Here is a 48,555-nt window from a genome sequence, read left to right on the forward strand (position 1 = left end):
TTACCTCCTAACTACCTATGTGCACATTTTATATTAAGCCACCGTTGAAACATTGTTACCATGATTTGGATCATTCAAAGCTTCACGATCAAGTTCGCCTTCCATTGCCGCTATACAAACTGATGTGACTAAATCACCGGAAGAATTCGTTGCCGTATGCGCCTGATCAATAATCCGATATATTCCAGCTACAAGAGCTGTAGCTTCTAGCGGAAGTCCCATTTGAGTCAATAAAGTAATCGAAATGATTAAACCAATCTGTGGAGTTGCTGCACACCCTACACTAAGAAATGTTGCCTGAAGGACAAGAAGCACTTGTTGTTGCAGAGATAAATCTATCCCATATAGCTGGCTCGCAAAAATAACTATAATCCCAAAATAGATGCAGGTTCCGTTCATATTAGCAGTCGCCCCTAATGGAAGAACAAAGCTGGAAATATCTCTAGGGACTCCAAGCTTCTTTGGGGCAATATCCATGGAAACAGGAAGCGCTGCCGATGAAGTACAGGTGCTAAAAGCAATGATATAAGGTTGAATAGCCTTTCTCCAGAATGCAAGAGGATTTACCTTTGCTATACCAATAAGAAAGACACTATATACAACAGCTACCATTGTTCCTTGGGATAAGTAATCAGCGAGAATAAACTTTAGCACAGGTCCGAAAATTGCAGTCCCATATCGGGCCATAGCAACAGCCATCAGCCCAAATACACCATAAGGAATCAATGCAATAATAATATTGATAATGCTGAACATAACCATCGATAATGCACTCATTACATCGGCAAGCCCCTTCGCCTTGTCACCGAGCTTGATGATTGCAAAGCCCATTAATAATGCAAATACGATGATTGGCATCATGTCACCGTTAGACAACGACTGAAATGGATTATTCGGAATTAAGTCCAGAATTGTTTTATAAAAGCCTGGTAATTCCTTAACTGTAACTTTCGTCACATTGCCAGAAAGAAGTACCCCTTTACCAGGTTTTATCAAATTTGCGAATATTAGCCCAATAGTTGCTGCTAATGCAGAACTTCCCAAAAAAAAGCATACCGTTTTAATCCCGATACTCTTTAACTTTTTTAGATCTCCTAGAGACAACGCGGCATCAACAATCGAAAAGAAAACAAGAGGAACAACTACCATCTTAATAGATTTCAGAAAAAGATCCCCCAAAAATTGTAAAAATGGTAGAATATAATTATTAATAATTGGATTACTCACACCTCCCATAAAATTCAGGACGTATCCGAATCCAATACCTAGGAACAAAGCTATAAAAATTTTTACGTGTAGTGCCATCTTCTTTGTTCCATCTTTCATAAAGACGCCCCCTTTAATTAGTTTTTGAACAAGGTAAGAAACTACATGACTTATGTTTTACAAATCCAATGCTAGCATTTCCTTGTTTTTATAATATTCTAAAATTTCTTTTGATTCCAAACCTATAACTTCTGGATATGGGCTATAACTCTTAGCGTGTCATTCCAGATATTCCAAGACCCTTACCTTCATTCCCAAGTAAACTTAGAACTGCTGAAATAACACTAAAAATGTCTATCTCAACTAACTACAATTGTAGAGGGCAGTTAAAAGAATTGCAGGGGATTATATAAATAAAAAAATGAGAAATTTATCATAAAAAAATAAAGAAATGGCTATGAAGAAATGAATCTATCATTTCTTCATAGCCCCTTTGTTGCGTCTTTTTCCTGCTCGAGATAGAAAAATAGGGTAAAGAAGGCGTACTTCCCCCTTACCCCAATCATCTCTTTTTTTATTATGCCGCTTTGGTGCAAATTCGTCGTTGCTTGTTGTAATACTTGTACAAGTTGTGCCTGATAGAAACCAAAATAACTTCCATCATCACGGATTCTAATCCTCTGTGGACAATTCGTTTGTAGTCTCAGTCATTTTTCATAATCCCAAAGGTACCTTTTGCCTGGATTGCACGGTTACGTCTCAGGAGGATCCCATAGGTATCCGTCAGATTCCTCAAGACCTCTTCATGCAAGACTGTCAGTTCCCTGTTTAAGTTTAATTTCTTGTTGTCAGGCTTCTTTTTACAGCGGTCAGCACAGGGACACCCGCTGCAGTCCTCGCATTCGTAAACTTCCTGCATCCGGCCATAATTGTTCCTCGGGACCTTCTTTTTGTATACGAAATGGAAACGTCTTCCGTTGAGACAAATCACCATCTTCACCAATCTGAAAATTTACGGCTCGGAATGGATTGTTATGGTACTTCTTGTCCTTTGTTTCTTTGTAAAAACATCAGGAATTTCATGTAGCACTTCATACCGTGTTCCTTGCAGTACAAATAGTTGTTGTAAGAGCCATATCCCGCATCTGCCACGGGATACATGGGATATTTACCGTATAACTTATGGAACTTTTCCATGAGGGGAGCAAAGCAATCCATCTCCGAACGGTACTGGTTCACATCAAGGACAACAATGTATTCATCAGCGACTCCAACCTGGACGTTGTAGGCAGGGAACAGCTGGTCATTGTCCATATAGGCTTTCTTGATACGCATGAATATGGCAGATGGATCCGTCTTGGAATAACTGTTTCTGACTTCTCCGCAGACAGCCATCTTCATACCGTATTCCATGAGCTTTTTCAGGTAAGTATGGAGCGTTTCATAGCTCCGTTGTTCAAAGGTCTTATGGTGTCCGTGGCCGTGGGCAAAGGCCTTTTCATCCAATCCCCAGAGCCGTTTTAGCTCATCCAGAACAAGTTCGATGTACTCAGGCGCGTATTCGGCATTGATTTCAACCTTTACCCCATAGGAACTTAATGCCACATTGAGTTGGGTGAAGAGGGCAGAGATTTTCTCGTAAAGAAGATATCTGGACTTTACGGTTGCTTTTTCAAGATCCAGGTATATTTATGGCATTGGCCTCCAACTTGGAGCCGTCAATATTTACGTGTTCCAGATCGACATGATCTTTGAGGATGATGCTTTTGTTGATTTCCTCAAAAAGTGCTTCAGCCTTTTCTCCGAGGTCATCGTTGATAAAGTAACCAAAAAATTCGATAGGATGGCTTTTTCCCATCCATGAGATATTGATAACGAAGATTGACTTTGCAGTTATCTTCTAGTTTCCGAAGAGAAATGTATCCTTCATCCATAAAGCCAAACAGAACAGTTTTCAGCATATTGACGGGATTATATCTAATACGGCCCAATTTATGCGAGGGGATATCGCTCAGAAACTTATTTACATTGATTTCCTTCATGAATCTGTCGAATGTGAAACCTGGATTCGTAATAGTCTGGCAATCTGAAAAAAGGATGATAAAAAAACTTGCTTAGGAGTACTATAGATTACGGTTGGTTTATACCTGATAAATGAAGTTTACCACAAATAGACCCATCCGGTTCAATTGAATCGGATGGGTCTATTTGTATGGGGTGCTATTATTTCACAGCCCATTTTTCCACTCGATGGATAGCATTCATTCTACCCATACAATCATTTTCATATCATAAAGATAGATAAAAATACATCAAAAAGTAAAACCAAGGAATCCATAAATGATCGTCGCAACAACGGTCATACCAAAACCAATTAAAGATTCATAAGGAAGCACTCTCATTCTTTCGTTGATGCTCATGCGCAAAGTACCCGCACTGATATGGAAGAAGGAACCATGTGGCAAACAATCAAACACACAGCATCCGGTATGAATCATAGCAGCCGCTTGTACTGGTGTTACACCAAAGGAGAGAATTGTCGGCCCAAATACTTGCGAAGCTACGGTTGCGCCGGCTACACAAGACGCTGTTGCTCCACCCATTAAAATACCGGAAAGTGGAGCCAAGATATATCCTGGCATTCCTAAGGCATCTACTGATGTAATCAATAGTTCCTTGAGTGCAGAGTTAGATACGATTCCTGCAATCGTCCCCGTTCCTAAGAGAAGCAGAACAATTCCACTCATTCTAGAAATACCGGTTGTGGCATACTGCAGCATCTTCTTCGTTTGTCCATTAGCGATGGTACCTACTACTCCGCCCAACGGTAGGGCAAGAATCGGATCAATAGTAATACCTACAATCGGTCTTAACATTAAAAGCACTATTGTAAAAATCGGGCCAATAATGGCTTTACTAAAAGGAGGAAGTCCTTCTTCACCTTGCGGTACTTCCAGTGAAGATTCATCAACTTTCTCACCATACTCCTTTAACATCAATACAAATATGTAAGTTATGGCAAGTCCGACTAGCGCAGGAATAAATCCAGCCATAATAACCGAAGTCATTGGAAGTCCAAGGTTTTCTGAAAGTGCAATGGTATTAGGATTCGGAGAAACAACATTACCAGCGTGAATACCGCCAATCAGTGCAATTGATGCAGCCGCCTTGGAGTAATTTGTTCTGCAGGCAATATCCAAGGCAATTGGTGCCACAATAATTACAACAACATCGCCAAAAGTACCTACAGCTTGAAGAACCCAAGCAGCTACAATGATTGCGAGGAGGGAAAACTTCTTACCCATCTTTTTAACGATAAAATGTGCAATTGTCTGCGCCGAACCAGAATCAATCAAGAATCCCGCAAGCATACCTGCGGCAATAATGCGTAGTATGCCAGACGTCATACCACTTGCCCCTTTGACCATAAATCCAATTGTTGAGGCTAGACTTGCTCCACCAACTAATCCACCAACAATTGCGCCTAACATCATTCCATATACTGGTGGAAATTTGTAAATAATCAAAGCAATTGCAACTACTAGGCCAATAACAGCACCCAATGCAGTAATAGTCATAATTGACACCCCTTACAGCAAATCGAGATCCTTTAATAATTTTCGGATCTTTTTATCTTCAGCATCAGTCGCTACGACAAAAGGACTGCTTCCATACTCGTTTTCAATGAGTCCCCTAATTTTCATGGCACGTTTTACAGCAGTCAGAAATGGAGAACAAATTTCAAATAACTCCATCATTCGGTTTACCTTATGCTGCATAATTTCAACATCATGCCAACGCCCTTCATTCAAGGCCTTTGTAAGTGCTACAAAAAGTTCAGGATACATATTGGTAAGACCCCCAATACAACCGCTTCCTCCAGCTAGGTAATTAGGGACAAAGCAGTCATCAAAGCCGCTATAGACCTCAAAATCCGGAAATTCACGATGCATAGTAAGGCACAAATCTCTCGTGTGAGCAAAATTATCAATTGTATCCTTATATCCTTTAAGGTTCGCATATTTTCTTCTGAGACGCAGTGCAATCTCCGGTTTTAAATCATATCCTGTGCATCCAGGAAAGTTATATAAGTAAACAGGGCCATGAATATTTGGTACAATTTGATCATAATAATTTTCAATATTAGCATCGGAGAGTTTAAAATAATACGGACTAATAACAATTACGGCATCTGCCCCTTGCGAAAGTGCAAAGTTCCCCAACTCCACGGATTCAGAAGGAATCATACGAGACGCACCTACGATTACATCCATCTGATGATTAACCGTTTTCAAGGCAAATGCAGCCAGATCCTTTGCTTGGGTAAGGGTGAGGTTAAAAAACTCACCCGTACTCCCCATTAAAACAATACCATCGCTATGATTGCGAATTAAATTTTCATAAACGGCCTTGTTGCCGTTATAATCCAGTGATCCATCCTTATTAAAGATTGTCACAACAGCAGTGTAGAACTTTGCCATCGTTTACACCTCTTCATCAGCTATGATTGCGCCTTTATCTGCAGAAGATGCGACTTTGGAATAAAGTCTAAGGTATCCTTTAGGAATGTCTTTATGCGGACGCTTCCAAGAAGCAAAACGTTTCTTAATTTCTTCATCAGAAACATGCAATGTAAGTTTGCCTTCAATAACGTCAATGGAAATTTCATCACCATCTTCAACAATGGCAATAGGACCGCCTTCAGCAGCTTCTGGTGAGATATGTCCTACGAAGCAGCCATTATTCGTGCCTGAGAAACGACCATCTGTAATGAGAGCTGCCTTCTTAGCAAGGCCAACTCCATACATATACTTCATCGCTTTAAACATTTCACGCATACCAGGACCACCCTTAGGGCCCTCATAACGAATTACCACAACATCGCCTTCCTTGATTTCCCCTCCAAGAATGGCCTCCTCTGCCTCTTCTTCGGAGTTGAAGCATTTTGCTTTACCAGTAAAACGATGAAGCTTGGGATCAATTGCACCAGGTTTTGAGATAGCCGTATGAGGCGCCAGGTTTCCTTGCAAGACGGCAATGCCACCAGTTTTAGAGAACGGAGCTTCAACAGTTTTAATAATTTCAGGATTATCAGGGTACTGATAATGGAATCCTTCCAAATTGGCCTTTACAGTTTTTCCAGTGCAGGTAAGGCAAGAGGGATCCAACAAATTGCCTAATCTGGTCATGACTCTAGGAATGCCACCAGCCTTATAGAAGTCTTCCATATCCCATTTAGCAGCAGGATTTACTTTCGCAATCTGAGGTGTAACTTTGTTCAGTTCTCTAAACTCTTCTACAACATTCATATCGAGATCAGCTTCATTAGCAATTGCGGCTAAATGAAGGACTGCATTTGTGGATCCACAAATGGCCATCATAACCTTGATTGCATTCCTCATGGACTCTTTTGTAATAACTTGCCGTGCGTTAATCCCTTTATTAACAAGATCGACAATCTGACGGCCGGCTTTAAAGGATGAGGCAAGTCTTTCACCATATGGAGCAGGAATTAACGCGCTGCCGGGTAGGCTCATACCCAATGCTTCAGACAAGCAGCACATGGAGTTTGCTGTACCAAGGAAAGAACAGGATCCACAACCTGGGCAAGCAGTGTTTTCGAGGCTCTTATATTCATCATTGCTGATTGCACCCGTTGCAACCATGCCCTTAGCTTCATCAATAGAAGTCAGATCCGACTTTCTGCCATCAAATACAATGCCACCAAGCATTGGGCCACCAACACAAACAATAGCAGGAATATCTAGGCGAGCAGCTGCCATCAACATACCAGGAACGATTTTATCACAGGAACACAGGAGAACTATACCATCAAGGCGGTGGGCCTGAACCATAATCTCTACAGAATTAGCAATAATTTCACGAGAAGGAAGAATGAAATTCATTCCAATATGACCTTGTGCGACACCATCGCAACATCCAATAGTTCCAAATTCAACAGCGGTACCGCCGGCACTATAAATTCCTTTTTTCACAAATTCATTTACTTTGTCAAGGTTAAAAGAACCTGGGCAAGCTGTGCTCCAAGAATTAGCAATACCAATCAACGGTTTATGATCCAATTCTTCATCAGCATAACCCATTGCTTTAAATAAGGACCGATAAAACGGTGCATCCTCACCATGCATAATTTCATTACTTCTGTACTTAATTGCCATAATCAATACATCCCCTTTCGTTACACGTGCGTTCTACATTCCCGTTTTTAGTTTTATAATATAGAATGCTGTTCTGCATTTCAAAATATACTCTTTTTTCTTCTTTATGTCAACATATAATTCAGATAATTTTTAATATTGGGGCCTCCCAAATTCCTAGAAAAAAGTATGAAATTATGTTATATTTTCCTTATTAGAATGTGCAAAGCACTCAAATTAATTAACCTATCGATTTCACGGGTATTTTTATTTATACAGATTGGGGATTGAACTCATGCCGACGACTAAGATCATTCAATCAATTGAACGAGCTGCAACAATTCTTGAGTTATTTGATGACAATATTCCTGAGTTGAGTCTAAAGGAAATTTCGCTTAAATCAAATCTAAATAAAAGCACCACTTTTGGTTTGGTCAATACGTTGACAGCTCTCGGGTACCTAGTGCAAAACAAAGATACCCAAAAATATTTTCTAGGACCAAAGATTCTCACCTTAGCTTCTGCCATTAAAATGAATAACGTCTTAATTAGTTTGACTCATCCCTTTTTAGAAGAATTAGCCCAAAAGTATCACGAAACATGTCATTGTGCGATTGATTCTGGCTCTGGGTCTGTTATTTATCTTGATAAGGTCGGGTCTTCGTCCTCATCTATATTAATCACAACTAAAATAGGTATAAAAAATTATATGCATTGCACTGGGATTGGCAAGTGTCTCCTAGCCTATAAATCCGAGAATGAGATCGATCAGCTTTTCAAATTTCCACTTGTTGGAAAAACCTATAACACAATAACGACACGAGAATCTCTCATGAAAGAGTTGACAGTCATTAGAAAGCAAGGGTATGCAATGGATAATGAAGAGATTGAAATTGGCTTATCCTGTGTTGCTGTTCCCGTCTTTCAATCCAAAGATAGTCCAGGTTTTGCCATTAGTGTGGCAGGAGCCACGCCTAGAATCGAAGATAAAGTTGTACATACTGAACTACTGAAAGATTTAAAATCTATTTCAAGCCAACTGTCATATACAATTTTTCATTATAGTTTATAATTTGATTTCATCTCAAATATATAATTAAAAGGAGTTCCTTGAATGCTATCAACATTTAAGGAACTCCTTTTAATTAATTTTTAATAGGTTCCAAATTCAACGATTTCATAAGTTTAATTATTTTCTCTTCTTGCGTTTTTGTTGCTTGTAAAAATGGGACTGTGGAAATATCACTAATTTTAATTCCCCGCAAAACCATGGCTCTTTTAACAATAGGAATAAATGGAGTCCCTATTGAATACAGTTCCATAGCTTTATCAATCTTTTCTTGATAGCTTGCAACTAATTCAAAGTTTTTTTCATTAATGGCCTTTACATAACCACTTAAAACCTCAGGCATAAAATTTGAAAGACCACCAATTGAGCCACAACCACCACTCATAACATTATGAGCAAGAAATTCATCAAAGCCTGAATAGACTTCAAAATTCGGATAATCACTTTTTACCGCTTGAATTAAAGATCTTGTGTGCCCCATTTCAGTAACAGTATCTTTATATCCAATAATATTTTTATGTTTTTTCAATAGATTAAGCACAATATCAGGGCTTAAATCATATCCGTTGCGTTCAGGGAAATTATATAAGAATACGGGACCATGAATCTTACCTACGACGTTGTCATAATAGGACTCAATACTTTCTTTCGTTAGCGCAAAATAATACGGTCCAATGATAACTACACCATCCGCGCCTTTATCTAAAGCGTAGTTAGATAAAGATATTGTATCATCAGCTCTCATGCAGCTAGTGCCAATAAGCAATCTAGTACGACCTTTTACAAAACTAACAGCGGCATCAATCAAATGGCGCTTGTCAGAATCATGCATAGAAAAGAATTCTCCAGTACTTCCCATAATAAGAATTCCATCTACACCACCCTCAATGAGAAACTGGTATACATTAATATTGCCCTGAATATCAAGATTTCCTTGTGAATCAAAAACAGTAATAACCGGCGTAATAATTTGTGCCTTATGCAATGTAGGTCCTCCTTTATCCCGCAATCTTTAAAATACCAACAAAAAACACACTTACAAGAACCATAGCAACCCCATTTAACGACTCCCAGAAAATCAACTTCAGACGTTCACTAATTTTCATGCCAATTGTACCTGCACTAACATGGAAGAAAGAGCCATGAGGAAGACCATCAAAAACAAAACTACCACAGTGAGTCATTGCGGCAGCTGCCAATGCGCTTGTACCGCCCGCAACTACGGTAGGTCCAAAAATTTGACTTCCGAGAGTTGTTCCTGCAGTTGAAGATGCAGTTGCTGCCCCCATCAAAGTTCCTGCGATTGGGGCAAGCATGAAACCGGGTAATCCAACGGATTCAATAGCTGCAGTAATTACATCTTTTAGAGCAGAATTTGAAATAATGCCAGCTAGGGTTCCTGTTCCGATTAGTAACATGGCAACGCCACTCATTTTTGCAATTCCGACATCAAAATAGTGTCCAATGTACTTCGCCTTTCTCATTGCTAGCATCCCAGCAATTCCGCCCAAAGGAAGAGCAATTAAAGGGTCGACCGTAACACCAAGGAGAGGTCTAAGCAATAAAAGTGCAATTGTAACCAAAGGTCCTGAAATAGAAGCTGCCAATGTAGGTAATTCCTCATCTACTCCAGCGCTCATTTCTACATTTTCAAAATCGGTACCTTTATTACGCAAATAGTATGCAATAAATCCGGTAGCAATCAAAGCTGTAATGGCTGGGATTATTCCAATTGCCATGACGGAAGTAAGAGGGACATTAAACCCTTCAGAGGCAGCAATAGCATTCGGATTAGGGCTCATTACATTCCCTGCTTTTACACCACCAATCATAGCCATTAAAACCCCAAGTTTTCGATACCCAGATTGCTTAGCCATCAAAATTGCGACTGGTGCAACTGTTATAATAGCAACATCACCAAATACGCCAACAGCAGTTAAAATCCAGGTTGCAAGCATCATTGCAATAAGACTTCTTTTAGTTCCTACTGACGCAATAATAGAGTCAGCAATCCTTTTGGCAGCGCCGCTCTCGATCAAAGTACCCGCTAGTATACCAGCTGTAATAATTCTAATAATAGCGGATACGATCCCTTGGGTACCAACAATCATAAATTTAACTGTATTTGTAAGCCCGGCTCCTCCAACAAGCCCACCAACTACAGCACCTATAATCATGGCATAAGTTGGATTAATCTTACGAAGAATTAAAATTATAGCAATGCAAAGACCAACAATTGCTCCATATGCTGTAATCATGTCAAATTCACCTCATTTTAGCTTATCAAACTTAAGAATTGCACCTTCGGAACCAGATGCAGCAATTTTACAATACAAGCCTAACCAACCTTTCTTGAACTTAGGCTCAGGTCTAACCCATTTCTCAAGTCGATTTTTGATTTCCTCATCACTAACAAGCAAGTTCAGCTTCTTATTATCTACATCAATTTCGATTTTATCTCCATCATGAACGATAGCAATCGGTCCTCCCTCAGCTGCCTCAGGAGAAATATGCCCTACAAAACATCCATTATTGGTTCCGGAAAAACGACCATCCGTAATCAGTGCAGTAGTTAATGCCAAACCTCTTCCATACAAGTATTTCATAGCCTTAAACATTTCGCGCATACCAGGGCCGCCCTTAGGACCTTCATAACGGATAACGACAACATGACCTTCATGTACCTTGCCCGCAAGAATTGCCTCTTCAGCAAGCTCTTCACTATCAAAGCAAATCGCTTCCCCAACAAAATGGTGTAAGCTGGGGTCAAAAGCCCCTGGTTTAGTAATCCCCGTGTCTGGAGCAAGGTTGCCTTTAAGAACAGCAACACCCCCTGTATATCCAAATGGATCCTTCAGCGTATGAATAACATTATGACTATGAGGGAACATAAATTTATGATTATCGATAGTTTCCCCTAATGTCATACCGGTTACTGTCATGACATTGGTAGCAAGTATACTTTTCATTTCTTTCATCATGCGGTAAACGCCACCATCATGATAAAAATCCGTCATATTGTATTTTGAAGCAGGATTGATCTTAGCAACCTGTGGCGTTGTATCACTCAAAGAATCAAACTCTTGAAGGACATTGATTGATAGCTCAGCTTCATGTGCGATTGCAGTAAGGTGCATGACTGCGTTCGTAGATCCACTCATAGCAAGACAAACCTTGATAGCATTACGCATACTATCATTAGTAATAATTTTACGAGCAGTAATCTGACGTTCGACAAGTTCCATAATCTTGATGCCCGTTGCTTCAGCGACACTAAACCGCATGGCAGATGTAGCAGGAATGATTCCTCCATCAGGAAGGCACATGCCAAGGGCTTCTGAAAGAGAGCACATCGTATTAGCTGTTCCCAGATAAGAACAAGATCCGCAAGAAGGACAAGATAAATCTTCAAGGACCTTATACTCATCTTCAGTAATTTTACCTGCTGAAAGCATCCCAAGGGCCTCAGCACTGGAAGTCTGATCAGACTGCCGTCCATCAAACTGAACCCCGCCTTCCATCGGTCCACCAGGAAGGAAAATACAAGGAATGTCCAAGCGTGCAGCAGCCATAAGCATCCCTGGAATAATTTTGTCACAAGATCCAAGTAATACTAACCCATCAAACAAATTAATCTGTGCCATTGATTCAATCGAGTTAGCAATCAATTCTCTAGAAGGAAGAATATAATGCATTCCATCATGGCCCTGTCCCATGCCATCACAGCCACCAATCACTCCAAATTCGACAGGAGTACCACCAGCCTGATAAATACCATCCTTTACTCTTTGAGCAACCTGCCGGAGATTGTAATGTCCTGGTACACACTCACTCCAAGCATTGGCAATGCCAATAATGGGTTTCTTCAAATCATTTGTTGAAAAACCCATAGATTTCATTGTTGCACGATAGTACTGGTTGTTGATTCCACTCAAGATTTTTGAACTTCTTTCCATTTTGACCCTCTCCTTTTGTTCGTAAATACGAATATAATTCGTTATTACGAACTTTCTTACGCGCATAATAGCATGTCATTTTATTTTTTACAAGAATTTTCATATTTTTAACATCAAATTAAAAATTGTTGATTCACTTTATCATTTGACAGATTAACCTTTCTATATGAAAATAAAAGCATAGAAATATCCATGAATTATGGTCTTTTTGTTTGTAAAAGGAGCTTTGCAATTATGAAAGACTTTCTTCCTCATAAGCCAACTGAGCGTGTTCTTGATATACTTGAGTTGCTTTCACAAAATCATGATGGTTTGCCTTTATCTAAAATCGCATCTCTATTATCAATTCCAAAGGGAACATTATCCCCTATTATTCACACTCTTAATAAAAGAAATTTTCTCTCATATAACTCTGACGCAGGCACATATTCAATTTCACTACATGCATATCTCGTAGGCGAAACATTTGCTTCACAAAAATCCGCATTTCAATATGTTCATGAACAAATGTCTGCTATCGTCAATAGCATTGATGAAATATGCCAATTAGGAATCTTGGATCAAGGAAATGTCTTATATATTTCAAAAGTTGATTCCAAAGAACCTATCCGGCTTTTATCGTACGTAGGGAAGAAATTGCCTGCTTATGCTACGGCATTAGGTAAAGCATTGATTTCACCACTTAATGAATCTGATCTCCGGCAATTGTATCCTATGGGGCTACATCCTCTTACACCCTATACCATCACTGATTTTCACGTTCTAGCTCAAGAATTAGACACTATTAAAACTTCAAGTATTGCACACGAAAAAGAAGAGAGCCTGGCTCACTTAGAATGCTTTGCCGTTCCTCTCTTTTCAGGGGCTGAATTAATTGCGTCTATAAGTGTTAGCGTGCCCATGTTTAGATTATCAAATGATAAGTCTGAAACTATAAAGCAGACTCTTCTTTCCTCAAAACAGGCTATTGAAAGTTACTTTGCCTCTCAAAGCATTTCAAAAAAAACATTTCTTTCTCAATCCAGTTAATTTCTTCTTCATCAGTTTATTTTTTCTGCGGTTTACTTCAAAAGGATGTGGTTATATGATTTCCAATAGTTACAATTCAAAACACAAGAGCACCTTGTCCCTTAAAGAGCAAGCCTATAAAAAGCTAAAAGAAGCCATCCTATTTAACCATTTTCGAACTGGAGCTATTTATTCACAAGAAAATATTCGGCAAGATTTGGGAATTGGATTAACACCATTAAGAGAAGCCTTATTAGAATTACAAAATGAGGGGTACGTTTCATACTGTCGGGGTCGGGGCGTACTCATTAAACCAGTATCAAAAGAAGAAGCAGAAAACATTCTCAATGCTCGAATTTGGATTGAGGGACTCACTGCCTCAATTGCAGCTAAAGAGGCCTCTTCTGAAGATATTGTTTCCATGAAAAATTGGATAATAAAACTTGAAGAAGCCTTGCCTTCTCAAGATCCACAATATCTTTATCGACTTGATCATGGATTTCATAAAGCAGTAGCTCAAAGTACCCATAATCCTTTTATTTCAACTTTTTGCAGTAATATTCTTGACCATTACCTTCGTTTTGAAGTTAAATCTGTGTACAGCAACTCAATTGATAGCCATAAAGTTTTTAATGAACATAATGATATTTTTAATGCCATAGAATCTCATAATAGCAATAAAGCAAAGAATATGATGATTAAACATTTGAATAAATCTTTCAAAAGAACGTTATCACAATACTGGCATAATATATAAATGCTGCTTTAGGAAAAGAGCTGCAAAGAAATGAAGATCTCATTTTTTTGCAGCTCTTTTTTTACCATTTTCTTTTCGCAACAAACAATAAAATATGGAATACCACCCCACCCGAATTTTCCCCTCATATATCACGGAAAGAATAAATATTTTTTCTCGTATTTTATTACAAAAGTAATATATTACTTTTGTAATAATCTTGTTTGTAAATAAATTTATTTTTTGTTTGACACTCCGAAAAATATAAATTATTCTTTAGGAAATAGACGGATTGTAATATATTTCTTTTTTGTTTTTATGACAACTTTATTAAAACTAAATATATTATATCTGATTTTTACGCCTAAGTTTCTATACCGAGATAGGAACGAGGTCGTAACAACATAAAAAGGAGTGATACAAATGTTAGTTGCCGTTTGGATCATAACTTTCTGTCTCATTATTGGGATAGGGGTTTATGCCGGAACAAAGATCACCTCTTCGAACCAATGGTCCGGTGGTGATAAGACACTCAGTGCTCTATCACTAGGCTGTGTATTTGCTGCCTGGCAAGTTGGTGGTATGGCCATTGTAGGAGCGGCTCAAAATGGCTACAATCTTGGAATTGCCGGCTCATGGTATTCTATCGCAGGATCATTTTACTTTATATTTTTAGCATTATTTGCAAAAACGATTCGAGAAAACATGCCAGGGCAATCGGTTCCTGAGTACTTACAGGCAAAATTTGATATTAGAACAACCAGATTATACTCTTATGCCTGGATTGTTTATGGTTTTTTGTACATTCCGATTCAGCTAAAAACCGTTTCCAGTATCATTCAAATAGTTTTACCTGGATTGAACTTGAGTATTGCAATGTTTATCGGCGTAACGATTGCCGTTATCTATACCAGTTTCTCTGGTATGAGGGGTGCCTCTGCCGTTGGTCGAGTCGTTTGCATCGGGATCTATATTTTATTAATTGCATTCGTTGCCATTAACCTACCAAAAGTTGGCGGATACAATGGATTAATTGACAAACTCCCCGCAGAGTACAATGATGTGTTTAATATGCCACTCCATCGTATTATTGCTTGGATTTTGGGTGGATGCATAAGCACGGCTGTCATGCAATCTGTACTCCAACCCCTATTATCAGCAAAAGATCCTGAAGCTGCTACAAAAGGTTCAATTTTAGGTTACGTTATTGCCGCACCAATTTGCATCTTGACTGCATTGTGTGGAATGATGTCAAAGGCCTCCGGTGCAAATCTTGGAAACGGAACTACTGCATTTGCATATGCGATTAAAACCTTCTCGTCACCTTTATTCGCAGGCATTGTGTTTGCCTTTGCAACGATGATTATTGCTGCAACAATGGCTACTATGATGCTTGCTACAGGTACAATCATCACAAATGTCTACAAAACAGAAATCAATCCCAATGCAACAGATAAACAAGTTTTAAAGATTTCAAAGCTCATCACCTTTGTATTTGCTTTCCTAACACTTATTCCGGCAAACTTGATTCCCAGCAATTCGCTTACAAATCTCTTTTTAACATTGCAGCATGTTGCCGCTGCACCGGTAAGTTTCTCCATTCTCGCTGGGTTAATGTGGAAAAAAGCCACCAAGCAAGGTGCCTTTTGGAGTATGCTTTGTGGAATGATAGTAGGAATCAGTTGGATGCTTCTTGGATTAACAGATAAGTTAGAAGCAGTTTATCCGGTGGTATTAGTAACCTATTCAGTCGGCATTATCGTTTCTCTAATGACTTATAAGAAGGTGAGAGTATGAATAAAGAAAAAAAAGCAATCTATATGTGGCCTTCATGTTGGAGAAAACCAGTAGCACATGGAGATTGTGGAGCCATTAGCAGCAATAACATTTATGCAACACGTGCTGGGCTATCTATTCTAGCTAAAGGTGGGAATGCTTTTGATGCCGCAGTTGCAGTTTCCCTAACCCTTTCTGTTGTAGAACCGCATCACTCCGGAATCGGAGGTGGATGTTTTTCACTTCTTTATTCTGCAAAGAATAATGAAGTAATTGCGCTCGATGGTAGAGGGATTGCCCCCCAAAAAGCGACTTCAGATCTTTTCATAAAAGATGGCGAAGTGCAGGATGACTGGAAAGATCTTAGTGGACAATCAGTTGTATTACCTGGATTACTTAGGACATTGGATACAATTCTAAAGAACTATGGGACAATGTCCCTTGAGCAAGTATGTGAACCAGCAATAACTTGTGCTCTTGAAGGATTTGGTACGAGTTATACAGGTTCCCTTACGATGTATGACGACTCAGTGGAACGAAAGCTGAAGCTTTCCGAACCATTTCGTAGACTATATTTAAAAAGAGATGGGAGCTTTTATAAATTTGGAGAAGTACAGAAAAATCCCGAATTAGGAACATTATTAAAAAAAATTGCTACCACAGGCGTCGATTATTTTTATACTGGAGATATTGCTAAGAAAATGGTCGACGTAATCAATGAACGCGGGGGGTGCTTTACACTCCAAGATTTAGAAAAATATGAGCCCAAAATAAGGACTACTGTAAAAACTTCTTACCACAATTACGATATAGTATCCTTTGGACCTCCTAGTGGTGGATGTGCCGTTATTGAAATGCTCAATATCCTTGAAAACAAGGATATTCGTAAAACAGGTCATAATACCGCCAAAACTCTGCATACACTTGCTGAAGCAATGAAATTAGGCTTTTCTGATCGTAGTGTAGCCCTAGCAGACCCTGATTTTGTAGATATTGATACCGATTATTTGACAAGTAAAGAATTTGCTGCCCAAAGAGCTGCATTAATAACAGATTCTGCAAATGAATATAAGAGTGCTGAAAGTATTACGCCCAAAGAATATCCTGGAAATACCTCTCATTTTGTCGTAATGGATAAGTATGGTAACGCATTTTCTCAGACTCAGACTGTTAGAGATTGGTTTGGTAGCGGCATTGTTGTAGACGGTTTTGGATTTGTTCTTAATAATGCAATGTCAGACTTTTCGGCAGCTGTTGGCGCCCTCACTAGTCAAGGTCTTACATATGGGATGGCAAATGCTATTGAAGGTGGCAAAACACCGCTTTCAAGCATGTCTCCAACACTGGCCTTCAAAGATGGTAAACCGATACTTGCCATTGGTGCTGCAGGTGGTCCCAGAATTATAACGGGAATTGTTCAAGGCATTGTTAATGCCATCGATTATCACATGTCCCCTGAAACACTGGTCAACATGCCCTATGTCAACTGTTTGACAAAAGCACAAGGGTTGGAAGTTGAATGTGGCATTTCTGAAGATACTCTAGATTTGTTACGGAACATGGGACACTCTATTGTAAAAGTGCCTATCGATCAAGCAATGAGTACGATGCTTAACAGTGTTATGAGAATTGACAATGAATATTTTGCAGCCGGAACAAAGCGAGTTGATGGATGTGGTGGCGCTTTAACTAGTAGTAATCACATAATTCTCGAAGGCATTTGTCAGGAAGATATCTAAATATTCATCAGCCACACAACAATGTGACGAATCTTTAAAAAGGCAGAGAAGCAATAATTGAGTAGGAGAGGGGATTCCTAAATGAAATCCCGATCTCTCACGTACTGTTCGGTACACAGCAGTTTCCTAGTTTTTACAAACTTGCTTGTAATAGCTCGTCATGGTTATATAGCCATGACGGGCTGTTTCTTTGTTAGTAAGGATCAAGTTCAGCATAAAGGCCACTCTTCATGGTTCTTTTCGGCAATTCGCCATGCACTTTCCGCTCCAGAATTGCATGAAACCTTATCATCTGGTATCTCGTTCATAGTGTCTTCCAATGTTTTCAAAGATTTCCTTCATTCAAATCACTTGTTGAACTAAGATAAGTTCTCAAGGCTTCGTCTTCTAGCAATTGGGGCTTTTCTAGAAGGGAAAAAAGTATGAACAAATTGTATGTAAATAATCTTTAATTATTGAAAGTAATTCAAGATTGCTAATGAATTCGCATTCTCCTATATTTTCCAAGACGAAACGAAAACGCACAATCGCTGCAAAATCGCAGCAATAAGTCAATATTATTGACACAGTGCAGCATTGCTGCTATTATAATCATGTGAGGTGCAATATGAATAATTTGGGAAAACGCTTAAAAGAGCGCCGAGAGCAATTAAAATATTCACTGAAAGAAGTGTCTGTAAAAACGGGGATTACCGATTCCCGACTTTGCAGAATAGAAAATGGTCAGTACCCCTGTCAGGCAGGCGACCTAAAACAGCTCGGAACGCTGTATAACCTTCCTGTAATTTCGCTCTTTTTGGATGCCGGTTTTTTGGATAAGAAGGACATTGAAATCTATCAGCATGTATTTTCCGATGTATCTGAATTAGACGACGAAGAAAGAGAACATATCCAGTGGCTGATCAGTCACCTCGCTAAGAAGAAAGGAACAGGCAAATGATTTATAGATTGGGAGAATTGTTCTGCGGACCCGGCGGTATTGCCTGGGGCGCAACGCACGCTGATATTGGAAATCCAGATTTTTGCATTGTTCATCAATGGGCCAACGATTATGATGAAAGCACGTGCGACACGTACAGACGGAATATCTGTCCTGATAAACCGGGAACCGTTTACCATGCAGATATCCGCAAATTTGATATGACCCAACTTGCTCCTATTGACGCGTTAGCTTTTGGCTTTCCCTGCAACGACTACAGTGTCGTAGGCGAGCAAAAGGGCATGGACGGCATCTTTGGTCCTTTATATTCATATGGCGTCAAAGCACTGAAACTCTTCAAACCGCAGTGGTTTTTGGCTGAAAATGTAGGCGGTCTAAGAAATGCCAATGAAGGAAAGGCCTTCACAAAAATTTTGGCAGAACTCCGCGAAGCTGGCTATACTCTGACGCCAAACCTCTACAAATTTGAAGATTACGGTATTCCGCAAGCAAGACATAGAGTGATTATCGTAGGGATTCGGAATGATCTCGACGTAACGTACCATGTCCCCTCTCCTGCGCCTTATGCAAACGTTGATAACACGTGCCGTACAGCTATTGAAAAACCGCCTATTCCGAAAGATGCGCCCAACAATGAGCTTACAAAACAATCCGCTACGGTCGTAAAGAGACTGGGATATATCAAACCGGGAGAAAACGCCTTCACAGCAAACCTTCCGCCGGAACTGAAGCTCAATATCAAAGGGGCAAGAATCAGTCAGATCTATAAACGGCTCGACCCCACCAAGCCTTCTTATACAGTAACGGGAAGCGGTGGTGGCGGAACCCATATTTATCATTGGTCGGAACCCAGAGCCCTCACCAACCGGGAACGCGCCCGTCTGCAGACATTTCCTGATACCTATGTGTTTGAAGGCAGCAAGGAGAATGTCCGCAAACAAATTGGAATGGCAGTCCCCTGCCGCGGCGCCAAAATAATTTTCGAAGCTATCCTGAAATCCTTTGCCGGAATTGAATATAAATTTGAAAAGCCCAATATTGATGAATAAAAGAAAAAATCCTGGAAACAGAACTCATTTGGTTCTATTTTCAGGATTTTTTACGATTTTCTCATAGAGATTCTGCAAATTCGTTAGTGCATTTTTTCGTTTCAGCTGGCATTCCCAGATGACAAGAACCTGCCAGCCCAACTCCTCAAGAGCCTGTTGGTCTTCCTTATCCCGTTCAACATTGCGGTCGATCTTCTTATGCCAATATTCCTCATTAGTCGATGGCCAGACAAATCTCCCACAGTCGTGATGATGCCAAAAACAGCCATTTACGAAAATCACTGTTCTATACTTTTTCAAAACGATGTCAGGACAGCCAGGCAGCTTCCTGACATTTTTTCGATATCGGAGTCCCTGAGAAAATAAATATTTTCTAACCGTTTCTTCAGGCTTTGAATTTGTACTCCGTATATGCGACATATTCATACTGCGCTGTTTTTTCGTATGATTATCCGCCATATTCCAATCGCTTTCTTTCGCGGCCTTATCGCTCCAATGCGTTCATTAGGATTCATCAACTAAATCATAATATATAGCCCCGTCAGGGAGCTTGATATTCGGGACCCATAAAGGCTTTCCGTGCCAGCCTTTTGTTCCCGTTACTTGATACATAGTAAGAACAACCCGATCCGTAAAGGATTTCCCGATTTGCCAGTCATTCGGGGAAAGCAGGGCACCAGTTCCCTGTGCCACATCTCTATTTCGTCTGACAAGCAGGATTCCCTGCGCTGCCGGACGCTCTGCAAGGAGTGTATTAAGAACAGACTGGAATGCCTTCATATGAAAATCAGGGCTGGGAATGATATGGGAAAGAACGGCCTTCATGATTCGCAGGCTGACCTGATAATAAGGTTCCTTCTCCGAAAAATTTTTGAGAAGATCCGAAATAGCGTCTATATCATCATTATCCGGATGGAAAGGATAATAATTGGTTCCACCCGTAACAGTTAGGACGTGATCATTATCAAGAACATTCTTCCTTGTTGGCATCAGCCCATCAGGATAATAGATTTTGATGTCATCAATACCCTTTTCCACCTGAGCAATGATCGAGTTATTCGTCGCATTGATATCGGCAAACAGTTTGTACAAATGCTCATCCATATAAACCATCATCATCCCCGCATCCCGGTCATATCCGAACATACGACTGTGCTGCCACATTGTATCGGCCTGTGGCTTTTTGCTGGTCCGCGTGTAATAAATCGTTTGCAAAGCTGGGAAAGTAACACCGCGTCCAAGCGTATTCCCGCCGATAATAAAATTACAGCCTTCAGAGTAGTCGCTGCTTTCACATTCTGATCTGCCGTTCATAATGAGGACCTTGATTTTCTCTGGATCGTTCAGGAGTTCCGATGCAAAGACAAAGAGTTCCTCAAGAGGCTTTTTCTCAGATTTTGCCGGAGAAAAAGTGCTCCAGGCTTTTTCGAAATAGGCCTTAAATCCGTTATTCAAATGACTGCTGCACCATTCCAGTTCCTTCTTTACCTCTTCTTTAAAATCTTCATGGACAGAAATTCTCACGCTTGGATGAAAGAGACAATTGCAGACAGTTCCGCCGGAAGAGAGCATCTGGGCAGATACGGCCAAATGTCTAACAACAACTTCGCGCAGAGGGTTTTCCAGTGTATCGATGAAGGCAACGTGTTCCGGATTCCCCGTTCCCGGGAAAAAGAAATCACCGCCTAAATAGGCACTTCCAGGCTTGAAGTAATAGATAAAGTAAGGATGCCAGCCAGATTCCATGGTCTGAAGCAAAATGGACTGAGGCGTTCCCGTGACCTGCAGATAGATACTGCTCGAGGAATCATTCTTGATTTTATCAAGATACTTGTTGATGGAAGACTGTTCTCCCTGATTCACCATGGTATTGAGGGATGCCGCATCGGCTTCATCATCGATTACAAAAAGCGGATTGCCCTTCATGAAGCCCGTCGCGCCCAGTATATTGGACCACAGTTTCAATATACGAGCATTCTTCTTTAAGACGATGACAGTAGGTTTGACCAGATTATTTTCGGCAAACAGAGCCGCATCATTTTCCCCACATACACAAAAACCGACAAGGTCGGCTTTTACTCTGTCCAAGGTCTGCTGCTGCAGTACGACGTTATCTGTCGTCAGCAGTACAAAGACAGGAAATCCAAGATCTGCGGCTTTGCACATAATGCCAAAAATTTGGCCCGTCTTACCGGATTGGATATTGCCTAGGAGCAGTCCGATCTTGTGTTCCGTAAAAGAAAAGGTCTTTAAATACTTGTTCCCTACATTTTCGGCAGTCTCTTTCACAGACTCAGCTAATTTAAGATTGCCGCGGTCAATTATATTTTGTAAATAAGCATCTAAATACGGCATAATAACACCTCGACATTATTGTTTATCACTCGTGAAAGCAAGCGTCCAGACATCCAGCATATTCCCATCTTCATCAGCGGCCTGCTTGTCCGTTTTCTGGAAGAGGAGCCGGTCACAGCCATATTCAGCCAGCATTTCTTCGGTAATCATCCCCAGCCTCTGTTCATCTTTAGACGTATCGTTCACAGGCGCAACCAAACCAGCAGCTGCGAGTCTACCCTTCAGCCACCGTCCCATAATAAGCTCATCACCAACAGCACTAAACTGCTTGTTGTTGTCACTTGTCGTATGACCCTTGAACCAATACCCATCATCAGTAACGATGAAAAAAGGCTGATTTTTCTGTGGATAGCCTTCAAGATGGTAAATATCTGCACCAACGGTCAGCTGTGTTTCAAACCAATCACGGGCTTTTCTTTTGTTCCTCGGTGCCGCATAGCAAACATTGATGTTTGACTTCGTATAATGCTTGCCATCATCAAGAAATCTTTCAGCCGCTTTAGGAACTTTGAGTTTGAGATAAAAAGAAATCTTGCTGTCCCGGTTTTGGTAATATTCCACCATATTAGGAGCCAACGGTTCCACAAGTTCAACCTGATTCAAAGAATTATTGTGTTCCCGAATAATCGGCATATCCTTGATTTCATCAATATTTTGGGAACAGCGAGATTCGGCAAGCGTCTCCACATGCCTTGCAATTTCAGCCAGTGCTGCTCTATCTTCAATCAAAACAGAAAGCTCATACTGTCTGCGATTGCCCGCTTCCAATTTCATGACGCCCAAGTTGGCTGATCCGACGACAGCTGAAAATGGCTGCCCATTTTGATAAAAACAGTAAACTTTACCATGATATTTAAAAGGAAGAACGGCCTTTACGGACCCAATTTTTCCAGCAGCCCATTTCTGGTGAAGTTTGACTGCCCTTCGATAGGCTCTTTCATTCATGCCTTCTGTATAATACATTCCCATAACCAAAGAAATCCGCTTGATGCTACAGGATTCCACCATCTGATCAAGCTCATCCAAGGATGCAGCGGAAACATACCCCACTGCAATCCGAACTTCATCAGCCAGTTCCATTTGATGTTTAATTGTTTCCGCAATAGTTTGCTGTCCATCCTTGAGGCCAAGCGGCAGGATATCAGAATATAGAACATCCATAACGATTCTCCTTGCTGTGTCTTTTCATGAAAATTCACGGTCCATGCGCTCTGTATGATATCCCTAGTATAGCATATAAGGTGTAGGAAAAATAAAAAGTATTTCTTCATGTATGTGTCAACATTTTCTCGGGAGACCCCTATAAGATTGTGTTGCAGCCTAATTACAAACAGAAAATGGAGCTTAACTGACCTATGGCTGTGCTGTTTTCCGTATCCCACCAATTCCCCCGTTTTTAATTCCCACGTGTGGAACCATGGGAGATTTCTTCACAGCGCTCCTCAATGCATTACGCAGCTCCGCACTATTCGGGGCTTCTACGGGCTTGGACTTGCTGGACAGCCCTGCTTCCAGCTCTTCATTTTGCAGGCCCGCAAGGACCTTGGCTATGGCTAAGCAGCCTTCTTTCCCCCAGCGACGGCCTTGCTTTTTCCTTCGGTAGGAATACCGTCTTTTGGGCCACGGCCGCCAATTTCATGGCTCCGGCCATGTCCGTGAGGCCTCCCCGGGTAAGAACGCACTCTTTCTCTCCATTCACCTGCCGCATCTACCCTTTGGGATTCCGAGTCGTTATGGGACTTCGGTCTGTTTGGTAGCTTTATCTATCCCGAATTGTCCTTATGCGGTTTCTGTTCGTCAGGTCAGAGGTTTGCCTGCACCTTCCTTCAGATTCCACCTCACGGTGTTGCCTTTGGTGTTCGGCTGTGACTTTCCCACGACTAGGGCAGTCTAGGAACTTTCACCTTTAAGAGTGCGCCCATGCTGGGCGCACAACCAAGCCGGTCATTGCAGCGCTGCTGCAATGACCGGCTTGTTCGTTTCCAGACCAACCCAGAATGGAAACTTCACATATTATTTTTCTGGTATCTTTGTAATAATGCATCAAACATAACAGCAAATGACCATTTTAGGTGTTCTTCCAGAAGAAGTTTTGCCCTTGCCAGATTTTTCATTGCGATGGCTTCCAAAATCTCAAGATGCTGCTTCGTGCTGGTTTCAAAGGTATCTGTAATCTGGTATGCCTGCAATTGCCTGACATTGATGCGTTCTGACAAGCTGGGCATTAACCGCCGAATATAATGGTTAGATGTATAATCGACAATCATGTTATGAAATTGGTTATCGAGTTCATACATCATTTCCGGAGATACAAGGCTCTTGTCTTTTTTATAGAGCGCCAATGCATTTTGAAAACTCTCACACGCTTGCTGAACCATTTTTTCACTCAAGTTATGAATCGTTGTTTCAAGCGCCAAGACTTCCAGAACAGTCCTCACGTTATAGATATCTCTCATATCCGCAATAGACAGTACATTAACAAGTGTTCCCCGGCCATTTAGGGTCGTAACAAAATTCTCACTTTCGAGCTTACTAATTGCATTTTTGACCGGTGTTCTTGAAATCCGCAGTTCGTTGGCAATGGATTGCTCTGTAATGACATCCCCTTGATGAATCTTTCCACTGATAATCTGCTCCTTCAGATAGTTGTAAGCCTCTTCTGCAAGGGACAGTTTCTTGATTTTTCTTGCTTTATAGGGAGTGTTCATTATCGCCTCCAATTCCCACCGCTCAGGTGTCATCAATTCACTAGGTCACGAGGTCTCTTGCCAGCAAGCATATTTTCCAAGTTTTCCAAAGCTCGGTCCTTCAGTGCCTTGAAAGATTCAATGGAAATATATGATACATGCGGAGTTACATAGATATTAGGAACATGGAGGATGGGCTCATCCCCTGCAGGGGGTTCTGTTTTTATAACGTCGAGAATGGCCCCGCCAATTTTTTTACTTTTAACCGCATCTATCAAAGCATCTTCACTGACGACCTTTCCACGGGAAGTGTTGATAAGCCAAGCGGTATCTTTCATATAGGAAAGTGCTGCCGCATCGATCTTATCCGTGTTTTCATCACAGCCTTTTAGATGAACACTAATATAATCAGACCGCTTGAAAATATCTTCCCAAGAAACTTTTTCAACGCCAAGATTGGACATCGTTTTTTTGTCTACGAAATCATCGAAAGCAATGACATGGATACCCAGTGCTTGAGCACGTTTGGCTACTGTCTTTCCAATAACACCCAATCCTACAATACCCAGCGTCTGGTTTTCAAGACGGTGTACCGGTGAAAGAGCCGCCATGGCCCCCCATTTCCCCGCCTTGACATCTTCTACAACCGTACGGCTGTAAAAAGCCAGCCCTTTGTTGACAAAATACATAGCTGCGACAACATAGTCCGCAAGATCCTCTGCACAGTACCCACTGATATTGGTTACAGAAATATTTTTAGTCCGTGCGGCAGCGACATCGATGCGGTCATAACCGCCGCCATACACAGCAATGCCCTTGCAGTTTTCCAACCGATCAATAGTACTTTTAGGAATGGAAGCATACACTTGGGCAAGAATCCCGTCCGCGCGATAGCCAAATTCCTTCAGGTCCTTTTCATAATCATAAGTGGAATGACGAATCTCAACACCTGGATACTTTGCTTCAAGCACTTCTTTTTCTACATCATAGTCTTTCCATTCTTCGTCAATGATCCAAATCAGCATAACAAGTTACCCTCCTTATTTCAAGAAAATGGTCGTAACCGATGGAATATACGTAACCGCGCCGAGAACAAGAATCAGCGCACCAATCAGCAGAATGAGTTCCTTTGACAAGGCCTCCATTTTGACCTTTGAAATGGCTGTTGCAACAAAAAGGTTGATGCCATAAGGCGGTGTGCAGAACCCAATGGCAAGATTCATGGTCAACATGATGCCAAAGGTAATGGGGCTCATGCCAAATTTCCTACAAATCGGCAACAGAATCGGCGTCAAAATGATGGTTGCAGGAATGTTGTCAATGAACATACCGACAAGGAGCAGGAGCAGGTTGATGAGAAGGAGAATGACGAATCCATTTTGGCTGATACTAGTAATGAACCCGGCAATCTTCATCGGAATCTGTTCCATGGTCAAGAGGGCTGCAAAGGCGGTCGACAGACCAACCATGAACGTCGTCGCCCCGTTGATAACAATGGCATCCTTGAGCGCCTTATAGGTGGAAGATCCATCCAGTTCCTTATAAACGAAACGCCCTACGACATAGGAATAAACAACAGATATAACGGCTGCTTCCGTCGGCGTAAATTTACCGGAGTAGATACCGCCCAAAATGATAACAGGGGAAAGAATGGCCCAAACCGCATCCTTAAACGTGGCCCAAATGACACTGGCACTGGGTGGTTCCGTGCTGCCTCGATAGCCGCGTTTTTTCGAAACAATAAAGCACACAATCATAAGGGCGACGCCCATTAATATGCCTGGAAGGAAGCCTGCTGTAAAAAGACTGGTAATGGATGCGCCTGAAACCACACCATAAATGACAAAAGGAACAGAAGGAGGAATAATAACCCCGATGGTTCCTGCTGCTGCAGTCAGTGCAGCGGAAAAAGGCTTGCTATAACCATGCTCCACCATTTGAGGAATCATGAAAGCCCCCACTGCCGATACGGTTGCTACTGCAGAACCGGAAATTGCTGCAAAAAACATGCAGACAATAATGGTGACCATACCAAGTCCACCCGTAATATGCCCAATAAAGCATTCAAAAAAGTTGACCAAGCGTTTTGCAATCCCGCCGCCGCTCATTAGGTTACCAGCGAGCATAAAAAAGGGGATGGCCAAAAGAGGAAACGAGTCCACACCAGCAATGCTGTTTTGAGCAATCATAAGTGTCGGCATGGATGTAAAATGCAGCATAGTAACGAGGGTTACCATACCAATCGCGTACCCAATCGGGACACTGAGCATGAGCAATAAAATAAAGAGTCCAAACAAAAATACAGCTTCCATGATTATCCCTCCCGCCCATTATTTTGGGACACGCAGCGAATATACAAGCTGTATACCAAGCGCAGGCTTAAAAAGAAGGATGCCACAGGCAGCGCTGCATATACATAAACAAGAGGTGCCCGCATCCCAGAAGAAAGGGTATTTCGAGAAACCATGGACTGACAGAGGTCAGCGCCCTTTACCACCAAGAAAATGTTAAAAGCAAGCCACACAGCCTCTACAAGAATTCTGAGCATATTTTTTGCTTTTTCACCAGGAAGCCAATTATAGATCATCTCCACTTTGATATGTTCTCCGTAAGCAAAGGCAAGGTCAGCCCCAAGCCAAATCTGCCAAATGAAGATATAGCGGGATAATTCCTCAGACCAAGACAGGGAGGAATTAAAGGCACCTCGCATAATGATTTGGAGAAAGATCAATAAAGTGTTGAATATCAGGCTTCCAATAAGGACCTTTTCTTCAATATAGGTCCATTTATTGAGTACGGCCTTCATAGCAGTCCTCCTTCTAATAGAGGGACTATGAAGCAGACGCCTCAATAGCCCCTATTCCCTACTTATTGATTATATTTTTCACACAGGTCAAAGAGCGCCTTACCAAACTTAGCTTCATACTTGTCATACATAGGCTGCAGGGCTTTTCTCATAGCAGATTTCTGATCAGCTGTCAGTATGTTGGTCTGCAGCTTGCCAATCGTTTCCAGATCTTTGATGGCCTTTTCGTTATCTGCAAGTTCCATCTTGCGCTGTTCATCTACATATGCTTTTGCTTCTTCCTGCAGAATCTTCTGGTTGTCGGCAGAAAGGGATTTGAACTTCGCATCGTTAATGAGGAACGCCAAGAAGTTATGAACATGTTCATCAATAGTGGAGTACTTCTGAACTTCATAGAACTTATTGGCAAAAGTCAGGGATGGTGGATTTTCCTGAGCTTCTACCGTACCTTGCTGAAGTCCTGTGTAAAGTTCCGTAAAGCTCATCGGAGTCGGATTAGCACCCAGCGTTTTATAAAAATCGATGAAGATTGGACTTTCCATGACGCGCATCTTAAGTCCCTTCAAATCTTCTGGCGTTACGATTGGTTTCACCTTGCTCGTTGTACTCCGAGGGCCATTATAGGAATACCCTAGAATATCGATTCCCTTGGAGGCAATCTTCCCGTTAAGTTCCTTCCCTACATCACCATCGAGCGCCTTAAATGCGGCTTCGCTGGATTTAAATAGGTAAGGCATGTCAAGGACACCGAATTCGTCATTATAGGTTGTCAGAACAGACGTGGAAGGCAAGGCCATATCGAGCGATCCCGTTGCAACCGCTTCGGAAAGCTGAACATCGCCGCCTAGCGCACCATTTGGATAAATTTCAATCTTGAGACTGCCTTTGGACCGTTCTTCTACTTTCTTTTTGAAGTTGAGGAGTGCTTTATGGGTAGACCGGTCTTCCGGTTCTACATGACCAATTTTTAAAACTGTTTCAGAAGCCTTGCCGGCCTCTTTCTTTTCCCCGCCACATCCGGCCAATAAACCAATACTTACCAACAAAGATAGGGACAAACAAACCAGTTTGCTTCTTTTCATGGGAACGCCTCCTTAACAAATACTCTTAGAATCGGTCAATCCATAATGGTCACAGTTTCATGATCAGCATCAATAATGACAGTGTCTCCCTCCTTCACGGTTTGATAAAATTCGGGCTCAACTTGAGAAACCATAGGAATCTCAAAGAGAATCGCACTGGTTACGAGCACAGTTTCTGGATGTTCAACAATCATGCCTTTGGGCTGGGAATTTTCCTTCATCAGCTGGAAAAGACCGTCAGCCTGTACAACAGAACTGCCTTTCCCGCTTGGGAAAATCATAATTTTACCAGAAATACTCTTGTGCTCCAAGCTATGTCCTTCTTCAATCACAACACCCGTTTTGGGGTCAATCAGATAGAACATGACATCATCTGTGGAAATGATAGCTGGCCCTTCGCTGCGGCCATCCGAGATTTTATGGCATTTAAAAGATTTCATGTTATTTGACCTCCCCTGCTACGGCCGATTCGATACAAGTATCGAGGTCGCGAATGACAAAGCGGATTCCCCTGCGCTGCGGATAATACGCACATTTCGGGGATTCCGTAATTCCGATTTTACCCTTCAGGAAGTGCCAGCACGGCTGATCCGGGCATGTATCAGGAATAACATGGGCACCAAGAGCCTCCAGTTCATCATAGATTCCCGTACGTTTGGTCATCTCGCATACATGTTCACCCGAAAGGATATACATCGGGACAGCAAGTTTTCGACCATTAAGCTGTTTCAGGATGTGATCACATTCATGGAAAGAAAAATGCGGACAGCCAAACATGGCAAAATCAATCGGCTGATGACCAGGAAGAGAAATGCTTTCAAGAACCTCCGCCAAATCATCATTGGTAATCGTCACGACCCGTTCAGGCTCCTTCCCTCCAAAGGCAGTCTTGATATCAGGAGCTTCCGGCGTAAATCCAGGAATATGATACATATCATAGGAACCAGATGTATTGAGTTCAGCCCCTAAGTTGCGGAGCGCTTCCTTGGTAATATTCTTTGGCAGTCCGGCAAAAACCGGAATCCCATGACCAATCTTCTTCCCGCACATACCAAGGATATGGTAGTCTGCATCGCATTTAATATCCGCCTCGACCTGTACGAGGATATTGCCATGACGGTTTTCATCAAGAAGAAGGCCATATTCAGGAACATACCCCGTAATTGAAGCAAAGAGTGCCGAATTTGCACCTTCCCTGTTGGAACGAGCCCCCCAAATCGAATTCACATAGGGTGTAGCACTAGATTCCGAGAAGGCACATATTTCGCCAAACAAAGGAACATTCGTATCCATATAAGGTGTGCAATTATAGCTAAGTTCAGCACCCAATGCACGATATGCCCTATCTGTGCGTTCCATCTCCTCGTAGTCCTTATTCGTTACAACCCCCATCTTCTTAAAATAGCTTAGGCAAAAGCCGGGGTTGACCGTCGGACGAACGCGGCACTTAGCACCTAATCCAGCAAGCTTTTCTGCAAGCCAGCGATCTGCGTCCTGATTACTTAGCGCTACGTGGGCTCTAGTAATAGGGACCATTCGTTCCGCACCAAAAGATTCGCCAATCGCAACCTGGACTTTCATGGCAAGTTTTGCGCCCTCACCAAATTTACCATCCAATAGGTCTTGCTGGTCCTGTGTTAATTTCATCAACTTTCCCTCCCTCTTAAGCTGTATACAGGTCGAATGCATCTTTGATGCACCCAGTATACTCGAGGACAAAAGAGGCAAGCAAATTTTTGAACGTTTAGCACATGCGATCGGCTTATCTTTTGGTTTTTTATTACTTTAGTGTAACATATGCAATGGTCAGGAACACATTTTCCTATTTTTGATTGTTCGCTTTTATCTAAGTCATTAAATTTACTCTCTATTATATAACGATCAGCTTAGGATTTATTTATTTTATGACTATATGTTTTAAAATTATTCATCAAACTGATTTAGTTATTTAAAAATAAGAAACTGAATTCAGTGATACAGTATACAAAATCCATTAAAATCGCCATTTTTGGTTGTTTAAGCCCAGAAATCAGAACTAACACCATTATTTTTATTTCTTTTTCCGCTGATTATTGCCCTATAGCGAAAAATAATCCTGCCGCAATTCAGATGAAATGCGGCAGGATTATTATCTGTCTATTTTTATTTTAATATCTTATGAAATGTTCCATTTTATTATTTTTGTCTAAATTTATCCCATTAAAGCTTTTTAAGCTCATTTTTCAAGGTAAGTTCAAGTGTTTTCAGTTTTTTACTGCCAATAATATCGTTCAATCCGTATCGAACATTTTTCACATAAATAAGATTTCCTTTTTTCGTTTCCTTCAACTGATAACCCCTCTACCGACCATTCGCGCTGAGATAGAAGATCGCTCTTATCTTGTTTACCGATTTAGAGTCAAAACTTCTTTCATCACATCAGCAAGAGCCAAGGCGGCCTTAGAATGATAGCCACCTTTTGGCATGGCAATCGAAAGCTCAACAGAAGTTCCATCTTTTCCTAATGAGATAAATTCAGCGCCCTGGAAATATCTCCGAGAGCTGTAATAGGTAAAGGCAAGGCCAATTCCCCCGGATCCCATTGAAGCCGCAAACAAAGCAGACAGATTTTCATTATGGACAATCGGGGAAATATGATGGCGGGCAAATATTTCACGTGCTTTTTTCCCGAGGATGGTATCATAGCCGCTTAAGATAAATTCATATTGCGAAATCTCATGGATATCAATGAACCAAGGCGGCGTCTCTTGAAGGTTATGCCGAGTCCCTTTCCTGACTTTCTTCATAATGGGGTGATGAGGATGCGCAATCAAACAGATTTCATCGTCCATAAGAAACGCTGAGTCAAGATTTTTTGCAGCTTTCCCGAGAACAAGCAGAGCCAGATCGAGGTCGCCGCGCTGCAGCATATACTCTAGATCCACAGAATCCCCCTCAACAATATTGACATGCACCCCGGGGTATTTGTTGGCAAAAGCAGTAATCACGGGTGGCAGCAGATAAGATCCTCTAAAGGTGCTCACACCAAGGATGACTTGTCCACTATGAAGTTCACTGATATCCTGCATAGCATCTTGGACTTGATGATATGCATTGATTGTTCGATAAGCAAATTCAAGGTAGAGCTTTCCCGCTTCCGTTAATCTGACTCCCTGATGACGCCTTACAAATAAGGGATATCCCAGAGACGTCTCCAAGGTCGTCAAATATTGGGATAGACTGGATTGGGCCATATAAAGCCGTTCTGCGGCTTTTGAAATGCTCTTTTCTTCAGCGATGGCGATGATATATGAAAGTGTACGGGTATCCATCAATAAGCCTCCAATACGAATGATTTTTACGTTTTTCTTAGGCAGTATCTTTCCGTTCCGCTATTTAATTCATCGGTTTTTCCTATACATATTATAACAAATTATCTGATTCTTATATATTTTCCTTTTTCTTATAATGAATTCATGAAATCGTCGAATCATTCAAAAAAGGGGGATAATCCATGAGTCGTGTTTCTTTAAAAGGTATCTGTGATATGCATGTCCACACCAATCCAGATCTGCGTCATCGGGCCTATTCAGATTTGGAGCTTGCTGACGCGGCCGTCCGTGTTGGGGCGCGGGCCATCGTCATCAAGAGTCATCTTGGGTTCACGGTCAATCGTGCGGCAATTGCTACTGAGTATGTACAGAAACGGTATGGGGACAAGACCAATTTCACCATGTTCGGCGGCGTTGTCATGAACAAAATTATCGGTGGCATTAACCCTGAAGCGGTCGAAAAGGGACTCAAACTGGGGGCAAAAGTGATTTGGCTGCCGACCCAATCTGCCCGGAGGCATCTGGAAAAATTGGGGCAAGATCCCAATCAAGGTATTACACTGGTTGAAAATGGCAAGGTTGTACCCAAACTAAAGGACATTTTTCAGCTCGTCAAGGATCATGATGCCGTTCTAGCAACAGCCCATGTTTCACCGGAAGAAGCCTTTGTTGTCGTCGAAGCAGCCAGAAATGCAGGGGTAAAGAAAATCGTCATCACTCATCCAGAATGGTGGGTCTGTGACTATACGATTGAAGACCAGATTCGCCTAGTCAAAGACTATGATGTCATTCTGGAACGCTGCTATGCTCAAAATATGGGGAAAGGTCAGCCTTACCACCTAAATCTCAAGGACAATGCAACCCTCATCAAAGAAATCGGCTATCGCAACATCATGGTGGCCACTGATGGCGGACAGGTTGAAAATCCAGATTGGGAAACAGAAATCTACGAATACATGCACTATCTTGTGGAAGCGGGAATTCCTGAAGAACAAGTCTATTACATGACAAAGACCATTCCTTACCGTCTGCTCGGCATTGATGATGAACCAGAAGGTGCCGTAAAAGACTGATTGACTTGTGAAAGGAGCCTGATCAACATGTTAAGCGCCATTATCATTGCGGCCATTGCCGTTGCTATTTTTCTCGGTTATAAGACCAAACTGAACACCGGTCTCTTTTGTATTGTTTTTGCCTACATCATTGGATGTCTGATCATGGGACTCAAACCAAAACAAGTCATTTCTTTTTGGCCTGTGAGCACAATGTTTGTCATCCTTTCCGTATCCCTCTTCTATAATGTCGCCGCAATCAACGGGACGCTGGAAAAGATGTCAGGATCCCTGCTTTATTCCTGCCGAAAATTTCCAGGTATGCTTCCCTTTGCTCTATTTGCCGTAGCCGTCATCCTTTCCATTATGGGAGCAACGTATTTCACTGTCCTAGCCTTCCTGGCTCCCATTACGATGGTCATCTGCGATGAATCCAAAATGGATAAGCTGACAGGCGCTATTGCCATTAACGCGGGGGCCCTTTGCGGTGGTGATTTCCCGACCTCAAATCTAGGCGTCATTTTCCGCGGTCTTGCTGACACAGCCTATGAAGCCAACAAGAATTTAGCAGCCCTCGATACCTTTGCCATGGAAATGGAGATTTTTCTCTTTTCCCTCGTCTTTTCCGTACTACTGATCACCATCTTTAAATTTGGGGTCAAAGCCAATCGAAATATCGGGGAAGGGGTAGTCTTTAAGAAACCTGAAGCATTTACGGGAAAACAAAAGACAACCTTGACCTTGATGATTGTCATGATGATTGTTGTTCTTGCCTTCCCCTTGCTTAAGATTTTTATGCCATCTCAGCCCTTCATCAAGTACATGGCGGGAAAAATTGATGTTGGCCTAGTTGCCATCATCTTTGCTGTCATTGCCCTGCTTCTTGATTTGGCCCCACAGAAAGAGGCCATTGCCAAAATACCTTGGAACACTATTGTCATGATTGCAGGCGCCGGCATGCTGATTGCCGTTGCCGTCAAAGCAGGAACCATCACCATGCTGAGCAACTGGGTCGGAAGCAACGTGCCAAAGCCCTTGATTCCAATCGCCTTTTCCATCATCGGGGCCATCATGAGCTTCTTCAGCTCGACCACAGGTGTTGTAACGCCAGCACTCTTCCCGCTCATTCCTGGTCTTGCCAGCTCTACGGGAATTGCCGCACCGGTTCTTTTCGCCTGCACGGTACTCGGTGCACAGTCCAGTGCCATTAGTCCCTTCTCCTCTGGCGGATCCCTGATTCTTGGTTCCAGCCCGAAAGAAGAAGACCGTAATGAGCTCTTTAACCGGCTGCTTCTTATAGCTGTACCGACAAGCGTCATTTGCTGTGCCCTGTTCAACTTCGTTGTTGCCTTTATCTTTTAAAAGACGCACATCCAAAAAGGACCTTACGATTTCATAAACCGCAAGGCCCTTTTCAGTTATATCATATATTGGACTTAGACAAGTGCACAAGGCTTCATTTTACGCAGAGGGATTCTTTTCCTCTGCTTCTTTTCTTTCTTTGAACTCTTTTTGGATAGCTTCTAGCTGTTTTGGATCATCAATCAGTTCGAGAGCAGCGTCAGCAAGGATCTTGGCGCCAAACTGCACGGCCTGATGGGCTTCTTCAGATTTACCGGCCGCAATGAATTCCGGCGAATGGGAAGAGGTTCCATCGGGGACAAAGGCGACCCGGATACAGGAGCCCGGAACACGGTGCATGACATTAGCAAAGTCCGTAGAGCCTGTCCGTTTCCGTGCAGACTGACAATTAGGTGCGTTCAGCGCCATGGCATGTTTCATGAGGAGATCATTGAGCGTAAGATTCGGAATCTTGTTATCAAGAATCTTCCCCACCTCGGCATTGACAGTTGTTTCTGTCATCAGAGCGGCTCCGTTATAGATATTTTCCATGCGGTTCATGATTTCCTTGACAAGACCAACTGTTCCGGCCCGAACCATAACCTGAGCCTGCGTAAAGCTTGGCACGACATTTGCGGCAGTACCGCCTCCATCAATGATATTGTAATGAATCCGCACATCATCAGGTACATGTTCCCTCAGGCATTCAATTCCGTGAAAAGCAAGCATCATGGCATCAAGGCTGCTTCGCCCGGCTTCCGGTTTGAGGGCGGCATGAGCGGCCTTACCGTGATAAGTAACTGTATATTCAGCATTTGCAAGACTCTTGATGTCTGTCTGCGTTGCCGGTCCACCATGCATCATAAGTGCCACATCTAGTTCCTCAAAGGTGCAGCCTTCCTTGATCATGATATATTTGCCACTGATATTTTCCTCGCCCGGTGTGCCATATACGGTCAAGGTAAAGGGGATATCTCCGGCGGCTTCCTTGATAGCGTTTGCCGCGCCCAAAATAGAGGGTCCCTGAAGCTGATGGCCGCAGCCATGTCCCATGCCGGGCAGGGCGTCAAACTCACACAGAAGGCCGATATTAGGCCCGCCTTCCCCATTTTTCCAAATGGCCCTAAAGGCCGTTTCCAAGGAGCCAATCCCACGTGTCACAGCAAAACCATGGTCCTCAAGATACTGGGTAAGAAGGGCGCTCGACTTATATTCATGCGGACCGATTTCCGGATGATCAAAGAGGGTATCCGCCATCTCTGTCAGCTCTGGAAGATGAGTATCTATCCACCGATTTGCTGTCTCAATTTTTTTCTTCAGCATCATTTATCATTCTCCTTTATCACATTACATAGGTCCCAAGTGAATCATTTGGGCAATCAGGGTCATGACGCATCCCGTCACGAGCCAAATCAGGAAAAGTTTCCACATGAAGCGCATCCACCGGTCATAAGGAATATTGGTCACGCTCAGAGTTCCCATAAGGGCGGTCGATGTCGGCAGGATGAAATTACAGAATCCATCGCCAAAGTTAAAGGCAAGGACAGTGGTCTGGCGGGTAACGCCCAGCACATCAGCTAGTGGAATAAGAATAGGCATAACAGCAACCGCCTGCCCACTCCCTGAGGTCAGGAAAAGATTGATGAGCGTATTGGCAAGGACCATTCCTGGAGCTATGATGATGGGCGGAAGACCGCTTAGTAGCTCTGAGGTTGCATGAACAATCGTGTAGGTAATCTTTCCGGCATCCATGATGCCGCTGATGGCGGTTGCCATCCCAATGATGAAAGCTGCCCCAAGCATTTGCTTGCTGCCATCTAAGATGTCCTTGCATACCGTATTGACAGGCGTTCCAATCATAAGATCTGCAACGACGCTGTAGGTCAGGAACATCGCTGCCATATGAGCCATACCCCATTTTAGGACAATCGCCCCATAGATGATTACGGCAAAAGCAATCACTAGAAGGACCAAGGGAGCCAGCATCCTTCCCGTAAGCTCACTGGCGGCTTCAAGGTCCATTGTCGCTTCTTCCGCTTTCATTTCCTGATCAAGATCAAACATTGGACTCATCGTTGGATTTTTCTTGATTTTCTTCGCATATCGGATAAGGTACCAATTTGTTACGATGTAAAAGACCACAAAACAGGCCGAACGATACCAGAGACCGGAATAAGCTGGCAGTTCCGCAATATCCTGTGCGACTACAGTCGTAAACATATTGAATGTGCCTGTCGAAAACCCGATAGCCCCGCCCAAGACCATGATGGCTTCGCCGGTGATAGAGTCAAGACCCATCGCCATGGCGAGCATGACCATAACGGGAGCAAAAGGAATAAATGTATTGACGCCCTGCGTCGTGCAGATGAGGCCAAAAATTAAAGTCAAAACGGGGATGAAGACTTCCAAACGATTGGAAAAATGCTTAGCCCCTTTGGCAAGAATGGCCTGCAAAGCGCCAGTCTTCGTCACAACATGGAAAGCTGACCCAGCCATGAAAATCACCATCATAAGGTCAATTCGCTTGCTGAAGGACTTGATAATGTAAAGCGGAATAAGAAGGGGATTGACGGATGCTGATTGGATATAATGGAATGTTGCCGGATCTACAACTTTTCTTCCGGATGCGCTCTTTACAAAATCATAGGTCCCTGCTGGAACCACCCAAGTCAGTCCCACAGCAATGACAATCATCACAAAAATAATGACAAATGTGTGGGGGAAAGAGACTTTCTTCACTTTTCTTGTTTCCATATAACCCCATCCTTTCTAAGTACAGATTTCTTTTGAATCAAATCTCCATTGGAATTGATTCTTTCCGTGTCTTATTATAGAATAATCACAATAGATTGACTAATTGTATTTCATTCATCTTGATAAATAATCTCAATAAATCGCTTATTGAGATATATTATATTTGTGTGCCAACTCGACGCCTGCACCTAGGGAAAGGAGGCCTTCTCGAGGCCATGGATATTAAAAGAAAACAATATCAATATCTTTGCACCTTGGCTGATACGGGGAACTTTCATCAAGCCGCAGACAAGCTTTTCATCACTCAGCCTACACTTAGCCTAGCCATCAAAAAAATGGAAAAAGAACTGGGAACAGCCCTATTTAAGAGAAGCCGCACCACCCTTACTCCTACGGAAGCAGGTGAAATCATGATTGCCTACGCAAAGAAAATCCTCAATCTCGAAGAAAAGATGGAACAGGAATTGCAGCAGCTGAAGACAACGCATGTCAGCCAGCTGCGCATCGGGACCTACCAAATCCTTTACTCAGGAATCATCCCATCCCTCGTAGCCGCGCTCCGCAAAGAAAAACCATCCCTACAGATCAAGACAAAACATATGCACGATCAGATCCTTGAAAGTGCACTATTCAACAATCTTCTGGACGTGATTCTTTGCATACAAAATCGGAAAAATCCCTTTTTTGATACCATCCCTCTCAAAAAAGAATATGTTCTCGTTGCCATCGTCCCTACCCATCCAGCCTGCCGAAAAGCGCAGTACCGGGATGACCTTCCCTATCCATATCTTGACATCCACGCCCTGAATCATGAACCCGCTTTTTTTCAGTTCAAAGGACAGCAGATCCGTTGGCAGCAAACAAAACTCATTGAGGAAGCTAAATTTGAGCCCAGCAGTATCGAAGAAGTAGACAGCATCAATCTAGCCATTCGGCTCGCTTCGGAAGGGCTGGGTGTCGCCTTTACGATGCGCTCCTATGTCCCGGCCATGACTATTCATAAACCTATTCGCTATTTCATTACAGGAAACACGGAGACTGCCCCAATCCTATCTATCTGCACCTTGCGAAACCGCTCCAAGGAACCCCTGCTTCGCACATGTATTAGGATCATAAAACGAATCCTAACGGAAAATAAGGGCGATTGATGAACTTGGGAATGTCTATATTCTTGACTGTCTGCCAGAAAAGTGCTTTTACGATAAAATTAAAAAAAGGCAGAAGGACTTGCTCTTGGAACAAAGAATTAAGGTGAGCTGTGAAGAATACTTTTTCTATGAACAACCCTGCAGTTTAGTGCGTTTCATACAAACTAAACTGCAGGGTTGTTCTGTCCGCTGGTGCAAGCATATGAAATCCTCAGACTAAACTTTCAAACTATATTGTATTTTTCGGACATATATGATCTAATGAGAGCATATGATAGGGTGATTATGAGGAGGCATTTTCAGTGGCCATTCAGAATGCAACAAAGAAAACAATGAAGGAGTACCTAAACAGTAATTATTATATTCCTTCCAATCAGCGTGACTACACTTGGGAAGAAGATCAGCTGGCAGATTTTTGGGACGATCTAAAATCTGTTGTGGGATTAAACGAAGCCAGACATTTCTTTGGTCAAATTGTTATTTATAGTGAGACTGATAGTAAAGGAAAGTCAAAAAAATATGTCGTTGATGGGCAGCAGCGTACTGTTACTTCCATGCTCTTTTTACGAACTCTTCAATATGTGGCAGATAACCTCATTAAAGAGATAACAGGAGACGATGCTGATGCTGAGGACGCTAAAGATGCTTTAAAAAACTTCGATTCATCAATCATTCAAATTTTAGGATCTAGAGCTGGAAAATATACCCCTGATTCCAAACTCCATCTGACCTTTGAAAGTGAGCTGGAAGAAAACGACTATTATGGGAAACACATCATGGGTGGTGAGCCTTCTTCAGAAAAGCAAAAGAATTCAGCTTGTGATCATATGCGTTTCGCCTATAACTATCTTCATACAATGTTCTCCAAGGCAGTAGATGCTTGTAAGGATCTTGATGAAAAAATTCGGTTGCTTCATACCTACCGAGATGCTTTCTTTGATCAGTTCGAAGTAATGTATATCGAAACCAATGACTTGGGAGAATCGTACGTAATATTTGAAACCTTGAATGCAAGAGGCAAAGAACTGGAAACATCAGATCTTCTAAAGAACTACGTTTTCAGCAAAGCGGGCGGAAACTTACAAACCGTACAGCAAAAATGGAAAAATATGTCCTCGAAGCTTCATGGCCTCGATTTAACAAAGTACATCCGGTACTACTGGAATGCTATGCATGGGGTTGTTCGTGAACGTAATCTTTACCGAGAAATCAGCAAGGAGATTAAATCCCCTAAAGAAAGTGCTGATCTTGTAGATGATCTGCTCTATCTTGCATCTTATTTTCATGATGCAAATACACCGGATAACTGCGATGTTTATGAAGATGATGAAATTATCGAACGGCTCTCAAATCTCCATACACTGAAAGCGACCTCATTCGTTCCCATCTTGTTGGCACTGGAAATGAAAGGCAACCAATTCAAAACCGAAGACAAAGTAAAAGTTTTATGGGCCATCGAAGTTTACGTTTTTAGGAATTCCACGATCTTAGGAAAACTGGCGAATAAAACGGAAGTCTTTTTTGCCGAACTCGCTAAAGATATTTACGAAGAGAAGTTGCAAAAGAGCGAAGACATTATTGAAAAAATCAATGATGAGCGTGTTCCTGATAAAACTTTTGAGAATCAGTTCCGTGAATTCAGCACACAGACGACCAACTACATCCGCTATATTTTTTCAATGATCCATGACCACTTGTGTTCTAACCAAGAAACACAGCTCAATCCCAATGCCAAGGATGTTAACATCGAGCACATTCTTCCTAAAAACATAACCAATTGGAAAAACATAGATGCCAAGACTCAGGAGAAATACTTATGGCGGTTGGGGAATTTAACACTGTTAGACAACAAGCTTAACAAAAAAGGTTCAAATCATACCTTTGCAGAGAAAAAGGAAGCCTATAAAAAGTCCAAAATTGAGACGACAAACTCCCTCACTAAGTACGATGAGTGGACACCAACGCAGATCGAAGAAAGACAGAAAGAACTTGCCAAAATCGCTCTCGAAATTTGGAAATAAGGTTTGAAGGCAACTGAGCAAAAGGACGCTTCTGCATACAGTGCAGAAACGTTCTCTTCCTTTCCCCCTCTTTTCCAAAACCTTTCTATCAATTTTCAGATAAATTAGTTATAATTGACTTATCAAGTTCAAATTTCTCATTTCCTGTCATAAAGGAGGTTCCCTATGCTGACGCTATCTGACATCTATGAGGCTCAAAAACGGCTTTCCCCTTATGTGTTCCGCACGCCTGTAATCCGTCTAAAAACCCTTGATGAAGCGCTTCATTGCAAGGTCTATGTCAAGGCGGAGAACATGCAGAAGATCAATGCGTTCAAGATTCGCGGTGCGCTCAATAAAGCGCTGCAGCTTTCGCCGGAGACGCTAAAGAATGGCATTGTGACGGCTTCTAGTGGGAACCACGGTCGTGGAGTCGCTTTCGCAGGAAAGCTGCTCGGCGTACCGGTAACAGTCGTCATGCCGGAACACGCACCAGAGGTGAAAAAGGCAGCCATTAAGGCGCTTGGTGCAGAGATTGTCCTTTGCGAAAAGTCCCAGCGCTTTGTTATTGCTGAACGGATTACAAAGGAAAAAGGAGCCTGCTTCATCCATCCTTTTGATGATTACGATGTCATGGCGGGCCAAGGAACGGCGGGTCTTGAGATGATGAACCAGCTGCCGAAAGTGGACAAGATTGTCGTGCCGGTTGGAGGAGGCGGCCTCATCAGCGGCATTGCAACGGCCGTCAAGGGAACGGCTCTTTATTTTTTTACTCGGAGCACAAATCGCTCCGATTCGATGAAATTATATGCCCCCATTGCTTAAGAAAAAATTCTTTTGAGAGCAATGGGGGCATGATGTTTCGTAAAAAGTTACGTACCACAATTTCATTTTTAAGACGCCCGAAAAAATGCCGTCGGCGGGCGGGCCACTTCTAGGAATTTTTTCGGATGACAGAAGAAACCTTTTTCGCCTACGGTCCATATCGACCCATTTGCTTTGTCAAACGCGGCAGGCTTCCTAGCAGTACCCCACTTCTTGTACGGCGTCGTCAGCCTGCTTCGCGTTTTTCCTAGCATCTGGGGCAATCTGGAACCATATTCGAAAAAGGTAAATGGAGAAAAGATCTGCCGCGGTTTTGCAATCATCACTTGCATAGAGGTTCTTTTCATATTGCTTTTTGTGAATTCGGTTCAGATGGGTTCAGATACGAGGAGCCCCCGCTTCCACCGACGACGGCGTACGGTTTGTGTACGTCTAGGAGGTTGGGAGTGTGGGCGACAAAGTAGATGGGCCCATATGGGCCGAAGATTACAAAAAGCTTCCGCTTTGATGAGCTGGGTGCGGGAGGTGACGACACGTGGTTAGGAGGGGGAGCGCCCAGGCGTCAACTTCCCCCAAACGTGAGACGGTCCTTTGTACGATAGGCCATGAGACCATTGCTTCAAATCGATCTTTTCTAATGCAATGGACTCACGTTCTACATCAAATCGGCGCGATTTTTGCGCCGAGCTATAAATCTATGCGCCCTTTGTGCCCGCTACACGGAAAGTTTCAAAAAGGGAGAACCTACTCTGGTGACCATTGGAGACACCATTGCCGATGGGACGATGACGGCAAAGCCTGGTGAAAAGACCTTTCCCATTGTGCGGGAAAAAGTGGATGGTATCATCCCTGTAGAAGAAAAGTTCATCCATCGGGCAGTGAAGCTTCTGCTCCTTGAAGGGAAAATCCTGGCAGAACCGAGTTCCTGCATGACCCTTGGGGCTGCGCTCCAGGGCGCCCTTCCTGTCAAGGAAGACGACAATGTCATTTTCTTTCTTTCAGGCGGCAATGTGGATCTCTCCCTCATTGAAAAAATCTGCGCAGAAAAGTAAGGATCCGTTATGGTGAAAAATCCTGTACCTCAAGGAAAATACGTTCCTGCCGTCAAGCGGAACGGTTTCATCTTTACAGCAGGCATGACGCCGCGGAAAGACGGCGTGCTGATTCAAAAAGGCAAGGTCGAAGCCGGAGTTCCTCTTGAAACGTACCAAAAAGCCGTGGAACAGGCGGCGAAAAATGCCCTCACAGCGGCGCAGAACACGCTAGCGCCAGGCGAAAGGATAGTCCAGATCATGCAGCTTGTGGTCTACGTCAACGCGGGACCGGACTTTACGGAACACACGGCCCTAGCAGACTTTGCCTCTGCCTACTTAGCGGAAAAGCTCGGGCCTGCGGGGATTAGTCCCCGTGCGGCCCTTGGCATGGCAAGTTTGCCGAAGGAGGCAGGTGTGGAGGTATCTATTGTGGCGTGTTATGTTTAGCCGGAGCACAAATCGCTCCGATTCGATGAAGTTATATGCCCCCATTGCTTAAGAAAAGATTCTTTTGAGAGCAATGGGGGCATGATGTTTCGTAAAAAGGTCCCGTACCACAATCTCATTTTTAAGACGCCAAGATAAAATGGTGCCCTTGAGGAGGGCACTTTTAGTTTTTTTCGGATGATAGAAGAACCCTTTTTCACCTACGGTTCCCATATCGGTCCATCTGTATTGTCAAACGCGTCGAACCTCCTAGCATCTGGGCTCATCTGGAGCCATATTCGAAAAAGGTAAATGGGAAAAAGACCGGACGCACGGCGCCAAACCGCCTCCCTTCATTCGTGGGCGCCGAATTGATTTTTCGATAACACGGTCCTGCGACCGGCTATGGAGCAGGAGCTCCACACGCAGCGGTCTTGGCCCATCGAAAAATGTTCCTCGCTAGCCGCTCATGATGAGACGTCGCTGCCGCTCCTCATCCACCACCAAAAGGACTTGCCTGCTGCTGCGCAGCATCAAGTGGCTTTTGGTCCCCCGCCTTGGTAAGGCGGAACGGCTTTCGCCGTCTCTAAGACGAAAACACGAAGGGAAAAAGACCGGGCGGCTTGAGGCCAGTCTTTTAGCGATACAGCGTCGCAGCATCACGGCCTATATGTTGTCTTTTGCTTGACAGCTAGAGCCGAAAGACACGGTCCAAGTCCAGGTCTTCTTTCTTTTTTCATTAAGTTACTGCCTCACTAAAATACGGTCCCTATTCCGCGCACATTCTGGTCTTACACAGATTACAATCTTCTCATTTTCTTTCAACTTTATTTGTCACAATGCGATTTTACAGTCTTTTTAACCTGCATGTAAAGACGTTTGTATTTTCAAAATTTTCATTACAATTATGCTTGCGTGGCTCTTTCTTTTTGGGTATCATATAGGAAGAGAGCAACTTTTTCATTCATGGTTTTACATTTTTTATCACATTTTTTGAACTTCAATTTCATGGACCCAGTGTAACCAAGAAGGAGAGACGCACAATGAAGCAAACCAAGATGATGGATGGAAACACAGCGGCAGCCTATACATCCTATGCTTTTAGTGATGTAGCGGCCATCTACCCCATTACGCCGTCGTCCCCCATGGCAGAGGTGACGGATGAATGGGCTGCCTATGGCAAGAAAAACATGTTTGGCCGCCCTGTCGAACTCATGGAAATGCAGTCTGAAGGCGGTGCCGCCGGTACGGTTCACGGCAGCCTCCAGGCCGGAGCGCTCACAACGACCTACACGGCTTCCCAGGGGCTGCTCCTTATGATTCCCAATATGTTCAAGATTGCCGGCGAACTGCTCCCCGGCGTATTCCAAGTGGCAGCCCGTACGATTGCAACGAGCTCCCTCAATATCTTTGGTGACCACAGTGACGTCATGGCCTGCCGTCAGACGGGATTTGCCATGATGGCCTGCGCTGGTGTCCAGGAGGTCCTCGATCTTTCGGCCGTATGCCACCTGTCGGCTATCCGCGGCCGCGTTCCCTTCCTCAACTTCTTTGATGGGTTCCGTACGTCCCACGAAATCCAGAAGGTTGAGCTCCTTGATTATGATGATCTCAAAAAATTGGTGGACCAGGACGCCCTCGCTCGCTTCCGCCGGGAATCCATGAACCCCGATACACCAGTCATCCGCGGTACGGCCCAAAACCCGGACATCTACTTCCAGACCCGCGAGGCCGTGAATCAATTCTATGAAGCCCTACCGGAAGTGGTTGATGGCTACATGAAGGAAATCAGCAAACTCACGGGGCGCGACTATCAGCTTTTCAACTACACCGGTGCGCCTGATGCCGAACGGGTCATCATCCTCATGGGAAGCGGTGCCCAGACGGCTGAGGAAGTAGTGAAGATCCTTGCTGGTCAAGGCGAAAAAGTCGGTGTCCTCAATGTCCACCTTTATCGGCCTTTCTCCGTGAAACACTTCCTCTCCGCCCTTCCGGAAACGGTGAAAAAGATTGCCGTTTTGGACCGCACAAAGGAACCGGGCTCCGACGGGGAACCGCTCTATCTTGATGTGCGCAATGCCTTCTATGAAAGTGACCGCCGTCCTGTCATTGTAGGCGGACGCTATGGCATGGGCAGCAAGGAATTCTATCCCGGCGACGTTCTCGCTGTTTTTGACAACCTGAAACTTGATGCGCCGAAGAACCACTTTACGGTGGGCATCGTCGATGATGTGACCCACACGTCGCTTAAAAAGGAAAAATCCCTCGACATTACGCCCAAGGGTACGCGCAGCTGCCTTTTCTGGGGCCTTGGGAGCGACGGCACGGTCGGCGCCAACAAGAGTGCCATCAAAATCATTGGCGACAAGACGGACATGTATGCCCAGGGCTATTTTGCCTATGACTCCAAAAAATCCGGCGGCATCACCATTTCCCACCTGCGCTTTGGTCACGATCCCATCCATATGCCGTTCCTCATCAACTTCGCGGACTACATCGCCGTCCACAATCCGTCCTATGTCCGTCTCTACAATGTGCTAAATGGAATCAAGGAAGGCGGCACGTTCCTCCTCAACTGCGGCTGGAGCGGGGAAGAACTCGATACGCGTCTGCCCGGTCAGCTCAAACGCGTCATTGCTGAAAAGAAGGTCAACTTCTACACCATCGATGCCGTAAAGATTGCCCGCGAGATCGGTCTTGGCGGCCGCATCAACATGATCATGCAGGCAGCCTTCTTCAAACTGGCTGATATCATTCCCATCGACGACGCTGTCGCCTACCTTAAGGAATCCATTGAACATACCTATGGCAAGAAGGGCCAGGATGTAGTCGACATGAACGGCCGCGCTGTCGAAGCCGGCGTCAAGAACCTCGTCAAGGTCACGGTTCCTGAAGCCTGGAAGGACTGCACGGACGAGGAGCTCTATCCGAAGACAGGCAACGCCTTTGTCGATCAAATCATGATGCCCATGAACCAGCAGGAAGGCAATACCCTTTCCGTCGGGCAGCTCATGGATCAGGCCAACGGTACGTTCCCGTCAGGCACGACAAAATATGAAAAACGCGGCATTGCTGTCATGGTACCGGAATGGCAGATTGAACACTGCATCCAGTGCAACCAGTGCGCGTCCATCTGTCCGCACGCGGCCATCCGACCGGTACTCCTCACGAAGGAAGAAATGGAAAAATCCGGCGTACCGGCGAAACCCGCCCTTGGTGCCAAGGACCTTTATTTCCGCATTGCTGTGTCGCCCATGGACTGCCAGGGCTGCCGCAACTGCATCGACGCCTGCCCGGCCAAGGAAAAGGCCCTCGTGGCCAAACCGCTTGATACGCAGCGCCATCTGGCTGACGCTTGGAACTACTTCATGGAAGACGTCACGCCAAAGAAGAACCCCATGAACAAATACACCTTAAAGGGCAGCCAGTTTGAAAAGCCGCTTCTTGAATTTTCCGGTGCCTGCGCCGGCTGCGGTGAAACGCCGTACGCCAAGCTCGTAACCCAGCTCTTTGGCGACCGCATGATGATTGCCAACGCTTCGGGCTGCTCCTCCATCTGGGGCGGTTCCGCACCGAGCATGCCGTACACGAAGAATGCCGCTGGTCATGGTCCGACTTGGGCCAATTCCCTTTTTGAAGACAACGCCGAATACGGACTTGGCATGCATCTGGGCACCCAGGCCTGCCGTAAGCAGATCACGGATATCATGACGGGGCTCATTGAAGAAGGCCAGATTTCCACGGAACTCAAAAATGCCATGGAAGACTGGATCTGCCACCGCGATGAAGGGGAAGGGAGCCGTGAACGGGCCGATCGCCTGACAGACCTTCTCGAGAAAGAAAAGGCCGGCAATGAAACGCTGGAGCACCTCTACGAAAATAAGATCTACTTTGTCAAACGTTCCCAGTGGGTCTTTGGCGGCGACGGCTGGGCTTATGATATCGGCTACGGCGGCGTAGACCATGTCCTTGCCATGAACCGCGATGTCAATATCCTCGTCTTTGATACGGAGGTCTACTCCAACACGGGCGGACAATCGAGCAAATCGACGCCGACGGCAGCGGTTGCCAAATTTGCCGCCAGCGGCAAACGGACAAAAAAGAAGGACCTAGGCATGATGGCCATGAGCTATGGCTACGTCTATGTGGCCCAGATCAACCTCGGCTATGACAAGAACCAGGCCATCAAAGCCATCAAGGAAGCCGAAGCCTATCCGGGACCGTCGCTAATCATCTGCTATGCACCGTGCATCAACCACGGCATCAAACGCGGTATGGATCATTCCTTCATGGAAGCCAAGGCGGCTGTGGAATGCGGCTACTGGATCAACTATCGATATAACCCGGAGCTCAAAGCTGAAGGGAAGAAAGCCTTCTTCCTTGACAGCAAGGCCCCGACAGGTGATTTTGAAGCCTTCCTCCGTGGAGAAGTCCGCTATGCCTCCCTCGAACACGAATTCCCCGATGTCGCAAAGGAACTCTTCAAGAAGACCAAGGAAGATGCCATGGCGCGGAGAGCCCTGTACGAACGGCTCGATGCAGAATGAAGAAAGGCTCGGATAAAGAGTGAGGTAATGTAAAACGCAGCGTCCACTGGGCGCTGCGTTTTTTGGTGTGAGGCTGCCACGAGCCTGCGGCTCTAGCTTTCTCGCACCTACGGTGCTGGCTGTCAAGCGAAAAGACCGTAAGGGAAAAGACCAGGAGGTGCCGCCCCAAACCGCCCTCCTCATCCACCACCCACTCCCGCAAGCTTGCTCGGTGGATACCCCCCCGCCTTGGTAAGGCGGATCGGCATTCGCCGTCTCTAAGGCAAAAGATTCGGAGGCAGTTCGTGCTGAGAATAAAGGTATTGCCTAGTGATTTTTGCACTTAGTATAGAAAAGCCAATAGAAGGTCATTGATAGCAAACTATGCAGAATCAACTAAAAAGACTTAACCCGAAAACGCGCTTTGATTCGAGGTAAGGCTTACTTTTTTATTTTTTTCTTTAGGTTTGGTGCTCCTGCATCGAACCGTTCCTGTCGGGTCTTTTCGCCTTAGGACTCGACTCGTAGAGTCGATCCGCCCCGCCAGGGCGGGGGACCGAAAGCCGCATGTTGCCTCATTAAAATGAGGCATGCGTGCCCTTTCGGCGGTGGATGAGGAGCGCAGCGACGTTTCCTTGCGAGCGGCTAGCGAGGCATATCCGCCCGGGTTTCGAAGGACGCTTTTGGAGCGGAAGTCCGAGAAACATGTTTAAGGGCGGATTTAATTCGGCGCCCACGACCAATAGGAAGACGGTTTTGCGCCGGCCTCACAGTGCCTTCTCCCCCTCAATTTCGTGACAGCACGGTAGCCATGCGGTATAATAGACTTCCAACTACAATCCTACGGAGTGATCACAGTGGAAGAACGGACCCACGGACCGAGACGGGATACACGAACACGCAAGCCGATGACGCCGCAAGAGCGGCGCAATCTGCTCTACAAGCGCTGGCGAAAGGCAGAGCAGCAAAAGGTCGATGCCAAGGAACTGCGGGACCCTACAACCTGCGACATGGTTGTCTTTGACCTTGAACTGGCTGGCTACGCCGAAGATGATATCATAGAAATCGCTGCCATCAGGGTAGATTTCTTGGGCCGACAGACAGCTGTTTTTCGAGAGCTTATCCGACCTAGGACGAAGATCAGCAAACGCGTTACGGAGATGACGGGCATTACGCGGGACATGGTGAAGGATAAACCTCAGCTCCCTGAGGTCCTAAAACGGTTTTTTGCCTTTGTGGAAGGCAGTGCCGTCATGGGGCACGATATCGGCTACAACGATATCATGGCCATCAACCTTGCCTGTCGCCGTTACGGCATGAAGGCCTTCCGCCCGCCTTTTTTAGATACGTCGCGCCTCATCCTGCGCCACCTATCCCGTGAGGCCGTAGGCGGAAAAACAGGCCTTGCAGCGCTCCTCGCGCACTTCAATATTCCCATCCATCGCCATCATGAAGCCCTGGCCGACTGCGAAGCCACGCTTCTTCTTTATGAAGCCGTTGCAAAGGAAATCAGGAAACAAAAAAGGTTCTTTGTCAAATTTTGGGGTGCTAAAGTGTCTATGCACTCCTGG

General features: G+C 43.8%; 40 protein-coding genes. 16 read left to right on the forward strand and 24 right to left on the reverse strand.

Annotated features, from left to right (window positions below; translation table 11 throughout):
- Nucleotides 1-33 precede the first annotated feature (33 nt).
- From DW817_RS05910 to ilvD (DW817_RS05935), 7 genes are all read right to left on the reverse strand, one after another.
- The gene (locus tag DW817_RS05910; RefSeq protein ID WP_120111513.1) at nucleotides 34-1,326 is read right to left on the reverse strand and encodes a dicarboxylate/amino acid:cation symporter; all 1,293 of its coding nucleotides are present in this window, start codon (nucleotides 1,324-1,326) and stop codon (nucleotides 34-36) included.
- A gap of 583 nt (nucleotides 1,327-1,909) precedes the next feature.
- Complete coding sequence (locus tag DW817_RS10680) at nucleotides 1,910-2,200, reverse strand: transposase (RefSeq protein WP_243634082.1); 291 nt, start codon at nucleotides 2,198-2,200, stop codon at nucleotides 1,910-1,912.
- Nucleotides 2,201-2,238: 38 nt separating this feature from the next.
- A complete protein-coding gene (locus DW817_RS10685) occupies nucleotides 2,239-2,811 on the reverse strand; it encodes a transposase (RefSeq protein WP_207802106.1) in 573 nt (190 codons plus the stop codon).
- A 203-nt stretch (nucleotides 2,812-3,014) separates the two neighbouring features.
- Nucleotides 3,015-3,248: a transposase gene (locus DW817_RS11050; RefSeq protein ID WP_207802107.1), complete on the reverse strand. Its 234-nt coding sequence runs from the start codon at nucleotides 3,246-3,248 to the stop codon at nucleotides 3,015-3,017.
- Between the two features lie 270 nt (nucleotides 3,249-3,518).
- Nucleotides 3,519-4,784: a GntP family permease gene (locus tag DW817_RS05925; RefSeq protein WP_120111516.1), complete on the reverse strand. Its 1,266-nt coding sequence runs from the start codon at nucleotides 4,782-4,784 to the stop codon at nucleotides 3,519-3,521.
- Between the two features lie 12 nt (nucleotides 4,785-4,796).
- Nucleotides 4,797-5,687, reverse strand: a complete 891-nt coding sequence (locus tag DW817_RS05930) for a dihydrodipicolinate synthase family protein (protein ID WP_120111519.1) — start codon at nucleotides 5,685-5,687, stop codon at nucleotides 4,797-4,799.
- A 3-nt stretch (nucleotides 5,688-5,690) separates the two neighbouring features.
- Nucleotides 5,691-7,385 (reverse strand): dihydroxy-acid dehydratase, encoded by a 1,695-nt coding sequence (gene ilvD / locus DW817_RS05935; RefSeq protein ID WP_120111523.1) that lies wholly within the window; start codon nucleotides 7,383-7,385, stop codon nucleotides 5,691-5,693.
- Between the two features lie 274 nt (nucleotides 7,386-7,659).
- Here ilvD (DW817_RS05935) and DW817_RS05940 point away from each other — a divergent pair, with 274 nt between their 5' ends.
- Nucleotides 7,660-8,436 (forward strand): IclR family transcriptional regulator, encoded by a 777-nt coding sequence (locus tag DW817_RS05940; protein WP_021737342.1) that lies wholly within the window; start codon nucleotides 7,660-7,662, stop codon nucleotides 8,434-8,436.
- Between the two features lie 73 nt (nucleotides 8,437-8,509).
- Here DW817_RS05940 and DW817_RS05945 read toward each other — a convergent pair whose 3' ends face one another.
- Genes DW817_RS05945 through ilvD (DW817_RS05955) form a run of 3 tightly spaced genes read right to left on the reverse strand, consistent with a single transcriptional unit; the run spans nucleotide 8,510 to nucleotide 12,389 of the window.
- Complete coding sequence (locus DW817_RS05945; RefSeq protein ID WP_120111526.1) at nucleotides 8,510-9,418, reverse strand: dihydrodipicolinate synthase family protein; 909 nt, start codon at nucleotides 9,416-9,418, stop codon at nucleotides 8,510-8,512.
- A gap of 13 nt (nucleotides 9,419-9,431) precedes the next feature.
- Nucleotides 9,432-10,691 carry a GntP family permease gene (locus DW817_RS05950; RefSeq protein ID WP_021737290.1) on the reverse strand — a complete coding sequence of 420 codons (1,260 nt, stop codon included), beginning with the start codon at nucleotides 10,689-10,691 and terminating at the stop codon, nucleotides 9,432-9,434.
- Nucleotides 10,692-10,703: 12 nt separating this feature from the next.
- On the reverse strand, nucleotides 10,704-12,389 hold the full coding sequence (ilvD, locus tag DW817_RS05955; RefSeq protein ID WP_120111529.1) for a dihydroxy-acid dehydratase: 1,686 nt from the start codon (nucleotides 12,387-12,389) through the stop codon (nucleotides 10,704-10,706).
- A 234-nt stretch (nucleotides 12,390-12,623) separates the two neighbouring features.
- On the opposite strand from ilvD (DW817_RS05955), the gene DW817_RS05960 reads away from it, so the two are divergent.
- The 6 genes from DW817_RS05960 (at nucleotide 12,624) to DW817_RS05990 (ending at nucleotide 19,637) form a co-directional block, all read left to right on the forward strand.
- A complete protein-coding gene (locus tag DW817_RS05960) occupies nucleotides 12,624-13,418 on the forward strand; it encodes an IclR family transcriptional regulator (RefSeq protein ID WP_165851872.1) in 795 nt (264 codons plus the stop codon).
- A gap of 55 nt (nucleotides 13,419-13,473) precedes the next feature.
- Complete coding sequence (locus tag DW817_RS05965) at nucleotides 13,474-14,154, forward strand: GntR family transcriptional regulator (RefSeq protein WP_021737297.1); 681 nt, start codon at nucleotides 13,474-13,476, stop codon at nucleotides 14,152-14,154.
- 402 nt (nucleotides 14,155-14,556) lie between these two features.
- Nucleotides 14,557-15,930: a sodium:solute symporter family protein gene (locus DW817_RS05970; RefSeq protein ID WP_120111536.1), complete on the forward strand. Its 1,374-nt coding sequence runs from the start codon at nucleotides 14,557-14,559 to the stop codon at nucleotides 15,928-15,930.
- Entirely contained in the window at nucleotides 15,927-17,648 is a 1,722-nt protein-coding gene (gene ggt, locus DW817_RS05975; RefSeq protein WP_120111540.1) for a gamma-glutamyltransferase, read from the forward strand. Before DW817_RS05970 ends, ggt begins: the two co-directional genes overlap by 4 nt.
- Before the next feature lie 607 nt (nucleotides 17,649-18,255).
- Nucleotides 18,256-18,588 carry a helix-turn-helix domain-containing protein gene (locus tag DW817_RS05985; protein ID WP_021737321.1) on the forward strand — a complete coding sequence of 111 codons (333 nt, stop codon included), beginning with the start codon at nucleotides 18,256-18,258 and terminating at the stop codon, nucleotides 18,586-18,588.
- Nucleotides 18,585-19,637, forward strand: a complete 1,053-nt coding sequence (locus DW817_RS05990) for a DNA cytosine methyltransferase (protein ID WP_120111543.1) — start codon at nucleotides 18,585-18,587, stop codon at nucleotides 19,635-19,637. The genes DW817_RS05985 and DW817_RS05990 overlap by 4 nt, the downstream gene beginning before the upstream one ends.
- Before the next feature lie 24 nt (nucleotides 19,638-19,661).
- Here DW817_RS05990 and DW817_RS05995 read toward each other — a convergent pair whose 3' ends face one another.
- The 11 genes from DW817_RS05995 to DW817_RS06050 form a co-directional block, all read right to left on the reverse strand.
- The gene (locus tag DW817_RS05995; protein ID WP_021737319.1) at nucleotides 19,662-20,096 is read right to left on the reverse strand and encodes a very short patch repair endonuclease; all 435 of its coding nucleotides are present in this window, start codon (nucleotides 20,094-20,096) and stop codon (nucleotides 19,662-19,664) included.
- A 45-nt stretch (nucleotides 20,097-20,141) separates the two neighbouring features.
- Nucleotides 20,142-21,992: a Z1 domain-containing protein gene (locus tag DW817_RS06000; protein WP_120111546.1), complete on the reverse strand. Its 1,851-nt coding sequence runs from the start codon at nucleotides 21,990-21,992 to the stop codon at nucleotides 20,142-20,144.
- 15 nt (nucleotides 21,993-22,007) lie between these two features.
- A complete protein-coding gene (locus tag DW817_RS06005; protein WP_021737307.1) occupies nucleotides 22,008-23,153 on the reverse strand; it encodes a restriction endonuclease PLD domain-containing protein in 1,146 nt (381 codons plus the stop codon).
- Nucleotides 23,154-23,998: 845 nt separating this feature from the next.
- Entirely contained in the window at nucleotides 23,999-24,700 is a 702-nt protein-coding gene (locus DW817_RS06015) for a GntR family transcriptional regulator (protein ID WP_021737317.1), read from the reverse strand.
- 32 nt (nucleotides 24,701-24,732) lie between these two features.
- Nucleotides 24,733-25,704: a C-terminal binding protein gene (locus DW817_RS06020; RefSeq protein WP_021737314.1), complete on the reverse strand. Its 972-nt coding sequence runs from the start codon at nucleotides 25,702-25,704 to the stop codon at nucleotides 24,733-24,735.
- Between the two features lie 15 nt (nucleotides 25,705-25,719).
- The gene (locus tag DW817_RS06025) at nucleotides 25,720-26,991 is read right to left on the reverse strand and encodes a TRAP transporter large permease (protein WP_120111549.1); all 1,272 of its coding nucleotides are present in this window, start codon (nucleotides 26,989-26,991) and stop codon (nucleotides 25,720-25,722) included.
- 2 nt (nucleotides 26,992-26,993) lie between these two features.
- On the reverse strand, nucleotides 26,994-27,485 hold the full coding sequence (locus DW817_RS06030; protein WP_120111552.1) for a TRAP transporter small permease: 492 nt from the start codon (nucleotides 27,483-27,485) through the stop codon (nucleotides 26,994-26,996).
- A 62-nt stretch (nucleotides 27,486-27,547) separates the two neighbouring features.
- A complete protein-coding gene (locus tag DW817_RS06035) occupies nucleotides 27,548-28,567 on the reverse strand; it encodes a TRAP transporter substrate-binding protein (RefSeq protein WP_016459959.1) in 1,020 nt (339 codons plus the stop codon).
- A 35-nt stretch (nucleotides 28,568-28,602) separates the two neighbouring features.
- Nucleotides 28,603-29,007 (reverse strand): aconitase X swivel domain-containing protein, encoded by a 405-nt coding sequence (locus DW817_RS06040; RefSeq protein ID WP_014129110.1) that lies wholly within the window; start codon nucleotides 29,005-29,007, stop codon nucleotides 28,603-28,605.
- A 1-nt stretch (nucleotide 29,008) separates the two neighbouring features.
- The gene (locus DW817_RS06045) at nucleotides 29,009-30,214 is read right to left on the reverse strand and encodes an aconitase X catalytic domain-containing protein (RefSeq protein WP_014129111.1); all 1,206 of its coding nucleotides are present in this window, start codon (nucleotides 30,212-30,214) and stop codon (nucleotides 29,009-29,011) included.
- A 737-nt stretch (nucleotides 30,215-30,951) separates the two neighbouring features.
- Complete coding sequence (locus DW817_RS06050) at nucleotides 30,952-31,878, reverse strand: LysR family transcriptional regulator (RefSeq protein WP_014129113.1); 927 nt, start codon at nucleotides 31,876-31,878, stop codon at nucleotides 30,952-30,954.
- A 182-nt stretch (nucleotides 31,879-32,060) separates the two neighbouring features.
- Between DW817_RS06050 and DW817_RS06055 the strand changes: the two genes are divergently transcribed.
- Nucleotides 32,061-32,951: a DUF6282 family protein gene (locus tag DW817_RS06055; RefSeq protein WP_016459958.1), complete on the forward strand. Its 891-nt coding sequence runs from the start codon at nucleotides 32,061-32,063 to the stop codon at nucleotides 32,949-32,951.
- 27 nt (nucleotides 32,952-32,978) lie between these two features.
- Complete coding sequence (locus DW817_RS06060) at nucleotides 32,979-34,292, forward strand: SLC13 family permease (RefSeq protein WP_014129115.1); 1,314 nt, start codon at nucleotides 32,979-32,981, stop codon at nucleotides 34,290-34,292.
- 99 nt (nucleotides 34,293-34,391) lie between these two features.
- Here DW817_RS06060 and DW817_RS06065 read toward each other — a convergent pair whose 3' ends face one another.
- Both DW817_RS06065 and DW817_RS06070 read right to left on the reverse strand, forming a co-directional pair.
- Nucleotides 34,392-35,594, reverse strand: a complete 1,203-nt coding sequence (locus tag DW817_RS06065; RefSeq protein WP_120111585.1) for a M20 family metallopeptidase — start codon at nucleotides 35,592-35,594, stop codon at nucleotides 34,392-34,394.
- Nucleotides 35,595-35,618: 24 nt separating this feature from the next.
- A complete protein-coding gene (locus DW817_RS06070) occupies nucleotides 35,619-37,025 on the reverse strand; it encodes a YfcC family protein (protein WP_120111555.1) in 1,407 nt (468 codons plus the stop codon).
- A 215-nt stretch (nucleotides 37,026-37,240) separates the two neighbouring features.
- On the opposite strand from DW817_RS06070, the gene DW817_RS06075 reads away from it, so the two are divergent.
- The 5 genes from DW817_RS06075 (at nucleotide 37,241) to DW817_RS06100 (ending at nucleotide 42,479) form a co-directional block, all read left to right on the forward strand.
- On the forward strand, nucleotides 37,241-38,173 hold the full coding sequence (locus tag DW817_RS06075; RefSeq protein ID WP_021737278.1) for a LysR family transcriptional regulator: 933 nt from the start codon (nucleotides 37,241-37,243) through the stop codon (nucleotides 38,171-38,173).
- A 302-nt stretch (nucleotides 38,174-38,475) separates the two neighbouring features.
- On the forward strand, nucleotides 38,476-40,194 hold the full coding sequence (locus DW817_RS06080) for a DUF262 domain-containing protein (RefSeq protein ID WP_120111558.1): 1,719 nt from the start codon (nucleotides 38,476-38,478) through the stop codon (nucleotides 40,192-40,194).
- Between the two features lie 165 nt (nucleotides 40,195-40,359).
- The gene (locus tag DW817_RS06085; protein ID WP_120111562.1) at nucleotides 40,360-40,998 is read left to right on the forward strand and encodes a threonine/serine dehydratase; all 639 of its coding nucleotides are present in this window, start codon (nucleotides 40,360-40,362) and stop codon (nucleotides 40,996-40,998) included.
- Between the two features lie 677 nt (nucleotides 40,999-41,675).
- On the forward strand, nucleotides 41,676-42,050 hold the full coding sequence (locus DW817_RS06095; protein WP_165851873.1) for a pyridoxal-phosphate dependent enzyme: 375 nt from the start codon (nucleotides 41,676-41,678) through the stop codon (nucleotides 42,048-42,050).
- A gap of 9 nt (nucleotides 42,051-42,059) precedes the next feature.
- The gene (locus DW817_RS06100; RefSeq protein WP_120111573.1) at nucleotides 42,060-42,479 is read left to right on the forward strand and encodes a RidA family protein; all 420 of its coding nucleotides are present in this window, start codon (nucleotides 42,060-42,062) and stop codon (nucleotides 42,477-42,479) included.
- 48 nt (nucleotides 42,480-42,527) lie between these two features.
- Here DW817_RS06100 and DW817_RS10620 read toward each other — a convergent pair whose 3' ends face one another.
- The gene (locus DW817_RS10620; protein ID WP_165851874.1) at nucleotides 42,528-42,692 is read right to left on the reverse strand and encodes a hypothetical protein; all 165 of its coding nucleotides are present in this window, start codon (nucleotides 42,690-42,692) and stop codon (nucleotides 42,528-42,530) included.
- An 809-nt stretch (nucleotides 42,693-43,501) separates the two neighbouring features.
- On the opposite strand from DW817_RS10620, the gene nifJ reads away from it, so the two are divergent.
- Together nifJ and DW817_RS06110 are read left to right on the forward strand one after the other, a co-directional pair.
- Nucleotides 43,502-47,005, forward strand: a complete 3,504-nt coding sequence (gene nifJ / locus DW817_RS06105) for a pyruvate:ferredoxin (flavodoxin) oxidoreductase (protein ID WP_120111576.1) — start codon at nucleotides 43,502-43,504, stop codon at nucleotides 47,003-47,005.
- 836 nt (nucleotides 47,006-47,841) lie between these two features.
- Nucleotides 47,842-48,555: PolC-type DNA polymerase III (locus DW817_RS06110; protein ID WP_133300527.1), on the forward strand; the 714-nt coding region annotated here is incomplete at its 3' end.

Origin of the sequence: Acidaminococcus sp. AM33-14BH (assembly GCF_003603525.1) — a bacterium.
Classification (GTDB): domain Bacteria; phylum Bacillota; class Negativicutes; order Acidaminococcales; family Acidaminococcaceae; genus Acidaminococcus; species Acidaminococcus intestini.

Excerpts from the sequence above, each read along its gene's own strand:
- DW817_RS06005 (WP_021737307.1), bottom strand. The coding sequence starts at position 23,153 with ATGGATGTTCTATATTCTGATATCCTGCCGCTTGGCCTCAAGGATGGA.
- DW817_RS06045 (WP_014129111.1), bottom strand. The coding sequence starts at position 30,214 with ATGAAATTAACACAGGACCAGCAAGACCTATTGGATGGTAAATTTGGT.
- DW817_RS06000 (WP_120111546.1), bottom strand. The coding sequence starts at position 21,992 with ATGCCGTATTTAGATGCTTATTTACAAAATATAATTGACCGCGGCAAT.
- DW817_RS06075 (WP_021737278.1), top strand. The coding sequence starts at position 37,241 with ATGGATATTAAAAGAAAACAATATCAATATCTTTGCACCTTGGCTGAT.
- ilvD (WP_120111523.1), bottom strand. The coding sequence starts at position 7,385 with ATGGCAATTAAGTACAGAAGTAATGAAATTATGCATGGTGAGGATGCA.
- DW817_RS05960 (WP_165851872.1), top strand. The coding sequence starts at position 12,624 with ATGAAAGACTTTCTTCCTCATAAGCCAACTGAGCGTGTTCTTGATATA.
- DW817_RS06050 (WP_014129113.1), bottom strand. The coding sequence starts at position 31,878 with ATGGATACCCGTACACTTTCATATATCATCGCCATCGCTGAAGAAAAG.
- DW817_RS05940 (WP_021737342.1), top strand. The coding sequence starts at position 7,660 with ATGCCGACGACTAAGATCATTCAATCAATTGAACGAGCTGCAACAATT.
- DW817_RS05990 (WP_120111543.1), top strand. The coding sequence starts at position 18,585 with ATGATTTATAGATTGGGAGAATTGTTCTGCGGACCCGGCGGTATTGCC.
- DW817_RS06070 (WP_120111555.1), bottom strand. The coding sequence starts at position 37,025 with ATGGAAACAAGAAAAGTGAAGAAAGTCTCTTTCCCCCACACATTTGTC.
- DW817_RS05925 (WP_120111516.1), bottom strand. The coding sequence starts at position 4,784 with ATGACTATTACTGCATTGGGTGCTGTTATTGGCCTAGTAGTTGCAATT.
- DW817_RS05930 (WP_120111519.1), bottom strand. The coding sequence starts at position 5,687 with ATGGCAAAGTTCTACACTGCTGTTGTGACAATCTTTAATAAGGATGGA.
- DW817_RS06055 (WP_016459958.1), top strand. The coding sequence starts at position 32,061 with ATGAGTCGTGTTTCTTTAAAAGGTATCTGTGATATGCATGTCCACACC.
- DW817_RS05970 (WP_120111536.1), top strand. The coding sequence starts at position 14,557 with ATGTTAGTTGCCGTTTGGATCATAACTTTCTGTCTCATTATTGGGATA.
- DW817_RS05995 (WP_021737319.1), bottom strand. The coding sequence starts at position 20,096 with ATGGCGGATAATCATACGAAAAAACAGCGCAGTATGAATATGTCGCAT.
- DW817_RS06020 (WP_021737314.1), bottom strand. The coding sequence starts at position 25,704 with ATGCTGATTTGGATCATTGACGAAGAATGGAAAGACTATGATGTAGAA.
- DW817_RS06035 (WP_016459959.1), bottom strand. The coding sequence starts at position 28,567 with ATGAAAAGAAGCAAACTGGTTTGTTTGTCCCTATCTTTGTTGGTAAGT.
- nifJ (WP_120111576.1), top strand. The coding sequence starts at position 43,502 with ATGAAGCAAACCAAGATGATGGATGGAAACACAGCGGCAGCCTATACA.
- DW817_RS05965 (WP_021737297.1), top strand. The coding sequence starts at position 13,474 with ATGATTTCCAATAGTTACAATTCAAAACACAAGAGCACCTTGTCCCTT.
- DW817_RS05985 (WP_021737321.1), top strand. The coding sequence starts at position 18,256 with ATGAATAATTTGGGAAAACGCTTAAAAGAGCGCCGAGAGCAATTAAAA.
- DW817_RS11050 (WP_207802107.1), bottom strand. The coding sequence starts at position 3,248 with ATGAAGGAAATCAATGTAAATAAGTTTCTGAGCGATATCCCCTCGCAT.
- DW817_RS05910 (WP_120111513.1), bottom strand. The coding sequence starts at position 1,326 with ATGAAAGATGGAACAAAGAAGATGGCACTACACGTAAAAATTTTTATA.
- DW817_RS10620 (WP_165851874.1), bottom strand. The coding sequence starts at position 42,692 with ATGGGAACCGTAGGTGAAAAAGGGTTCTTCTATCATCCGAAAAAAACT.
- ggt (WP_120111540.1), top strand. The coding sequence starts at position 15,927 with ATGAATAAAGAAAAAAAAGCAATCTATATGTGGCCTTCATGTTGGAGA.
- DW817_RS06100 (WP_120111573.1), top strand. The coding sequence starts at position 42,060 with ATGGTGAAAAATCCTGTACCTCAAGGAAAATACGTTCCTGCCGTCAAG.
- DW817_RS06060 (WP_014129115.1), top strand. The coding sequence starts at position 32,979 with ATGTTAAGCGCCATTATCATTGCGGCCATTGCCGTTGCTATTTTTCTC.
- DW817_RS06065 (WP_120111585.1), bottom strand. The coding sequence starts at position 35,594 with ATGCTGAAGAAAAAAATTGAGACAGCAAATCGGTGGATAGATACTCAT.
- DW817_RS06085 (WP_120111562.1), top strand. The coding sequence starts at position 40,360 with ATGCTGACGCTATCTGACATCTATGAGGCTCAAAAACGGCTTTCCCCT.
- DW817_RS06025 (WP_120111549.1), bottom strand. The coding sequence starts at position 26,991 with ATGGAAGCTGTATTTTTGTTTGGACTCTTTATTTTATTGCTCATGCTC.
- DW817_RS06040 (WP_014129110.1), bottom strand. The coding sequence starts at position 29,007 with ATGAAATCTTTTAAATGCCATAAAATCTCGGATGGCCGCAGCGAAGGG.
- ilvD (WP_120111529.1), bottom strand. The coding sequence starts at position 12,389 with ATGGAAAGAAGTTCAAAAATCTTGAGTGGAATCAACAACCAGTACTAT.
- DW817_RS05950 (WP_021737290.1), bottom strand. The coding sequence starts at position 10,691 with ATGATTACAGCATATGGAGCAATTGTTGGTCTTTGCATTGCTATAATT.
- DW817_RS10680 (WP_243634082.1), bottom strand. The coding sequence starts at position 2,200 with ATGGTGATTTGTCTCAACGGAAGACGTTTCCATTTCGTATACAAAAAG.
- DW817_RS06015 (WP_021737317.1), bottom strand. The coding sequence starts at position 24,700 with ATGAACACTCCCTATAAAGCAAGAAAAATCAAGAAACTGTCCCTTGCA.
- DW817_RS06030 (WP_120111552.1), bottom strand. The coding sequence starts at position 27,485 with ATGAAGGCCGTACTCAATAAATGGACCTATATTGAAGAAAAGGTCCTT.